50 protein-coding genes and 1 other RNA gene (1 of these 51 running past the window's edge) are annotated in these 57,671 nt (G+C 45.0%); 22 read left to right on the top strand and 29 right to left on the bottom strand.

The window, feature by feature from the left end; all coding sequences use genetic code 11:
* Window positions 1-577 precede the first annotated feature (577 nt).
* The 4 genes from HGH91_RS24785 to trpS all read right to left on the bottom strand — a co-directional run bounded on the left by HGH91_RS24785 (window position 578) and on the right by trpS (window position 5,295).
* On the bottom strand, window positions 578-2,653 hold the full coding sequence (locus tag HGH91_RS24785; protein WP_168741589.1) for a ComEA family DNA-binding protein: 2,076 nt from the start codon (window positions 2,651-2,653) through the stop codon (window positions 578-580).
* The gene (locus HGH91_RS24780; RefSeq protein ID WP_168741588.1) at window positions 2,632-3,414 is read right to left on the bottom strand and encodes a hypothetical protein; all 783 of its coding nucleotides are present in this window, start codon (window positions 3,412-3,414) and stop codon (window positions 2,632-2,634) included. Before HGH91_RS24780 ends, HGH91_RS24785 begins: the two co-directional genes overlap by 22 nt.
* A 189-nt stretch (window positions 3,415-3,603) precedes the next feature.
* Window positions 3,604-4,239: a deoxynucleoside kinase gene (locus HGH91_RS24775; RefSeq protein WP_145672445.1), complete on the bottom strand. Its 636-nt coding sequence runs from the start codon at window positions 4,237-4,239 to the stop codon at window positions 3,604-3,606.
* 48 nt (window positions 4,240-4,287) lie between these two features.
* Window positions 4,288-5,295, bottom strand: coding sequence for a tryptophan--tRNA ligase (trpS, locus tag HGH91_RS24770; protein WP_168741587.1), 1,008 nt, complete (start codon window positions 5,293-5,295; stop codon window positions 4,288-4,290).
* A 197-nt stretch (window positions 5,296-5,492) separates the two neighbouring features.
* On the opposite strand from trpS, the gene gatC reads away from it, so the two are divergent.
* The 5 genes from gatC (at window position 5,493) to HGH91_RS24745 (ending at window position 8,485) form a co-directional block, all read left to right on the top strand.
* Window positions 5,493-5,783 (top strand): Asp-tRNA(Asn)/Glu-tRNA(Gln) amidotransferase subunit GatC, encoded by a 291-nt coding sequence (gene gatC, locus HGH91_RS24765; RefSeq protein ID WP_168741586.1) that lies wholly within the window; start codon window positions 5,493-5,495, stop codon window positions 5,781-5,783.
* A 5-nt stretch (window positions 5,784-5,788) separates the two neighbouring features.
* On the top strand, window positions 5,789-6,493 hold the full coding sequence (locus HGH91_RS24760; protein ID WP_168741585.1) for an ABC transporter ATP-binding protein: 705 nt from the start codon (window positions 5,789-5,791) through the stop codon (window positions 6,491-6,493).
* Window positions 6,494-6,559: 66 nt separating this feature from the next.
* Window positions 6,560-7,120: a cob(I)yrinic acid a,c-diamide adenosyltransferase gene (locus HGH91_RS24755; protein ID WP_168741584.1), complete on the top strand. Its 561-nt coding sequence runs from the start codon at window positions 6,560-6,562 to the stop codon at window positions 7,118-7,120.
* 21 nt (window positions 7,121-7,141) lie between these two features.
* Entirely contained in the window at window positions 7,142-7,732 is a 591-nt protein-coding gene (locus tag HGH91_RS24750; RefSeq protein WP_168741583.1) for a riboflavin synthase, read from the top strand.
* A gap of 57 nt (window positions 7,733-7,789) precedes the next feature.
* On the top strand, window positions 7,790-8,485 hold the full coding sequence (locus tag HGH91_RS24745) for a hypothetical protein (RefSeq protein ID WP_168741582.1): 696 nt from the start codon (window positions 7,790-7,792) through the stop codon (window positions 8,483-8,485).
* Here the strand turns inward: HGH91_RS24745 and HGH91_RS24740 are convergent, their stop codons facing one another.
* From HGH91_RS24740 to HGH91_RS24720, 5 genes are read right to left on the bottom strand one after another with little or no spacing between them, the layout of a single operon-like run.
* On the bottom strand, window positions 8,486-9,838 hold the full coding sequence (locus HGH91_RS24740) for a DUF58 domain-containing protein (RefSeq protein ID WP_168741581.1): 1,353 nt from the start codon (window positions 9,836-9,838) through the stop codon (window positions 8,486-8,488).
* Window positions 9,839-9,858: 20 nt separating this feature from the next.
* Complete coding sequence (locus tag HGH91_RS24735; protein ID WP_168741580.1) at window positions 9,859-10,839, bottom strand: AAA family ATPase; 981 nt, start codon at window positions 10,837-10,839, stop codon at window positions 9,859-9,861.
* Entirely contained in the window at window positions 10,839-12,068 is a 1,230-nt protein-coding gene (locus HGH91_RS24730) for a DUF4350 domain-containing protein (protein ID WP_168741579.1), read from the bottom strand. Before HGH91_RS24730 ends, HGH91_RS24735 begins: the two co-directional genes overlap by 1 nt.
* Window positions 12,065-12,841: a DUF4129 domain-containing protein gene (locus HGH91_RS24725; RefSeq protein WP_168741578.1), complete on the bottom strand. Its 777-nt coding sequence runs from the start codon at window positions 12,839-12,841 to the stop codon at window positions 12,065-12,067. Before HGH91_RS24725 ends, HGH91_RS24730 begins: the two co-directional genes overlap by 4 nt.
* Entirely contained in the window at window positions 12,838-13,791 is a 954-nt protein-coding gene (locus tag HGH91_RS24720; RefSeq protein ID WP_247651839.1) for a stage II sporulation protein M, read from the bottom strand. The genes HGH91_RS24725 and HGH91_RS24720 overlap by 4 nt, the downstream gene beginning before the upstream one ends.
* A 211-nt stretch (window positions 13,792-14,002) precedes the next feature.
* Between HGH91_RS24720 and HGH91_RS24715 the strand changes: the two genes are divergently transcribed.
* Entirely contained in the window at window positions 14,003-14,680 is a 678-nt protein-coding gene (locus HGH91_RS24715) for an RDD family protein (RefSeq protein WP_168741576.1), read from the top strand.
* Window positions 14,681-14,729: 49 nt separating this feature from the next.
* Here HGH91_RS24715 and HGH91_RS24710 read toward each other — a convergent pair whose 3' ends face one another.
* Window positions 14,730-15,167 (bottom strand): DUF5684 domain-containing protein, encoded by a 438-nt coding sequence (locus HGH91_RS24710; protein WP_247651838.1) that lies wholly within the window; start codon window positions 15,165-15,167, stop codon window positions 14,730-14,732.
* A 195-nt stretch (window positions 15,168-15,362) separates the two neighbouring features.
* Between HGH91_RS24710 and ffs the strand changes: the two genes are divergently transcribed.
* From ffs to HGH91_RS24685, 5 genes are all read left to right on the top strand, one after another.
* Window positions 15,363-15,462, top strand: an RNA gene (gene ffs, locus HGH91_RS24705) — signal recognition particle sRNA small type.
* Between the two features lie 124 nt (window positions 15,463-15,586).
* Window positions 15,587-16,237 (top strand): fructose-6-phosphate aldolase, encoded by a 651-nt coding sequence (gene fsa, locus HGH91_RS24700; RefSeq protein WP_168741575.1) that lies wholly within the window; start codon window positions 15,587-15,589, stop codon window positions 16,235-16,237.
* 139 nt (window positions 16,238-16,376) lie between these two features.
* Window positions 16,377-17,870: a glycerol kinase GlpK gene (gene glpK, locus HGH91_RS24695; protein ID WP_168741574.1), complete on the top strand. Its 1,494-nt coding sequence runs from the start codon at window positions 16,377-16,379 to the stop codon at window positions 17,868-17,870.
* Between the two features lie 35 nt (window positions 17,871-17,905).
* Window positions 17,906-18,616: an MIP/aquaporin family protein gene (locus HGH91_RS24690; protein ID WP_168741573.1), complete on the top strand. Its 711-nt coding sequence runs from the start codon at window positions 17,906-17,908 to the stop codon at window positions 18,614-18,616.
* A gap of 266 nt (window positions 18,617-18,882) precedes the next feature.
* Complete coding sequence (locus tag HGH91_RS24685) at window positions 18,883-20,196, top strand: NAD(P)/FAD-dependent oxidoreductase (RefSeq protein WP_168741572.1); 1,314 nt, start codon at window positions 18,883-18,885, stop codon at window positions 20,194-20,196.
* 56 nt (window positions 20,197-20,252) lie between these two features.
* Here the strand turns inward: HGH91_RS24685 and HGH91_RS24680 are convergent, their stop codons facing one another.
* On the bottom strand, window positions 20,253-21,542 hold the full coding sequence (locus HGH91_RS24680; RefSeq protein ID WP_168741571.1) for a DUF5103 domain-containing protein: 1,290 nt from the start codon (window positions 21,540-21,542) through the stop codon (window positions 20,253-20,255).
* A gap of 78 nt (window positions 21,543-21,620) precedes the next feature.
* Between HGH91_RS24680 and HGH91_RS24675 the strand changes: the two genes are divergently transcribed.
* Window positions 21,621-22,856: an ABC transporter permease gene (locus tag HGH91_RS24675; RefSeq protein ID WP_168741570.1), complete on the top strand. Its 1,236-nt coding sequence runs from the start codon at window positions 21,621-21,623 to the stop codon at window positions 22,854-22,856.
* On the opposite strand, the gene HGH91_RS24670 is transcribed toward HGH91_RS24675, so the two are convergent.
* Genes HGH91_RS24670 through HGH91_RS31310 form a run of 3 tightly spaced genes read right to left on the bottom strand, consistent with a single transcriptional unit; the run spans window position 22,857 to window position 26,925 of the window.
* Window positions 22,857-25,181 (bottom strand): hypothetical protein, encoded by a 2,325-nt coding sequence (locus HGH91_RS24670; protein ID WP_168741569.1) that lies wholly within the window; start codon window positions 25,179-25,181, stop codon window positions 22,857-22,859. It lies immediately after the preceding gene.
* Entirely contained in the window at window positions 25,147-26,178 is a 1,032-nt protein-coding gene (locus HGH91_RS24665) for a hypothetical protein (RefSeq protein ID WP_168741568.1), read from the bottom strand. The genes HGH91_RS24670 and HGH91_RS24665 overlap by 35 nt, the downstream gene beginning before the upstream one ends.
* Before the next feature lie 6 nt (window positions 26,179-26,184).
* Entirely contained in the window at window positions 26,185-26,925 is a 741-nt protein-coding gene (locus tag HGH91_RS31310) for a TrmH family RNA methyltransferase (protein ID WP_410493816.1), read from the bottom strand.
* A gap of 153 nt (window positions 26,926-27,078) precedes the next feature.
* Between HGH91_RS31310 and HGH91_RS24655 the strand changes: the two genes are divergently transcribed.
* Complete coding sequence (locus HGH91_RS24655; RefSeq protein ID WP_168741566.1) at window positions 27,079-29,457, top strand: BamA/TamA family outer membrane protein; 2,379 nt, start codon at window positions 27,079-27,081, stop codon at window positions 29,455-29,457.
* Here HGH91_RS24655 and truB read toward each other — a convergent pair.
* Window positions 29,438-30,133, bottom strand: coding sequence for a tRNA pseudouridine(55) synthase TruB (truB, locus tag HGH91_RS24650; RefSeq protein WP_168741565.1), 696 nt, complete (start codon window positions 30,131-30,133; stop codon window positions 29,438-29,440). The two genes, HGH91_RS24655 and truB, sit on opposite strands and share 20 nt — an antisense overlap.
* 157 nt (window positions 30,134-30,290) lie before the next feature.
* Between truB and HGH91_RS24645 the strand changes: the two genes are divergently transcribed.
* On the top strand, window positions 30,291-31,088 hold the full coding sequence (locus HGH91_RS24645) for a class I SAM-dependent methyltransferase (RefSeq protein ID WP_168741564.1): 798 nt from the start codon (window positions 30,291-30,293) through the stop codon (window positions 31,086-31,088).
* Between the two features lie 99 nt (window positions 31,089-31,187).
* Here HGH91_RS24645 and HGH91_RS24640 read toward each other — a convergent pair whose 3' ends face one another.
* The 3 genes from HGH91_RS24640 to HGH91_RS24630 form a co-directional block, all read right to left on the bottom strand.
* Window positions 31,188-31,922 carry a shikimate dehydrogenase family protein gene (locus HGH91_RS24640; protein ID WP_168741563.1) on the bottom strand — a complete coding sequence of 245 codons (735 nt, stop codon included), beginning with the start codon at window positions 31,920-31,922 and terminating at the stop codon, window positions 31,188-31,190.
* Between the two features lie 126 nt (window positions 31,923-32,048).
* Entirely contained in the window at window positions 32,049-32,813 is a 765-nt protein-coding gene (locus HGH91_RS24635; protein WP_168741562.1) for a phosphosulfolactate synthase, read from the bottom strand.
* A 180-nt stretch (window positions 32,814-32,993) separates the two neighbouring features.
* Window positions 32,994-34,415 carry a tetratricopeptide repeat protein gene (locus tag HGH91_RS24630; protein ID WP_168741561.1) on the bottom strand — a complete coding sequence of 474 codons (1,422 nt, stop codon included), beginning with the start codon at window positions 34,413-34,415 and terminating at the stop codon, window positions 32,994-32,996.
* A 150-nt stretch (window positions 34,416-34,565) separates the two neighbouring features.
* Between HGH91_RS24630 and HGH91_RS24625 the strand changes: the two genes are divergently transcribed.
* Window positions 34,566-34,985 (top strand): hypothetical protein, encoded by a 420-nt coding sequence (locus HGH91_RS24625; protein ID WP_168741560.1) that lies wholly within the window; start codon window positions 34,566-34,568, stop codon window positions 34,983-34,985.
* Window positions 34,986-35,058: 73 nt separating this feature from the next.
* Here the strand turns inward: HGH91_RS24625 and HGH91_RS24620 are convergent, their stop codons facing one another.
* The 3 genes from HGH91_RS24620 to pafA are packed head-to-tail and all read right to left on the bottom strand — an operon-like array spanning window position 35,059 to window position 38,254.
* A complete protein-coding gene (locus tag HGH91_RS24620) occupies window positions 35,059-35,706 on the bottom strand; it encodes a hypothetical protein (protein WP_145672542.1) in 648 nt (215 codons plus the stop codon).
* A 49-nt stretch (window positions 35,707-35,755) separates the two neighbouring features.
* On the bottom strand, window positions 35,756-36,535 hold the full coding sequence (locus HGH91_RS24615) for an enoyl-CoA hydratase/isomerase family protein (RefSeq protein WP_168741559.1): 780 nt from the start codon (window positions 36,533-36,535) through the stop codon (window positions 35,756-35,758).
* 51 nt (window positions 36,536-36,586) lie between these two features.
* Window positions 36,587-38,254 (bottom strand): alkaline phosphatase PafA, encoded by a 1,668-nt coding sequence (gene pafA / locus HGH91_RS24610; RefSeq protein WP_168741558.1) that lies wholly within the window; start codon window positions 38,252-38,254, stop codon window positions 36,587-36,589.
* A 162-nt stretch (window positions 38,255-38,416) separates the two neighbouring features.
* Between pafA and HGH91_RS24605 the strand changes: the two genes are divergently transcribed.
* Window positions 38,417-39,658: an aminotransferase class I/II-fold pyridoxal phosphate-dependent enzyme gene (locus HGH91_RS24605; protein WP_145672547.1), complete on the top strand. Its 1,242-nt coding sequence runs from the start codon at window positions 38,417-38,419 to the stop codon at window positions 39,656-39,658.
* 881 nt (window positions 39,659-40,539) lie between these two features.
* Here HGH91_RS24605 and HGH91_RS24600 read toward each other — a convergent pair.
* Both HGH91_RS24600 and purL read right to left on the bottom strand, forming a co-directional pair.
* Window positions 40,540-42,036, bottom strand: a complete 1,497-nt coding sequence (locus tag HGH91_RS24600; RefSeq protein ID WP_168741557.1) for a Fic family protein — start codon at window positions 42,034-42,036, stop codon at window positions 40,540-40,542.
* Window positions 42,037-42,311: 275 nt separating this feature from the next.
* Window positions 42,312-44,540, bottom strand: coding sequence for a phosphoribosylformylglycinamidine synthase subunit PurL (gene purL / locus HGH91_RS24595; protein WP_168741556.1), 2,229 nt, complete (start codon window positions 44,538-44,540; stop codon window positions 42,312-42,314).
* Between the two features lie 289 nt (window positions 44,541-44,829).
* On the opposite strand from purL, the gene HGH91_RS24590 reads away from it, so the two are divergent.
* Window positions 44,830-47,019, top strand: a complete 2,190-nt coding sequence (locus HGH91_RS24590) for a glutamine synthetase III (protein WP_168741555.1) — start codon at window positions 44,830-44,832, stop codon at window positions 47,017-47,019.
* Between the two features lie 136 nt (window positions 47,020-47,155).
* Here the strand turns inward: HGH91_RS24590 and accC are convergent, their stop codons facing one another.
* From accC to efp, 3 genes are all read right to left on the bottom strand, one after another.
* Window positions 47,156-48,493, bottom strand: coding sequence for an acetyl-CoA carboxylase biotin carboxylase subunit (accC, locus tag HGH91_RS24585; protein ID WP_168741554.1), 1,338 nt, complete (start codon window positions 48,491-48,493; stop codon window positions 47,156-47,158).
* A 109-nt stretch (window positions 48,494-48,602) separates the two neighbouring features.
* Window positions 48,603-49,091 (bottom strand): acetyl-CoA carboxylase biotin carboxyl carrier protein, encoded by a 489-nt coding sequence (gene accB / locus HGH91_RS24580; RefSeq protein ID WP_168741553.1) that lies wholly within the window; start codon window positions 49,089-49,091, stop codon window positions 48,603-48,605.
* 128 nt (window positions 49,092-49,219) lie between these two features.
* The gene (gene efp, locus HGH91_RS24575; RefSeq protein WP_145672563.1) at window positions 49,220-49,786 is read right to left on the bottom strand and encodes an elongation factor P; all 567 of its coding nucleotides are present in this window, start codon (window positions 49,784-49,786) and stop codon (window positions 49,220-49,222) included.
* 236 nt (window positions 49,787-50,022) lie between these two features.
* Between efp and HGH91_RS24570 the strand changes: the two genes are divergently transcribed.
* The 3 genes from HGH91_RS24570 (at window position 50,023) to HGH91_RS24560 (ending at window position 52,212) form a co-directional block, all read left to right on the top strand.
* Entirely contained in the window at window positions 50,023-50,478 is a 456-nt protein-coding gene (locus HGH91_RS24570) for a peroxiredoxin family protein (RefSeq protein WP_168741552.1), read from the top strand.
* Between the two features lie 98 nt (window positions 50,479-50,576).
* Window positions 50,577-51,518, top strand: a complete 942-nt coding sequence (gene mdh / locus HGH91_RS24565; protein ID WP_168741551.1) for a malate dehydrogenase — start codon at window positions 50,577-50,579, stop codon at window positions 51,516-51,518.
* 232 nt (window positions 51,519-51,750) lie between these two features.
* A complete protein-coding gene (locus HGH91_RS24560; RefSeq protein WP_145672572.1) occupies window positions 51,751-52,212 on the top strand; it encodes a MarR family winged helix-turn-helix transcriptional regulator in 462 nt (153 codons plus the stop codon).
* On the opposite strand, the gene HGH91_RS24555 is transcribed toward HGH91_RS24560, so the two are convergent.
* The 3 genes from HGH91_RS24555 to HGH91_RS24545 form a co-directional block, all read right to left on the bottom strand.
* On the bottom strand, window positions 52,209-53,444 hold the full coding sequence (locus HGH91_RS24555) for an MFS transporter (protein ID WP_168741550.1): 1,236 nt from the start codon (window positions 53,442-53,444) through the stop codon (window positions 52,209-52,211). The genes HGH91_RS24560 and HGH91_RS24555 overlap by 4 nt on opposite strands.
* 81 nt (window positions 53,445-53,525) lie before the next feature.
* Window positions 53,526-54,212 carry a DedA family protein gene (locus HGH91_RS24550; protein WP_168741549.1) on the bottom strand — a complete coding sequence of 229 codons (687 nt, stop codon included), beginning with the start codon at window positions 54,210-54,212 and terminating at the stop codon, window positions 53,526-53,528.
* Window positions 54,213-54,278: 66 nt separating this feature from the next.
* Window positions 54,279-55,553, bottom strand: coding sequence for a dicarboxylate/amino acid:cation symporter (locus tag HGH91_RS24545; RefSeq protein ID WP_168741548.1), 1,275 nt, complete (start codon window positions 55,551-55,553; stop codon window positions 54,279-54,281).
* A gap of 200 nt (window positions 55,554-55,753) precedes the next feature.
* Here HGH91_RS24545 and HGH91_RS24540 point away from each other — a divergent pair, with 200 nt between their 5' ends.
* Both HGH91_RS24540 and HGH91_RS24535 read left to right on the top strand, forming a co-directional pair.
* On the top strand, window positions 55,754-57,256 hold the full coding sequence (locus HGH91_RS24540) for an amino acid permease (RefSeq protein ID WP_168741547.1): 1,503 nt from the start codon (window positions 55,754-55,756) through the stop codon (window positions 57,254-57,256).
* 164 nt (window positions 57,257-57,420) lie between these two features.
* Window positions 57,421-57,671, top strand: partial view of a YebC/PmpR family DNA-binding transcriptional regulator gene (locus tag HGH91_RS24535; protein WP_168741546.1) — the beginning only. It continues 460 nt past the right edge of the window; the window shows 251 of its 711 coding nt (coding positions 1-251); the start codon lies at window positions 57,421-57,423; its stop codon lies beyond the right edge, outside the window.

The following is a 57,671-nucleotide window of genomic DNA, read 5'->3' as shown; positions in this document are numbered from 1 at the left end:
CTATACCGTATATACTATCTACACGATTAAAACAATGATAAAAACGTACTGATCTCCGATCTTTAGGAAGCAGTATGATCGTTCTTAAGCTTCATAGCGTAATGCTATGTAACAATGGAAACGCTGTTTTTCATTGATATCAGATTTTGGTTGTATTATTAACACTTATTCCGCAATTACTTCCTATTGTATATATATCATAGCAAAACAGACTCGTCTGAGTTGGCAATGCTTCAGTTAGATTGTTGTTTCGCCTTGTGCAAATGATATCGGGTCAAGTCCAGCCGCTTGGTTTAGTATTATGTTAGTTTTAGTTCTCAATTTTTGGTAGAAGTCAATTGCAACAGTATTTTCAGTGTAACCTTTCCTGTCACAACCACAAGCAAATTAACTCGTAGATACAAACTCTCTCATAAAGCAAATTAGAATTTAGATTTTGGTTGACGTCCACAATTTAGAAAAAAAAAGAATTCAGTACTACATCCAGTTAACATTATTTTAACAGCAGATAAAAATATCTACACAACAACATGAAAATCAATTTATTGCAATAAAAAATATTTTAAAAACTTTTTTATCACTTGCCGTTTATCAAATATTGCAGCTGGAACTGAAGCATCGTTTTTTTGTTGCCGGCTATCATATCATTGCCGCTACCCACCTGCTGTGCGCCCTGGTAAATGGTTTGATGGAAACGCCCCCAGCAGGAACAGCGTGCATTTACCTTCCATTTCACATTCAGATAATACTGCCAGCCCAGGCCGTAGAGCTGAGATACCGCATTTTCATACAGCACGCTGTTTTCCGTTGCATAAATGCGGGTATCATAACTACTGGTTTTAAAACGGGCCAGGCGCCCGCTCACGGTAACAGGCATGCGCAGTAACCGGTAACTGCAATCCTGGTATATCATCCATCCCTGCTGTATTCCGGCAACTGCTGTGGCCTGATAACTGCTATATTCTATCCTGGTGCGGATGCTCAATCGCCGACCCTGTTGTATGGCTGACTGGAAACGTATATGCCTCGACGTTATATCCATTAACACCGGGATGGGATTAGCTGATTCAGGTATATTCTCTTCTGCCTGCCGGTAGTTGTATCGCAGCAGCATCGTTATTTGCCTGCCCGGTGTATAGGTTCCCTGCAGAAAAAATTCCTTCCCTCCTGAAGGTCCGCTGGACCGGTATTTCAGCCAGGGGAAACGGAAGATATCTGCATAAGCATCCAGCTTAAACCGGGAACCCACTTTTACTGTGGTGGCTGTATACAAGCCCTGCTCATTTACCGTGCGATAGCCATCTCCAAAACCATTGGCAAATAACGATTGGTATGCCTTATCATAGTACCGGTAAACAAGGGCCATATCCACGGAAGGCGCCACAGTCGTGAGTAATCCCTGCATAAAAGCTGGCTGCCCATTGTCAGCAGTTGCCAACTCTCCAAACACATGCACATTTTTCCAGCTGCCGGCATAATCGATACTGGCGGCAGCTAGCTGTTTCCCACTAAAATCAAATTGATTGTAAGGTTTACGCTCTTTTTGCCAGGCGGGTGTAAAACGATGCAACAGGAGGTTGCCACCAACTTTCCACCGGGAGCTGTTATACCGGATATTACCTCCAGCGCTTATTAGCCGCACCTGACCCCGTTTCTCTATTTCTGTGGTACTGCGATGATAACCACTACTTACCAGGCTGGAAACGGTCATTTCTTCCTGGCTGGAATCAGCACTGGGACTGGCATCGAGCTTTCGGTGCGAAGCAAAAGCAGTTACTTCCCATCGATGCCGCTGCAGGGTGATAGCCGCTCCCCTGAAGAAATAAAACTCTCCGGGCGAAGCATAAGGCCTGATCACTTCTCCTTCTCTTTTTATCTGCATCACAGCCGCTCCTTTACCAAAGGCCTGCGATTGCCAGTTGAGTAACCCCTGCCCGAGATTCACCGTATAATCGCCCAACGCCAGCGCTTTTATCCTGCGGTAATTGCGGAGAAAGAAATGGACGCTATAAAAATCAAAACCTTGCTGCTGCGCACCTTTAAAAAATGCCTCGCCTGCATCTTTCTCCATCACCATTCCCCAGCTGAGATACCGGGGGAAATTATACCGATAGCGTAACAGCAGTTTGCCCGGGCTCCCCTTGTATGCTGCGGCAGTACTATCAGTATGCAGGTATCCCCTGGCTTTTTCTAACGTACGTCCGTAGCGCATCAGCAAAGCATGATCGCCCTTCCGCAAATAATCTTTCAGTTTATAATGCGGCGACAAGTCGTTACCTACCTCCACATAAGGCAGGATACGCCGGATGATTTCCGGCTCAAATCCTGGTATCGCCTGTAGTTCATAAATGCTTAGCAGATCGCCCAGGAGCGAACGATATTGCAGGAAATTACTGATTTGCAAAGGCGTTAAGAGTCCCAGTGCCTGGAGACTGGCCTCATCAGCCGTATTCAGTTGCAGTTGGTGCCGGCGCCATGCACTCAACTGCTGCCATTGTTCATCATCTTCCGACACTGTTTCCGTACCTGCAGCCTGGTGCTCCAGGTTATTTTCCACTGCAGCAGGCATTATGTCCTCCTGTTGCTGCCCATAGGCAACAACGTGAATCCCCGCCAGCACCAGGGTTCCTATTATTCTGCGGATAGCTGCCATATCAATGCAGTTGAAGGAGTGATTCCCAGCCTGGGATGAAAGCCCGCGCCAATATCGATTCGCAGGGAACGCAGGTAAAGAATGCAGGCCGCAGTATGATAAGCCGGCCGGGACGCAAAGCCTATTTCCAGTGCCAACGCCGGGGCAATACGGTAATAGGCGGCCACCTTCATACCAGTGTCCTTACCTGCGTGCAACACCTCAGTCGACAGCAGAAAATCGCCCGATGCTTCAAATCCTGCACCTCCGATATATAGCCAGTCTCCATTCATTAATTGTTGCACCTGTAGCCCCACATGCCATTGTTCACTGATATGCCACAATATGCCACCCGCTACCGTCAGTTGGCTGGCAGTCCCCACCCCCTGCACAGTAGTGGTTTCATAGTTAAACTGTAGCCCCAGTCCTACCCTGCGCCCGAGACGACGGCCATATCCTCCGCTCAGTTGCTGCTGATGATAAGCAGTACTACCCAAACGGGTAATACTGCCTCCGAAAGCACCTGCATATACAGGAATAGCTATCATCGCCGCATACAGTGATGCCTCCTTTACCAGGAAACGATTTTCTGAGTAAATGCCGGCCGTAAGGCGCTGTATACACGACAATGCCGCGGGATCGGACCAGGCAGTAATGATCTGCTGAAAATGGCGGCTGTAAGCGCCAATACGCGTATTCTTACCTATGGGCATGAGAGCAGGTTGCCCAGATAGCCATCCTATCCACCCCATGAGTAAAAGGGTCAACATCAGTTGTTTCATATGGAAACGGGGTTTAACAAACAGTTCGTCAACAGCGGTATTATCGGGTTAACCAATGCTGTCGCGTATCATAAAGGTAGATCCTACATAGGGCAAAAGTGTTAATGAAATCTGAACAGCGTAAAATAAAATGGGAGATAAAAGCCACGCTTTTATCTCCCATCTCTTTATAACCATACCCTGCGCCGGTTAAAACAAACCGTACAGCTGTGAATCGATCTTGGAAATAATTTCTCCCAGGTCTTCATCACTCTCAGGGAATTTATTCTTATCGATATCTATAATCAACAAAGGGCCTTCTTTATATTTTTCGATCCAGTTGTTATAGTATTCGTTCAGGCGTTTCAGGTAGTCGAGGCGTATATTTTCCTCGTACTCTCTTCCTCTTTTCTGTATCTGGGCCACCAGTGTAGGCACCGACGCCTGCAGGTATATCAGCAGATCCGGCGGTTTCACCATGCTTTTCAGCGTTTCAAAGAAGTTGAAATAGTTATCAAAATCGCGCTTGGTCATCAGTCCCATTTCATAAAGATTAGGCGCAAAAATGTGCGCATCTTCATAGATGGTTCTGTCCTGTATCACCGTTTCCTTACCATTCTGTATTTCCAGCAATTGCTTTAATCTGCCGTTCAGGAAATATACCTGCAGGTTGAAAGACCAGCGGGGCATATCTTCATAAAAATCGTTCAGGTATGGGTTGTGCTCTACGTCTTCATACTGTGGATGCCACTTGTAGTGCCTGCAAAGCATTTCCGTGAGTGTAGTCTTACCAGCGCCGATATTACCGGCTATGGCGATATGTTTAATCCTGTTTTGTTTTGCCATGCGATGATAGGTGGTTAATATTGAAAATAGCTACAGTTGGCGACTTTTTCAATAATAATTTAAACCAATTAGTTTTCTCGCCTGTTGCAAAGTTTGTGCCGCATTCGCTCTGGCCTTTTCTGCACCGGCTTTCATAATTTTTCTTAAATAGTCGGTGTCCTGTTGCAAATCTTTTGCCTTTTCGCGGATAGGGGCAATAAAGTTCACCATATCTTCACCCAGCTGTTTTTTCATATCGCCAAAACGGATGGTTTGATTATCCCAGGCCGCCTCATAGAACTGTACTACATCCGGGGCTGACACTAATTTCATGAGGTCTACCAGGTTTTGTACAGATTCGGGCATCGGCGTACCCGGTGTCACCGCTGCACTATCCGTTTTTGCTTTCTTTATCTTGTTGCGGATTTTATCATCGTCATCTGCCAGGTACAGGGTGGCCATTTCATTTTCACTCTTGCTCATTTTACCGGAACCGTCCAGGCTGGGGATCCGCACCAGGCTATCGCCGTAGTTGAAGGCTTCCGGCTCAGGAAACAAGTCTGTATCATAACGGCGATTGAAACGCTGCGCAAAATTACGGGCCATTTCCAGGTGTTGTCCCTGGTCCTTACCCACCGGTACTTTTACCGCACGCTGAATTAAAATATCTACACTCATCAACACCGGATAAGTAAGCAGCCCGGCGTTTACATTCTGTGGCTGTAAACGAACCTTGTCTTTGAAAGTGGGCACTTTTTCCAGTTCCCCTACATAGGCCAGCATATTCATGAGCAGGTACAGCTCAGGAATTTCAGCGATATCGCTCTGTGCATATAACGTTACCTTTTCCGGATCAAGGCCGGAGGCAATATTTTCTGCCAGCACCCGCATTACATTGCCCTGTAAATCTTTAGGGTTGGGATGGGTAGTCAGCGAATGCCAGTCTGCTACAAAGAAGTAACAGTTAAAATCTTCCTGCATCCGGATATAATTACGGATCGCACCAAAATAGTTGCCTAAATGCAAATAACCGGTAGGGCGTATGCCGCTTACCACAATTTCTTTTTCTGTAGCCATAACAGGGCGCAATTTAAGGAAAAAGCCGAAAGCTTAAAGCAGAATCGTAGCGGATAATTTGGCAATAAAGCCCTGCTTTACACCCCCTTTTTGCTTTCTGCTTTAAGCTTTCCGCTTTTTCTGGCCGTTTATCATTAATTTTGAAACGCTATCCTTTTTGGGCGCAATAATTTATTATCTTTTGATTTAATTTGATTATGGAAGTGAACGAAGCGCTGGTGCAACAACTGGCTGATTTGGCAAGACTGGAATTTAACGACCAGGAAAAAGTGGAAATCCGTGGAGAACTGCAGCGGATGATCACTTTCGTGGAAAAGCTGAACGAACTGGATACCACTCATGTGAAGCCCCTGCTTCATCTGACAGATGATTATAATGTTTTCCGGGAAGACAGGGTTATTCCGTCTACTACCCGTGAAGAAGCCCTGCAGAACGCGCCTGCAGCTACTGAAGCATACTTCAAAGTACCGAAAATCATAAAGAAATAACCCACATGCAAAAGTCCGTCATCCATTTGGAAGGAATCAGGAAAAGTTATTTTCTCGGGAAAAATGAACTCCCAGTACTCAAAGGAGTGTCATTAGACATTTACAAGAATGAATATGTAGCACTGATGGGGCCTTCGGGCTCCGGGAAGTCGACCCTGATGAATATACTCGGCTGCCTCGATACGCCTACCGATGGAAAGTACGTACTCAGCGGACATGATGTGAGTAAAATGGAAGACAACGACCTGGCCACCGTACGCGGCAAGGAAATAGGCTTTGTGTTTCAACAGTTTAACCTCATGCCCAGGCTCACCGCCCTCGAAAATGTAGCCATTCCACTGGTATATGCTGGCGTGAGCAAAAAAGAAAGGGAAGAACGGGCCATTACTATGTTGAAAAAAGTAGGATTGGGAGAACGTTATAAACACAAGCCCAATGAGCTTTCCGGCGGACAATGCCAGCGTGTGGCCATCGCCCGGGCACTGGTCAATAATCCCTCGCTCATCCTCGCTGATGAACCTACCGGTAACCTCGACTCAAAAACTTCCGTGGAAATCATGGAAATCTTCGGCCACATCCACGCCTCCGGTAATACTGTGGTGCTGGTTACCCACGAAGAAGATATTGCAGAACACGCACGCCGCGTAATCCGCCTCCGCGATGGCGTGATAGAATCCGATCGCATCAACGAAAAAGTAGCCGTACTCTAATCTTTCCGTTACCACCCCCGGTAACGCTGTAATTCGTAATTTGCAGGACAACAATACCCATCAGACATGTCCTTCAAAATATATACAAAAACAGGCGACAAGGGGAAAACATCGCTCATAGGCGGTACCAAAGTACCCAAAAGTGATGTACGCATCGATGCCTATGGCACTGTGGACGAACTCAACTCCTACATCGGGCTGGTGAATGACTATATCGCAGATCGGGATACCAAAAACCTGCTCCGCGAAATACAGGACCGCCTCTTCACTATTGGTTCCGCCCTGGCCTGTGACCCCGACAAAGAAACCAAACTGAAAATACCAGACCTGCACGAGGCCGATATTACCCTGCTGGAAAAAAGTATCGACCAGATGAACGACGAACTGCCCGTCATGAAATCATTCATCCTGCCCGGAGGCCACGTGGCCGTATCTACCTGCCATATTGCCCGCTGCGTTTGCCGCCGCACCGAACGACTCTGTGTAGGCATGCAGGAACACGATATGTTCATAGAACCCCTGGTACTGAAATATATCAACCGCCTCAGCGACTACCTTTTCGTACTCGCTAGATGGGTAGGATTCAGACTTGGCGTAGATGAAATTCCCTGGAAACCCCGGGTATAGAAAAATCCTTAAATTCGCTTCATGTTTACAGGAATTATAGAAACACTAGCAGAAGTGGTATCCACTAAAAAAGAAGGTGGAAATCTCTTAATCACCATACAAACACCGCTGGCAGGGGAATTGAAAATAGATCAGAGCGTAGCTCACAACGGTGTTTGCCTTACAGTTACCGGCATACAGGGCAATACCTACGAAACAGTGGCCGTAGCTGAAACCCTGCAAAAAACCAATCTCGGGCAACTCGCACCTACCCAGTTCGTTAACCTGGAAAGAGCCATGGTATTTAACGGCCGCATCGACGGACACCTAGTACAAGGCCATGTGGACAGTGTAGGCGAATGCATATCGGTAAAAGAACAGGATGGCAGTTGGCTCTATCGCTTTCGTTATCCGAAGGAATTTGCCGCCCTCATCGTAGACAAAGGGAGTATCTGCATGAATGGCATCAGTCTCACTGTTTTTGATGTATCCAACGATGAGTTTTCTGTGGCCATTATTCCATACACCTACGAACATACCAACGTATCTAAAATAAAAACCGGACACCTGGTAAACCTGGAATTTGATATTCTCGGGAAATATGTTGCCAGGCAATTAGCCGTAAGAAACTAATGCCCGGCCTTTTACAGGATCCGTTATACTGATTCAAACACAAAAGCCCACAGCAGAATGCTAAAATCTTTCCTGCTCTGCTTTGTATGCATCCTATCCCTGCTGGCAAACGCCCAACAGGCCCAGGTAGTGCGAATTACAGGCAGCTACGATCCTAATGCAGTAACAGAACTCTATAACGTTACGCCCATTGGTATTCAATTTTTTATGAGCGATAGCAGTAGCCGGCAAACCGCCGGCTACCTGCAGGGCAACTACCGCTGGAATAAGCTGAATATCAGCAGCAGCAACGGCAGCATCCGCAATGGCGTACTATATTTTAACAGGCCTCAGCTGATAAAGGATAATTATCGTATTACCCTCACCGTTAGTACCGACGATCATTCACCCCTCCAAACCACTCTTACTTTACCGCATATCGTCGGGATACGCTTTAACCATTATGCCGACAGTGTTAAACGCGATATCCGTTTCTATCTCAATGTGGAAGGAAAGTTCAGCAGTGGCAAAGTGCTGCCCCTGGACACCTCCGCCCTCAGGTTTGCCGCCTCTACAGGCACTATCATCGGGCAAGATCTGCTACTCGAAAAAAATGATTCTGCTAAAACAGTTACAGTAGAAGCCTGGTATAAACACAACAATCAAATGTACCTGCGGTCCGTTATTCCCGTTAAACAGGCGCCAGACAATGATGCCGGCATCATAAAAAGCCTGCCGGAATTAAATAATAACCGAAAGAGGAAAAGACAATAATCAAATCAACATACGGGATTTCAGTTCCAGGTATTTATTGACTACGTTCAGGGTTAAATGTTCCGGTGTACTTAACAATGACATAATACCATACTTCGCCAGCTCTTTTACGATGAGCTTCTTATCATAGGCAAATTTCTGGGCAATGGTCTGCTTATAAATATCTTCCATATCGTGGGCCTGCATCTCTGTCACCTTCTTTATCTCCGTATTCTCAAAAAACACCACCAGTAAAAGATGATAACGGGCCAGCCGGCGAAGGTACGGTAACTGCCGTTGCAGGCTCGACATAGATTCAAAGTTGGTATATAACATTAATAGAGAACGGGTAGATAAATTACTACGTAGCTGTACACTTAATGCCTCGTAATCACTCTCCTGCCAATGCGTTTCCTGGGAATAGAGCGTTTCGAGTATCTTATTTACCTGTACCCTTTTATTACTGGCAGCCAATGTTTCTACCTTATTTTCTGTAAAGGTGATTACGCCGGCCCTATCTCCTTTATTAATCGCCACATTGCTGAATACCAGGGAAGCGTTAATAGCGTAATCCAGCAGGGATAAGCCATTAAAAGGCATCTTCATGGCACGTCCTTTATCAATAACGGAATACACTTGTTGGGACCTCTCTTCTACATAATTATTCACCATCAGGTTACCGCTGCGGGCAGATGCTTTCCAGTTAAGCATCCGCACATCGTCGCCCTTAGTATAAGGCTTAATATGGTCAAACTCCATACTATGCCCTATCACCCGCCGTTTATGGACGCCCAGTTCATTCAACCGGTTCATATAACCGTACAATTCAAAATGCCGCAACTGGTGGAAACTGGGATACACACGGACTACTTGCTCATTATTAAAAACAAAACGCCTGTTTACCATTCCCAATGCACTCCTGATAAATACATTGGTGTACCCGAAATTATACACGCCTCTTTCCACCGGCCTTAGTACATACCGGAAAGTATAGTGTTCGCCCGCACTTACCTTCGCTTTCTGCAAGAAGTTACGGTCCTGGAACTGGAAAGGCAACTCTTCAATCACCGATACAAATACCGGGTAGGGATACCGGTTATGGAATTTCAATAACACTTCATTGTCGTCGCCATTGCTGAAACGCGCGCTGGCAATACGTTCCAGCGAAACGATATCGACAGGCCGAAACACCAGTAAGATCATGTCCAGCAAAAGCAATCCCGCCAGTACAATAACTGCTTCAATAGCAATATTGTACAACTGCGGAATAAAAAACGCAATGATAAATAACAGGATATTTCCGCCTAACAACAAGTATAACCGGTTAGTAAAAAAGAGTACCTGGTATAAATTATTTTTTACGGTTGCTGACATATTTCTTTTTAACGTTTGGCTTATCTCGGTATTTCTATCATCTTCAGTATCTGCGCAATGACATCATCTGTTTTAATGCCTTCCATTTCCTTTTCCGGCGTTAATATAATACGGTGACGCAATACGTGCGGTACCATTTCCACCACATCATCAGGAATGACAAAATCCCTGTTTTTCATTGCTGCTGACGCTTTGGCACAGTTCATAACAGCAATGGACGCACGTGGAGAAGCTCCCAGGTACAGGGAAGAATTCATGCGTGTTTCATTGATAATAGCAGCGATATAATGAAACAGCTTATCATCTACCATCACCTGTCTCACCATATTCTGGTATTCGATGACCTGGGTGGTAGTCACCACCTTACTGATAATTTTAGTAAGATCTGTTTCGCCATTGAACTGATGCATACTACGCAACACCGCTACTTCTTCGTCCAGGTTGGGATACTTTACTTCTATTTTGAAAAGAAAACGATCCAGCTGGGCTTCTGGCAGGCGGTAAGTTCCCTCCTGCTCAATGGGGTTTTGGGTAGCTATTACCATAAATGGCCGGTCCAATGCCCAGGTAGCCCCATCGTTGGTAATTTGTCTTTCTTCCATCACTTCAAACAGGGCCGACTGCGTCTTGGCAGGAGCCCGGTTGATCTCATCGATCAATATGAGGTTACCGAATATCGGACCTTTCTTATATTCAAACTCCCGGGTTTGCGGGTTAAACACGGATGTACCCAACACATCTGCCGGCATCAGATCCGGTGTAAACTGAATACGGCTGAAATCAGCATCCACGCATTGCGCCAGTAGCTTGGCCGTCATGGTTTTAGCTACGCCCGGAACACCTTCTATCAACACATGCCCCTGCGTAAGCAATCCTGCAATCAGCAGATCTACCATTTGATGCTGTCCTACTATTACTTTTCCTATTTGCTCCCGGATAGCCTCCACACCTTCATGTAAGGCTGAAAAATCAGTCCTGGGTTGGAATGTATTGATGTCCATTATTTTGTATTTAAATAAAACAGTTGAATGCGTTTATAAAATTCCTGCAGGTATTCATCGCTCACGTGCTGTTCCAGTTGTATGTGACTAATCATCTGCAACAACAGCCGGATATCCGATTCAGCAATAGCCGACTTTTTCGACAAGGTGGTTACAAACTCCTCGTTCAGCACGTTGGTATCCATGTAGTAACGGGAACGTATATACTCTAACAGGTGAACAATCATCTTATGCGCCAGGTTATGGTTGTCGTGCCGTTGATAATACAGCTGACCGATGGCATCTACAAACTCCAGCGAAGTATTGTTCAGCGCCGGTTTATCAGGAATAATCCTTTGCCGCCGTTTACTCTCAAATACTACATAGAGTAACAGCAGCAAAATGCTGAGCCATAATGCCCAACGCATAGCCGGGTAACGCATCAGTACCTGCCATTCGCTGAAATCGCCCGACTGTGCGCTATGCTGATGGCTATAAAAATCGTCCCAGTAAACATTGTCGGCGTAGTCCTTCAGGTAGGATAGCTGCGTTTCCAATGCGTTTACATTCTGCTGGTGCAGTAAAAAATAATTGGTAAAAGTATACGGGTTTAACAACAGGTAAATATAACCACGACTGTAGGCAACACGTATAAAGTTCGGCTTGTTTTTATAGTTGGTGCCCAGCACTGTCGTAATACTACTGTCGATGGACGAAAAATAATTACCGGCCACCATCCCTTTATAGGTAAAGCTGGTATCCAGAGGAACAGACGCGTCTGTATAACGCTGTACCCATCCTACCTGCTGTTGCTGGAAACTACTACTTTCCGTCACTGCAAATTTCAATTGCTGGGCCAGGACCGGATCCGGATTGTTGACTGCAATAAATAACTCATTACCAGGAGCTACATATTGCAACATAGCATCGATGTCTTTTTCTGTGGTAAACATATTATCTGACACCAGGATATACACATTGCCATTATGTGCCAACTCCTTTTCTTTACTATAAGTACGGGCAAAAGACTTCGTAACTACCTGTACAGCATGATAGGCAAACAACTGAGGTAATAGCTTAAATGCAGCATAAGCACCTCCGGCTTTTTTATCCTTACTGGAAAAAGTAGACCAGCTCATATCGGTCGATTGCTCCACCGACTGCTTTTTGCGGCTTCCGCCCACAAACAGCAGTACTGCTGCCAGCAGCACCACTATGCCAACGATAATATAAATAGGTTTATTCTTCACCAGCTTTTTCCAATTGCGTTATTAAAATCCCTGAACTCCTGGTTCATACTCCTGAAATTTGCTTCACTTACATTAAAGCCGCCATACCAGATATATTCATAGTCGAGTGTGAGCGCCGCAAACTTTTTGTAATGCGTAGAGTTCCTCATCTCACGCAGGTAGTCGTTGTTTGTTTTATCGCGTAGCAGCACCAGTAATTGTTTTTCCGACAGTTGAAATAAAGTATAGAGATACCACCAGCGTATAGCCTGCCTGGTATCACCGGCGGCAATGGCAGCCTTTATTTTCCCTTCATATTCAGCGGCATCCTGCAGCGACTCATCGGCAGCATCCGGTAAGCCGCCTTTAGGCGCAGGCTTCCTGAATATACTCAGGCCGTTGCTTTGCATAAAGCGGAAAATAAGATAGGCCAGCCCCAATAGCAATAAACCCATAATAATATATCGGCCTGCAGATATAACGCGAAACAGCGTTTCCAGTATCTGTATAAACCAGGGAGCGGCTCTGGGAGGTGCTGCTTTGGGGTCGTGGTACTGGAGCCATTTATCCGCCTTTAATTCGTTGACAGAAGATGCCGCTACTTGTCTCCGCTGATAAACAACCGGTTCATCTACATATTGCCCCGCGGCTGTATCACTCATTATAGAAGGATCAACGGTATCCGGCACCTCTGCGCGCGCCGCGTTAACAGTACTATCGTATTGTGCCTTGCCCTGCAATGGTAAACAAAGCAGGAACAGCAAACAGCTTTTAATCAGGAAATGCTTACTCATAATACCGGCGGGATTACTTTTCCTTCTGTACTTAAGCGATACCCTTGCTTATGCAGATATATAGGGTAAAAAATAAAATAGCCCAATATAAAAGCCAGTGAGCCGATGAGGATAGAAAGGCTTAACGTCAAAGGCATTGAAGTATGGCGGGTTACAAAGCTTTCCAGGAATGCAGCCACAATAAATACAGGAACTAATGTTACCATGGTTTTTATACCATCTTTTGCTCCCTTTCGTAAGGAATCCAATCTTTTCCTGGTACCGGGGAATAATATACTTTTTGCGAGGATCAACCCGGCGCAACCGGCAATTACGATACTCGATATTTCCAGCGTGCCGTGAATCCATATCACCAGCACTGACTTCCAGCCAAGGCCATGTGCAAAAAACAGGTATTGGAAAACGCCCAGCATCACCCCATTTGTCAGCAGCAGGTATAAAGTATATACGCCTAAAAAAATGCCTCCAACAAAACAGGAAAAGGCCACGTAAATATTATTAAAGGCAATACTGAGAAACATTACTACCGGGTTGTTGTCTTTATATACGCCAAACGGGTCGTTGTTCGCAATATTCCGCTCCGTCATATTTACATACTCATCTCCCAGTACGCCACGGACAAAAGTTTCATCGTGCGCCGATGAAAAAGCACCGATGGCGGCAAAAAGCACAAAGAAGCATAAGGTGAATAATAATAAGCGATGATACCGGCGAAATAACAGCGGCAGCTCATATTTAAAGAATAGCTGGAACCGGCCTACATCTTCGCGGCGATGGCGGTAAATACCCTGGTAAATAGCCGCTGCGAGCCCATTGATATAACGGGTTACTTTACTGAAGCTATAAAAAGTCTTGGCGTAAGACAGGTCATCCAATACAGACACAAATCTTTCCGCCATTTCATCAGGGTCATCTGTGGGTTCCTCCTGGTACTGTTTCCATCGGGACAAATTTTTTTTGATAAACAGCGATTCTCTCATAATGAGTTTTCTTCACTTTAAATACAGATATTACCTACAGTAATAGGCTACTAATGGGGAATACCAGCAAACATACTAAATCGTTCAACAAAATATAAACAAATATGTAAATTTGAATATGGCCGATATAAAAATACCAACTTCCTTTAATATAGACCTTGAATTTGAGTCGGCGGACATCATGAAAAGGTTTTTAGCCTGGCTGATCGATTTTGCCATACGCGCCGGTTATATACTGGTAGTATATATGGCGTTGTTGTCTTTCCGTCCAAATTGGTCGGGCTTTGACGTACTGTTTTTTCTCCTGGTGCTATTCCCGGTAGTACTCTATTTTCCTATTATGGAAATCAGTATGCATGGGAAAACACCCGGAAAAAAGATCACCCAGTTACAGGTAGTCAGTATGATGGGTAATCCACCCAGCATAAGCCAGCACCTGATCAGGTGGATATTCCGGTTGGTGGAATCGCCCCTGGGCGCTTTTGCGTTGGTGCCGGTGATTGTGCCTACGGTAGCCATTGTGCGTACCCCTTACAATCAACGGCTGGGAGATATTGTAGCAGGTACCATTGTGATTAGTACCAAGAGAAAAGGCAGCATTGAAGACACCATCTTCCGGGATATGTCAAATACAGACTATCAACCCCAGTTTCCGCAGATTATGAAACTGAGCGACCGGGATATGAACAAAGTGAAGGACCTGCTGGATCGTGCGTTGAAAGCGAATGATGACGTGCTGGCCTCCAGGGTGGCTCACCGGGTAAAGGAGGTATTACATATAGAAACAGCACTCTCCGATACACATTTCCTGGAAACGGTATTGAACGATTATAATTATTATACAACGAAGGAGCACTAATAAGAAAGCGAATGACTAACATCATTCGCTTTCTTATTAGAAGTATTATCTATTGCAGCTTTTGGCCAATGGAACTCAGGTCACCTGTTATACTACGGGTAGGATCGCCGGCAGGGCCTTTATACGTGATGGTGCGATCGAATGCCAGGATGGGGTAGAAAACAATGCCCAGGAAGATCAGGCCGATAGTAAACCCTTCCGATTTCCCAAAGCTCTTACTGAGCAGGTTGGTTAGCCAGATAGCAATCACGAAGTTTACACCAGGAATGAGGAAAAGGAGCAGCCACCACCCTGGTTTCCCAACAATCTGCGTCAATACGTACAGGTTGTAGATGGGGATAATTGCTTTCCATCCTTCCTGGCCGGCTTTGGTAAAAATTTTCCACATACAGACAATCATGAATACGCTGACTACCAGCCAGAACATGAGAAAAGCGCCGCCGAAAATGGCTCCGAATGCATTTTGACTTTCATACGTAGTTTCCATAAAATGTTTATTGTTTTTTTAGGATTAAGAAATAAAATCAGTGGTTCACTTGCTATTTATATGATATATAATATGAATTGATAAAAGGGTCGGATTTAACAAGAAAAGAAACAGCGAATACACCCTTTTAAAAAAAAATTAAACTTTCTACCGGCTAATATTTGGAGATTCAACACATTATATTACCTTTGCAACCGGCAAGTCTTATACGACCAGCTCCTACTGAACTCCCCCAGGACAGGAATGTAGCAAGGGTAGGTGGTTGTAGCGGTGCGATATAAGTAACTTGCCTTTTTTTTCTTTTTTTATTGTCATTAGTTGCTCGTCAATAGTATCTGGTTGCTATTTTCTCCACTTCCTCCACTAATGACAGCATACTCCGCAAAAGGTTCATTTCCTGACAACTAATTTATCATAGTATGAAATTCTTTATCGATACGGCTAACCTGGCGCAAATAAAGGAAGCCCACGATCTTGGCGTTCTGGATGGTGTAACCACCAACCCTTCTCTGATGGCTAAAGAAGGCATCAAAGGCGAAGCTGCTATTATCAAACATTACGAAGATATCTGCGAGATAGTAGATGGTGATGTAAGTGCAGAAGTATTCTCTACAGATTTTCAGTCAATTATTGAAGAAGGTAAAAAACTGGCAGCTATTCACCCCAATATCGTGGTGAAAGTGCCTATGATAAAAGATGGTGTAAAAGCTATCAAATGGTTTACCGACAACGGAATCAGAACTAACTGTACCCTCGTATTCTCTGCCGGTCAGGCTATCCTGGCGGCTAAAGCGGGTGCTGCTTATGTATCTCCTTTTATTGGTCGCATTGACGATACCAACTGGGATGGCGTGGAACTGATCGCTCAGATTGCTCAGATCTACAGCTTACAGGGTTATAAAACAGAAATCCTCGCCGCTTCTATCCGTAGCGCACTCCACATTGTGAAATGTGCAGAAGCAGGTGCAGACGTTTGTACCTGTCCGTTAGACTCTATCCTGGGCTTGCTGAAACACCCGTTAACCGATATCGGGCTGGCTAAGTTCCTGGAAGATGCCAAGAAAATGTAATCTTTACGATATTTTTTAGATGGTGTATCCCCGGTGCAGTAATTGCGCCGGGGATTTTTTTTACTTAAAATTTTTAAATATATTTTTTAAATTCAGCAAATAATATATCCACGTACAAGCATATACAACAGAAAGCCTTATGGGAAAATATATCCTTTCGCTCGACCAGGGAACCACCAGCTCCCGCGCCATTATTTTTGACCATGATGGCAGTATTAAAGCCGTTGCCCAGAAAGAGTTCAAACAAATATTTCCCCAGCCTGGCTGGGTAGAGCACGATGCGATGGAAATATGGACTACCCAGGCCAGCGTAGCTGCCGAAGTAATTCTGAAAGCACGGTTAACCGGCGAAAACATTGCGGCCATAGGCATCACCAACCAGCGGGAAACCACCATTATATGGGACCGCAAAACCGGCAAACCCATTCATAACGCCATCGTATGGCAGGATCGCCGTACCGCCGACTACTGCGACACGCTTATAAAAGAAGGCAAAGAACAGCTCGTAAAAGACAAAACAGGCCTTCGCCTCGATGCTTATTTTTCTGGCACCAAAATAAAATGGATACTCGACAATGTGCCCGATGCCCGCCAGAAAGCTGAAAACGGTGAACTGGCATTTGGTACAGTGGATAGCTGGCTGGTTTGGAATTTCTCTAACGGCAAATTGCACATCACCGATGTAAGCAACGCCTCCCGTACACTTTTGTTCAACATCCACGATATGAAGTGGGATGCAGAACTACTGGCGCTCTTTGATATTCCTGCCGCTATGCTCCCGGAAGTAAAACAATCCAGCGAGGTATATGGCTATTCTGAAGCTACGCTTACCCCCTACCGCATTCCTATCGCCGGCATTGCCGGCGATCAGCAAGCCGCCCTGTTCGGACAGCTCTGTACGCAACCCGGTATGATTAAAAACACTTATGGTACCGGTTGTTTTATGGTGTTAAACACCGGCGACCAACCTATTCCTTCTAAGAATAATCTCCTCACTACCGTTGCCTGGCAAATCAATGGTAAAACCAGTTACGCCCTGGAAGGAAGCATCTTCATCGGGGGCGCTGTAGTACAATGGCTCCGCGATGGATTGGGAATCATCCGGCACTCCGCCGATGTGGAAAACCTCGCTGCCACAGTGCCTCACAGCGATGGGGTTTACCTGGTGCCAGCCTTTGCCGGACTGGGGGCTCCTTATTGGAACCAATATGCAAGGGGGACTATGGTGGGGCTCACCCGTGGCTCTACAGCAGCACATATTGCCCGCGCCGCGCTCGACAGTATTGCTTTTCAAACCATGGATGTATTAAGGGCCATGGAAGCAGATGCCGGCATGCCTATCACAGAAATACGTGTGGATGGCGGCGCTACAAAGAATAACCTCCTCATGCAATTCCAGGCAGATATCGTGCATGTACGCGTAGTACGCCCTACCATCACTGAAACTACGGCGCTGGGCGCGGCTTACCTGGCAGGTTTGGCCGTTGGCTATTGGGACAGCATTGAAACCATTGCCAAACAATGGAAGATCGACGCCACCTTCGACGCCACTATGGAAGCGGCAGAAAGCAAGCGCCTGTGTGGAGAATGGAAACGGGCCATTCGCGCGGCCCAGGCATGGACAGAAGAATAATTATTTTCCACGTTTATAAACACCTTTTACAACATATGTCACCTTACTTAGCTGAAATTATAGGCACCGCATTTTTAATCGTTTTGGGAGATGGAGTGGTAGCGAGTGTCATACTCAACAAGTCAAAAGGCAACCAGGGCGGATGGATTGTGATCACCCTGGGATGGGGTATGGCCGTATTTGTAGGCGTATATGCCACTGCCAAATATAGCGGCGCTCACCTGAATCCGGCGGTTACTTTTTCGCAGGCGCTACAGGGAAAATTTCCCTGGGAGCAGGTACCAGGATATATAGCGGCACAGGTAGCCGGCGCCATGCTGGGTGCGCTGCTGGTATGGTTTTGCTACAAACAGCATTTTGATGCCACCACCGATGCTGATACCAAACTGGGCGTATTTTGCACCATTCCTGCTATCCGCAACAGCAAGTACAATTTCCTTACAGAATTCCTGGCTACCCTGGTATTTATTCTCGCCCTCTGCTTTATTACCGGTCCTACGGTAGGCCTGGGCGCTCTGGATGCCTTACCGGCGGGATTGGTAGTACTAGCCATTGGCCTGTCGCTCGGCGGCCCCACCGGCTATGCCATCAACCCGGCAAGAGATTTCGGTCCGCGATTGATGCACTTTCTCCTCCCCATTCCGGGGAAACGCGACAGCGATTGGAGTTATGCCTGGATTCCCATCCTCGGACCGCTCACCGGCGCAGCTGCCGCTGCCCTTTTATACAAGTACTGCCTGCAATAAAGATTCATGCAAAGAATAAAAAATTTATGCAAAGGAATATAAGCAGCAAAGACGCAAGGAGTCTATATCCTTTGCGTCTTTGCTGCTTATATTCCTTTGCGTGAATCTTATTTTCAAACAAACTTTCATTTTTTTCTGAAAGTTTTGTAACTTTGAGAATATTTAGCACTGGTACAGCGTTTGTCGAACGCTGTACAATGGAATGTGTTAAAGGAAGCCCGGAGTAGAACATTATTGCATTGCTGCAAAATATAAAAAGACGAATTATGATTCAGCCCAACATCCCGGAAACAACTCAACCGCGAATCGTCATAGTAGGCGGCGGATTCGGTGGCGTAAACCTGGCCAAACAATTAAGAAATGCCCCCGTACAGGTAGTATTATTGGATAGGAATAATTATCACCTGTTTCAGCCACTGCTGTACCAGGTATCTACCGCGGGCCTGGAGCCTGATAGCATTGCCTTTCCCCTTCGCGGCATATTCAGAAAACAAAAGAACCTGGTATTTCGTATGGCAGAAGTTACCGGCGTAAGAGATACCGAAAATATACTGGAAACCGGCATTGGCGAAATACATTACGACTACCTGGTTTTCGCCACCGGTAGCAACACCAACTTCTTTGGAAATAAAAATATTGAAGATAATGCCATCGGCATGAAATCGCTGATTGAAGCGGTACAAATCAGGAACTACGTAGTAAAGCAATTTGAGGAAAGCCTCTTGCTGAAAGACACGGAGGAAATAAAATCTAAACTCAATTTCGTGATGGTGGGCGGCGGCCCTACCGGCGTGGAACTGGCCGGGGCCTTTGCTGAATTACGCAAATACATCATGCCGAAAGATTATCCATCTCTCCCCCAGGATCTGATGAATGTATACCTCATTGAAGCCGGCCCCAAACTACTGGCCTCCTTCAATGAAAAAACCTCCCAAAGAACCCTGGAAGCCCTGCAACATATTGGCGTACGCGTAATGACCAACACCGGCGTAAAGGAATATGACGGCAAAACAGTTACGCTCAGCACCGGCGAGCAAATCCATACCCAGTCGCTCCTCTGGTCTGCCGGCGTGAAAGGCATCCCGGTAAAAGGAATTCCGGCAGATATTGTACTTCCCAACGGGCGCATTCTTGTAAACGAACTGAATCAGATAAAAGGCTATACGAATATATATGCTATAGGCGATATCGCCCAGATGACCAACGATTCCCGCTTCCCTAAGGGTTATCCCATGGTAGCCCAGGTTGCGATACAACAGGGAAAAAATGTAGCCCATAACATCCGCCTCTCCCTGGAAAATAAACCGATGAGAGGCTTCAACTATAAAGATCTTGGCAGCATGGCCACCATCGGAAGAAACCGGGCTGTTGCCGAATTTGCCGGCATGCGCCTCAGTGGCTACTTCGCCTGGATTGTTTGGATGGTGGTACACCTCATGAGCTTACTCGGATTTAGAAACAAATTGGTGGTATTTATCAACTGGTTTTACCGCTACTTTACCTACGAGCGTGGTACCCGCATTATCATTAAACGGGGAGCAGCCAACATTGTGAAACTAAGGCAAAGTGTCAATGGCTAATAATAAAAAAGGGAGATGAAAAAAATTCATCTCCCTTTTTTATTTACAAATATCGATTACTTCCTGTTCAGGATAGAGTTTAAGGTAATAGAAGATACCAGTTCATCAGCCCTTCCCCCCAATGCCCGGTAATACAGGAGAATGGTGTAGTTATTCTCCGTTTCCCACCAATTGCCCTCTGTTAACTCGGTATCTAACCTTGGGTTAGCCTTTCTCTTATCCACCAAACCATAGATGTAGTTATAATATCCCTGCTTCAAAAATAGGGTTCCTTCGTAGGCACGGGTTTCTCCATTGTAAGTAAGTTTGTTCTTATCGTTGCATTCGTAATTGGTCAACTCTCCATACAGGTACATATCATATCCTGCATAGGGCTCCGGCGCAGCAAAGGAAAAGTGCACGGATGCATAATCCCCCTCGAAATTAGGGTCGTAATCATCCAGTGTGGCCAGGTAATACCTGCCGTTAATATCCTTGATAAACTGGTATATCATATCAGACCGTTCCTTATCCGTTACTGCATAAATATCGGTGCTGTTATTATGATATTCCGAATGCTTCACCCTTTCCGTTTGCAGGCGGAAGCTACGCAAGTCGATCCACCGGTATTCCTTTCCGCCTGGCATAATACAATCCTGCTCAGCATTGTATTTTAATACGTTCCCATTAATAAATTGAGGCTTAAGGCCGGTGAGCGCATTATCCCAACGGTAATTCTGCAGTACCACTATTTTTATCTGGTCAAATGGATTCTGGATATTCAGCGCGCCCGTATTTACCTCAAAATTGATCTTCTGAAACGTGCGGAATAATTTTGGCGCAATAGGCTGTTGTATAAAACCAGATATGCCTGCCTTATTTTCTATTACAAACATCCGGCGGGTAAATGCCAATTGAGAAGTATCACTATCCAGGTATACTTTTAGCAGGTAATTGCCCGATTTTACCGGGTAACTATTGGTCCCCGGCAGCTGCACACTATAATGCGTATACCTTGCCAGGGAAACACTGGATAATTTATAGTTAAGTATCCTCGTTTCTGAAAAGCCCCGCATATAGTCGAACGGATTTACAGGAGCCGGTGTCCAATCGGCATTACATAATACAAAGGAGTAATAATAATTCTTCACATCATTGTCCATGTCATCAAAAGACAGTTCCAGCTTATCCCCAGAGCCGATGGTATACATGGGCATACTGAGCGGATCGCCGGCCTGGCTGAACTTTACAGACTTAATATTATTGTAGAAGACATGGTCCGGAGTAATAGCATTCACCTGCGCTACTATACTGTTGCTGAACAGGCAGGAAGCAAGGGCTATTAAAAAAAAAGCTGCTGTACGCATACGAGGTAATTGATGGCTTAAGGTACGACTAAAAGCCGAAAGGATACATATGCTTTCCGCTTTTCCCTATATTTGCCCATGCGTTTATCATTTTTTATCGCCAGACGGATTGCCTTTAATAAAGGTTCCTCTTTTTCAAAATTTATCATCAATATCGCCGTAGCTGCTACTGCGGTGAGCGTGGCGGTAATGATACTGGCAACTGCATTGGTAAACGGCTTCCAGGAAGTTATCCAGGAAAAGATCTTCAGCTTTTGGGGACACCTGCACATTAATCAATACCAACCCAACGCTGGCCCACTCACAGAAGAAATTCCCTTTACCAGCAGAACCAGCCTGATAGACAGCATTAAACTGGCCACCGGTATAAAAACAATCAGCAACTACGCTACCAAATCAGCTATCATTAAATCTGATAAAGAGATAGACGGTATCATCTTCAAAGGCGTTGACAAAAGCTATAACTGGACACAGTTAAAACGCTTCCTCCAGGCAGGTAACCTCCTGAAATTCAACGACTCATCCTACGCACCGGAAATAATGATTTCGGAATATACCGCCAAAGAATTAAAACTGAAGGTCAACGACAAAGCGATTATCTATTTCATACAAGGCGGCGGATTACCTCCTCGCGCCCGCAAACTAACGGTAACGGGCATATATAAAACGGGCATAGAAGAATACGACAAAACCTATGTGATCGGCGATCTCAACCTGGTACGCAAACTCAACGACTGGGCCCCCAATGCAGTAGGTGGTTATGAAATAATGCTCAACAGCTACCATAACATGGACTCCACCGCCCGGTATATCGACAACAACCTGCTGCCCGACCAGCTGTTTACCCGTACCATCCGGGATATCTACCCCAATATTTTCGACTGGTTACAACTACAGAACCAGAATGAACTCATCATCATCATCATTATGACTATTGTAGCCGTCATTAACATGATAACGGCTATCCTGATACTCATATTGGAGCGCACCAATATGATAGGCATCGCCAAAGCCCTGGGGATGCGTAACTGGAGCATTCAGAAAATATTTGTATACCAGGCCGCATATATTATCCTGATGGGAATATTCATTGGCGACCTATTCGGACTGGGCATCGCCTTCCTGCAACAAAGCACCGGTATATTTAAATTGCCGGAGGAATCTTACTACATGTCGGTAGCAGCAGTAGATGTACGCTGGATAGATGTACTACTGATCAATGCCGGCACATTTTTTATCTGCACCATCATACTGCTGATACCTGCCAGGATTATCCGCTGGATAACCCCGGTAAAAGCTATTCAGTTTAAATAGCTATTTCTTCTTAGTCACTTTTACATAGTCACGCAGGTAACTGCATTGCCCATATACCTGCTGGTAGAATTTCGTATCTGCAAAATTGGTAGCTAACAAAGGGAAATAACGGTTACGTATCAACGCGGACAAATACTTATCGCTGTCATTATTTTCCGCAGTATGTTTCTGCGAACAACGCGCCGCCATAAAAGCACACCTGGCCCTGAACTCCCGGTCGGTACTGGCCTGGGCAGCTTTCAGGTAATAGCTTTCTGCTGCATAGCAGCCAAAATACTGTTTCGTGAACGGATCTTTATCATAGGCACTGGTATACCAATCAGTTGATGGCCGGTAGTCTTTCACAAAAAACCAGGTCTTTCCATAATAAGAAATGCTGAATAACGCCGACGCATAATCGTAGTATACCGAGGAAGACACCGGCGTAGTTTTCATTTTTCCCTCCAACTGCACCATGCGTTCACAAAACTGCAATTGGTTGATGGGTTTATTATAGGTGCGGATAGCGGTATCCTCTCCAAAGTCCTGCAACTGTTCGCGGAATGCCTGGTAAGAAGCTGCCATAGCAGATGCGGGCGTTTTCTTAAACCAGTCGCGCGCATGACTGAAATCATGTACCCGCATATAGCTGATGCCTATCCGTTCACTCATATTGATCTCTTTTGGGAAGAAACGTACCAGGTAGGTTTCATAAGGCGTTTTAACCGGTTGACGCAGAAAATCATTCAATCTAATCAGCGCCGCAGTATTCATATCATCGGTGATCTGGGCTACTGCTGTTTCCCCGGAAACGCCATAGCCATTATGAAGCGAATCGCAACGCCCCCGGATCAGCGCTTCCTTTACCAGGTCGCCCTGCTGATGGTAACGGGGTGCCAACACAGCAAACAACAGGTTGCGGTATGTTTTCCTGAAAAAGGCGGGCTTGCCGGTATTGCCCCACCAGCCATCGGTGGAGGCACTTTCCGGTGTTTTGGAATCCAGCCATTTGAAAGACGCCAGCAGTTTGGATTCAAAAGTGCTGTCGATGGTTTTCTGTTGATTAATATTCACCAACAGGTTAATGATCTCCCACTGATCCCTGGTATCTGCATCTTTTGCTTTCACCGCATCGAGCCGGGCTTTGGCACCAGCATAATCCTTACCCATGTAAGATAAATAGGCAGACGAAATCCGCCACAGGTCCATATCCCGAAGCTTACCCTTATCTATCAGGCTATCCACCACCTGCTGCAATGCTTTTAACTGTATGAGCATTTTCCCTCTTTCTTCTACGGCATAATCCCGCATACTCACCATGCCATTTGATGCTATTTGTTCGAGGTAAGGACTTAAATAGCCCTGCTCCAGTTTATTCAATTCTCTACCCAATAAAATGGTCATTGTCGGAGAAGCAGGATCAAAAGCGTATACTTCCCGTAAACCCGCCAGGCTGAAGTCCGCATTCGCCAACCCATAAACGGCAGCTACTGTGCCTTTTTCATGGTTGTCTTTACACAGGGGATATACATCCCTGGCGGTAGTATTTGCCCACATCAAACCTGTAAAGCTGGGAATACGCAGGGATGGCGCTTTTTCAAATACGCGGGAAAACAGGTAGGCGCCTTGTACCGAATCCTTCATGCGCAGGAGGGCGCCGGCTTTTAGCGACAAGGCTTTATAATACACCAACGAGGAAGCTTCTTTTCCACCAAACAGCTTGTCAAAAGATGTCGCTGCTGCCGCGTATTCTTTGCTGTAATGCTGTAGCCTGATCAACTGGAACGCATATCGGTCGCGGATATCTTTGTCCCTTGTTTTATTGTATAATTCTTCTCCCTCCTTGTACAAATTTCCCAGCAACACAGTATTCCGTTCGGGAACAGACCAGGGATCTGCATTGATCACAGCGGGTTCGCAGGTTTTAGCGAACAGCAGGTAACGGGCAGCTTCCCTGTTTTTCTCTTTCAGTAAAAACTGGGTAAAAGTGTTTTGCTTTACGCTATCTGGCAGCAGGTTACTGCCATTGGCAATGATGGATAACTGCTCCTGGCTATATGTGTAAATACATTCCCGTATGTCCTTTACCGTTACCTTACTACCGGTATATCCCTGCCAGTCGGCTACATTGGCGGTTTCTTCAGAGGGAGTCGGATCGCTATAAAAAGTGGTTAGCGAGGTATAGTAAAAAGGTTCATATCCTTCTCCCTTTATAGTGGGATTAAAAAAGGAAACGTAGTAATCATAGGGATCTTCTTCTCCGCCACAGGAAAGGGTATAAATGATATTCCCGAAAAAAGCAATGCAAAAGCTAGTTAAAAATACGAGTGATTTTTTGTAGTTCATCCAATGGATAATTTTTAAGTGTCACGGAATCTAAATGATAAAATATAACAGCAGGATCGCTGGTGGCCAGCTGTGCTGCCACCATCCTGGCAGCGCCTTCCAGGCTCGGCTTATCAACGCTTTCACGCCGGATAACATTTCCTTTCCGGAGTGGATAGCCATTTAGTAAGGTATCCTGCTGTACGGTATATAAATGTTTTTTTCCTGGGGCAAAAAGCCGGGTGTTTTGTAACTCTCTTTCTCCCACGTTTCGCAAAATGCCCACATAGCCGGTATCATTACGAAACAACACGCTCCAGGAAAAAAGGGGTAAAGCAATGTCCAAAGGTAAGGGATAGTTGGCTACCCGTTGTTCGCCGAGGTAAGACGCCATCGTCTCCAGATCAAGGATAGAATTATGAGGGCCAGGCTTACGCAGGTCTCCCATATTATAACACATCAGCAGCCCCCTGTCTACAGGCGGTATGCCAGTGCGTACTTTATACTTGACCTGGTACATCCGGATAGTGGCAGATACCCGGCGATGCTGGAAAAAAGGCGTTTGCCTGATTTGTTTAATAAAGGAGAAATAAGCCTCCCGGCTGGTTTGTGTCCAGTCGCAGTCGAGCTGCACTTCGGGAATCCGCCCCGCTGGCAGGCTATCACACAGTTGCGCCATGAGCTTACTCACCTTGCCGGCCAGCTGTGGGTCGGGATGGGCCCATACTTCATTCATCAGGAATACTACCGGTATAATATCGGTATTAGCCGGGAGTGGAGCCGCCTGTTTAAAGATGGCAACCGGTACCGGCGCTTTGGTCACTTCGTCAATATCAACATCAAACAGCTTAATGTAAAGTCGTTTTGCAGGTAGTTGCTCCGCATATTGCAGTTCCTGGCTATTGCCGGTCCAGGCTTGCTTCCAATAGTAAAATGCCGGCGTTACCTTTCGCGGCATCCGCTGGTGACAAGAAATACAACCAAGCAACAGGCAAATAAGTATGATTCGGGGTATCATGACAGGTTAAATAAGTAATCGGCCGCAAATAATACCTGCAGCGATGGCCGCATTCAGCGATTCGGCGCCACCGAGACGGGGAATGGTGATCTGATGGGTAGCCAGGGCGGTTACTTCTTCCGTTAATCCTCTTCCTTCATTGCCAATCAGGATAATTCCTTCCTTTATCGCCGGGAAATCAGCTATGTTCTTACCATGTAAAGTAGCGGCATAAGAAGGCAGGGAGGTATTCCGCAATAATTCCGGGATATCGTATTCGGCTATACGTACCCTTACCATGCTACCCATGGTGGCCTGTATTGTTTTAGGATTATATACATCTACACAATCGGGTGAACAAATAATCCTGGAAATACCAAACCAGTCGGCAATACGGATCAGGGTACCCATATTCCCCGGGTCTTGTATGGCTTCCAGCGCCAAAACAACACTCCCCGGCTCCGGCATCGGATCTACCGGCGCCGGCATATCCAGCAAGGCCATAGCCCTGTTAGGCGTAGTCAGGGAAGATAATTGTTTAAGTACGGCAGATTCAACAGCTACAACGGCGCCTGCAGGTAAATTGTTTAACAGCGCCTGGTGCTGCTCCAGCCATTCGGCAGTGGCAAACACTCCTTTTACGGGCATGCCCGCCTGTAGCAGCTCCTGCACGATCTTATCCCCTTCTGCCACATACTGGCTGGATTTTTGCCTGTTTTTTTTGTGCTGTAATGATTGAATATATTTAATTTGCGCCTTTGACAACATGGGGCCAAACCTACACGATTTCTTTTAATCAGCCAAGAAGAGGCGTGATAACGGCTTACTCCCTGTTGGCTTTTTAAATGATTAATAACGTTTTCACCCGTGATGCTGCTGCCTCCAAATTCCAGATTCTTACTGCTGAAACAATTGCTGCTATTGGCTGTAGTATTCACGTTGGCAGCGTGCTCCAATACCAGGTATCTTCAATCCAATCAATCGCTGTACACCAGCAGTAAAGTGGTGGTAAAAGGCGATATCCTTAATTCCGAAAAACAGGATATCCGCAGCTCCCTTTCCTCCAAATCGCTGATGACACAGCAGCCCAATAAGAAATTACTCAACTCCCGTATCAAGGTATGGCTCTATAACCAGAAGTATAATGAGAAAAAATCAAACTGGTTCTGGAACCTCGTCCTCTCTAAAAGAAACCTGGAAGAGCCGGTGGTATACGATTCTACGAAAGCCAAAGAATCGGTGGACCGTATGACCAGCTATCTCCATAACCAGGGATTCTTTTATGCCACCGTTCAATACAGCGAGAAAACCAAACGCAGGAAAACCAGTGTTACCTACGAGGTAAATACCGGGAGAAATTTTGTGATAGATAAAATTACCTACGCCATACCCGATTCCGCCATTCTCCGCCTCGTTAAAGCCAATGAGAAATTATCCCTTATCCAGAAAGGAATGGCTTTCAAATCGGCCACGCTGGGCAGCGAACGGGAAAGGCTAACCCGCCTGATCAAAGATGCAGGCTATTATAAATTTAACCGCGATGCCATTGAATACAGCGTAGATACCCTCAATAAAGCCCTCTTCCGGAATAGCCTCAACCCCTTTGAAGGGCTGGTAAATATTTTCAATGAAAATAAAGGGAGAGATAAATTAACCATGGATGTGGAAATACGCATCAAAAACCCGGAGGACAGCACTTCCAGCTGGCAGCCCCACCACATTGGTAAAATTTATGTGTATCCCGATTTTTCACTGAACGGCAACCCGGCCGATAGCTCACTGAAAAAGGATGACCGGAAATATATCAACATCCGCTACCACCAGGAGATTCTACGGCCCAAAATACTCTCCAGGTCTATTTTGCTCAGGCCGGGAGAAACCTATTCCCTCCAACAGTACAACAACACGGTTAATAAATTATATGATTTGGGTATCTGGCAATTTGTGACCCTCCAATACAAAGAGCCCAAAGACTCCGTAAATACACTGGATGCCTACCTCTTCCTGACACCCCGCCGCAAACAGGAGCTGGGCGTTAGTTTCGAGGTAAGTAACAGTTCCGACTATACGTTGGGTTCAGGTATTACCCTGAACTACCGTCATATCAATCTGAATAAGACTGCTACCCAGCTGGGTATGAGCATCAATACGGGTATCGAACTGGTGAAACAGGAAACAGGCTGGACATTGCAGTCCAAACAGTTTGGAGGAGAGGTAAGCCTTACCTGGCCCCGCTTTGCACTGCCTTTTCATATCAAACAATCCAACAGATCAAATGCTAAAACCAGGCTTACGCTGGGCGCCAATTACCTGTCGCGCATAGAAAAATTTGATGTCACCAGCTTCAATGCCTCCTATGGATACGACTGGAATGAAACGCTCTATAAACGCTGGATTGTACGGCCCATTACGATCAACTATGTAGGCGTATCCCTTAATCCAACATTCCGCGACTCCGTGGTGAATACCAACCCCTACCTGAAACGCAGCTTCGAACCGGCATTGATTGGCGGGGAAAGTGTTTCGTTTATTTATAGCAACCAGGACCTGCTGCATCCCCGCCACTATAGCTATTTCCGGGTAAATGTGGAAGAATCCGGCGGATGGTTGAGCGGTATCAACAGCCTGGTAAATGGCATCTCAGGAAAGAACACCAACCTGGAAACAGCAACAGGCGTTAACATTTCCAATTTTGTGAAGCTGGAAGCGGATTACCGTCATTACTGGAAGTTGGGCATTCACAGCGGATTAGCCACCAGGGCGTATGCGGGCGTAGGTATCCCCTATAGTTATTCACAGGTGTTACCTTATGTAAGACAGTTTACTTCCGGTGGCCCAAATAGCATCCGGGCCTGGCGCCTGCGTACATTAGGGCCGGGATCCTTCAAGGACTCTTCTGCTACCGCACAGGCCTTCCCTGATCAAACCGGCGATATGAAGCTGGAAGGGAATATAGAATACCGTTTCGACTTGTTGAGAATGTTTGGAGGCAGCATAAACCTGAAAGGCGCTACCTTCCTGGATATGGGTAATATCTGGATGATCCGGAAAGATCCGTCCAGACCCGGCTCCGAATTCCAGTTAAGTCAGTTGTACCATGATCTGGCCATGGGTACGGGAGCCGGTCTGCGTTTGGACTTTTCATATTTCCTGGTGCGCCTCGATTGGGGTATTCCCTTGAAGGTGCCTTACTTTACCGGTAACAAAAACGGCTGGTACCTGAGTGAATGGGATCTGAAGAGCAGCCGCTGGCGCCGGGAAAACATTATCTGGAATATCGCTATTGGTTATCCGTTTTAGGGACGGTATTAGCCACAATAAAATCTTCCATATCAGTAGCATCTGTAAGCTTAAAATCACCGATACGGGTTCTGCAAAGGCTGCTCAGGTAAGCGCCACAGCCGAGCGCGGCGCCATAATCATTAGCTAGTGAGCGTATATACGTACCCGTACTGCAAACCACTCTGAAGTGTACTTCCGGCAGCTCAATTTTAGTGATCTCAAACGCGGTAATCGTTAACTTACGGGGCTCCACCTTTACATCCACTCCCTTACGGGCCAACAGGTAAATAGGCTTACCATTTTGTTTAATAGCAGAATGAATAGGTGGTAATTGCATAATTTCACCGATAAATGGCCGGGTACCCGCTATGATGGCCGCTTCATCGAGGTGAGCAATATCTTTAAAATTCTCTGGTTCAGATTCTTTATCAAAGGTAGGCGTGGTAGCACCCAACGTAAACGTGCCGGTATATTCCTTTTCCTGCGCCTGGTATTCATTGATTTTTTTGGTCATTTTTCCAGTACAGCAAATCAGCAGGCCCGTAGCCAGGGGATCCAATGTTCCCGCATGTCCGATCTTAGCTTTGGTGAGGTTCCTGATCTTACGTACTACATCAAAGGATGTCCATGTCAAAGGCTTATTAATCAATATAACCGCTCCTTCCTGGTAATTAACTATTTCGTTTGTTTGCATGGCGCAAAGATAGCTAATCACCATTAGCTTTCAGCCACCTGTAATGCTGTTATAGCCATGTTTTACGACCTGACAGACACTTACAAATGATGAAAAGCTAATATCTAAAAGCAGAAAACTAGTCTCTTTTTACTAAATTCACGGAATTTTCAGATTCATGGCATTAGAACATCACAAAGACGCAACGCTACGGCATCAGCAACAGGTAGATAATTCGCGCGACTACGTGCTGCCATTCATACAACTGGAGTTTCCGCAACTGGAAGGCCTCCGGGTAATGGAGGTAGGATGTGGCGAGGGCGGAGTATTGACTCCTCTCCTGGAAAAAGGCTGCCACTGCGTAGGCGTAGACCTCGCACCCGACCGGATAGAACTGGCCAAAAGCTTCCTCCATAAATACCTGGAAGGTGGACAATTAAAACTAATTGCCAAAAACATCTATGACCTTGATTTCCTGGGAGAATTCCGCCACTCTTTTGATGTAATTATTCTGAAAGATGCCATTGAACATATTCCTGACCAGGAAAAAATCATTGGCCACCTGAAACAATTACTCACTCCCCGCGGACAAGTGTATTTTGGTTTTCCACCCTGGTATATGCCACACGGAGGACATCAGCAGATTTGCGCCAACAAATTCCTCAGCATGGTGCCTTATATCCACCTGTTGCCAAAACCCTTATATAAAGGTGTTTTGCGGTTATTCGGAGAAGGAGATGATGTGGTTGTAGACCTGATGGACGTAAAATCTACCGGCATTTCCATCGAACGGTTTGAACGTATCGTAAAACGTCAGCAATATAAAATTACACAACGCAGATTTTACCTGATTAATCCTATTTATAAATATAAATTCGGCGTCAGCGCAAGAGTACAGTGGAAGCCCATTGCGGCCATTCCTTTCTTCAGGAACTTTGTCACCACCTGCGTGTATTATATGATTAAGCCAATATAGGCACTAAGTAAAAAGCTGTTGAGGCGAATGATCTTTGCGAATATTTAAAAATCGCGGAGATTATTCGCCTCAATAACTTTATGCTTTAAGCTTTCGGCTTTATGCTTTATTCCATATTTCCCAGGATGCCTCTGCCTGTAGTATCAGCATTTCATGCCCATTTTTAATGGTAGCTCCCTGCGCTGCACCCTTTTGCAGGAAGGCCGTTTCTGCAGGGTTGTATACCAGGTCGTACAGCAGATGCCTGGAACTGAGGTATTGATAAGGTATTTCGGGGAAGGTATCTACTTTGGGATACATACCCAGCGGCGTAGTATTCACAATCACGGTGTGCGCCTCCATGGTAGCCTGATCCAGCGCCTCATAGGCAATGGCGCCATTTTCCGGCCGGCGGCTCACTATGGTATAGGTAATACCCAGTTGTTCCAATGCATACATAATAGCCTTGGCGGCGCCGCCGGTACCCAGTACCAAAGCCTGGGTATGATGTGGTTGCAGCAACGGTTGCAATGATTTCGTAAACCCGATCACGTCGGTATTATATCCTGTTTTCTTTCCACCGTTAAAGTGAATGCAGTTTACAGCGCCAATACGTGCGGCCGCATCGCTTAGCTCGTCCAGGAAAGGAATCACCACTTCTTTATAGGGAATGGTTACATTTAAACCCTGTAGCTGCGGATGTTCTTCCAGCAAAGTGGTAAACTCCGTAATACCGGGTATGGGATAATTTTCATACTGGCAACCAGTGATGTTTTCCTTTTCAAACTTCTCCTTAAAAAAACCCTTTGAAAAAGAATGGCTAAGCGGATAGCCAATAAGTCCATACATCTTCATGAAACTATAATTATAAATACTACGGACAATATCTTATTATAAGTAGGAAGATCCTGGAGAACCTGAAATTATTGCGGACAATAATCTTCGTTCCCCAGGATCTTGCTGAATGACTTGTTATGGCAGTTATTCTCTGTCGAGAAACAGGTTAAACGTATCTCCTCTCAGCCCTACACGCATGGCTTCCAGTGAAATCACCTCATTGGGAGCCAGGTTACCGAGGTTGGCATTGCAGCCTACCAGTTCCAGGAAATAGAGCTGTTGCGCTTTCTGAGGCGCCTCCCAGATAATTTTTTCGGCAGGTATCTTAGTCAGGATTTCCTGTACCAGTCCTTCACGCACTTCACCACTACCGCGATAAATACCAACGTTACCGCTCTCGCGGGCTTCTGCAATTACGTAGGTAGCACCGGCCGACAGTTCAGCACTCATCAGTTCAATCCATTTATAAGGGGGGATGATGTGTTCTGCGTCTTTTGATCCTACTTCGCTCAATACCAGTCCTACTTTCGACAGTTTTTCAATATACCCGCATTTTTCAGCATGGGGAATAATGATAGAACCGTCTGAAACTTCCATGTAGCTGATACCATAATCTTTTACCACGTTGATATATTCCTCAAACTGGTTGCGGATTACAAAGGCTTCAAACAGGGTTCCGCCAAAGTATACAGGAATGTTGGCCGATTGATACAATTCAATTTTTGCGCGCAGGTTGGGCGTAACGAAAGCAGTGCCAAAGCCAAGTTTAAGGATATCGATGTGAGGGCCTGCAGCAGATAAAAAATTTCGTGCTTCTTCCAAACTCAGCCCCTTGTCCATTACCATGGTTAATCCATGCGTACGGGGCTTCAGTGTCCTTTCCGGGATTTGTGTCAGATTAAAATTCATTTGAAATATTTTTATCTTCTTATTGGTCAGTAAAACACATGCTAATATTCGCCAGGCACTTCGGGATAGCGTAGATGCAATTTTAATAACCGGAAATACTGTTGACTTTTGTTCATGACAATTAAAAGCCGGCGCAAAAATAAGAAGTATACTTTATTTTATTAAAGTAAATAACATTGGTTAACGTTTACGGCGGTATTGTGCGATCAAATCCACCACACTAACATGTTGTAATACAGCAGGATCAAGTTCTACCAGCTTTTTCACAATTTTTGGGGCCTGTTGCAGCGCCGTTTCCAGGTGCAACAACCCTTCTTTGGTTTTCCCCATGGCTATCAGGATAGCAGCCCGGTAATACATGAATATGGGTTTACGTCCGGCCTTTTCCTCTGCGATAGAGAGTTGTACCAGGGCCTCCTCCATAAATCCGGATACATACAAGCCTTTCAGGAGTGTTTGCCAGGTAACAGCACTCTTGGGCCGGGTACGCACTGCGTTCATGAAATGAACCAGGGCATCTTTATTCTTTCCCAGCTCCAGGTAGCATTCACCCAGGCTCATATTGTATTCAGCGTTGGTTTTATTTATTTTCAATGCACTCAGTAACGATTTAACAGCATTGTCCCAATTAGACTCCATCATATAAGCCACCGCAATCTTATAGTACAACTTATCATCATTGGGGCTCAGATGCGATGCTTTCCGGTAATAGTAACGGGCCTGGGTAAATTTGCGTTGCCGCTCATAACAATGCCCGATGGCCTCATAGATCACATCCTCCGGCTTCGCTATTTCCAGGTGTTTCTGTAATACTTCGATGGCATCAGCATACTTACGCAAACGGATATAGGCATCACCCATATTGCGATAAGCATAATCAAATTTTTCATCGATGGCTACGGCATACTGGTAAGCGTCGATGGCTTTCTCATATAGCTTCAATCCCTGGAAAGCCGTACCCAGGTTGAACCAAGCCAGCTGATTAAAAGGATGTTCGTCTATAATAGCGGTATGTAAACGGATACTTTCCTCGTTTCGGCCCGTAAACTCTGTCCAGAAACAGATCTTGTGCAGGGCTTCCTCATTGTTGGGGTCATACTCCAGCGCCATCTTCAGGCAATCAAACACTTTCTCAAATTCCTCCCAGTCATCATATACATCTGCCAGCTCGAGCAACAACTCTGTTCTGTCGTCGCCGGAAAACTGCTCTATCTGTTCTTCCAGCACAGCAGCAGCCTTCTGGTGCTGATTTAGCGCCAGGTAAACATCTGTCTGTAAAATGTATAGATTAATATCAGTGCGGTCCAGTACTTCTGCTTTGTCCAATAAATCCAATGCTTCTTTGTACTTCTTGGTTTCTATCAGTAAGTTGGCCTTCTTTAGTAGTAGTGTGGAGGAATAAGGAAACTGTTCGATGGCTATTTCTGCGGCCTGTAATGCGATCGGCATTTCGTCATGCTCGTCATAATAGTCTATGATCTGCTCAAATGAATCTTCGTCCAAAAAAGAATGAGACTTACCTGCCCGGAGGTTTTCAAACTGCTGCAACAAGTCTCTCAGATCATCAAAATCCTCGTTTAAAAATGAAAAGTCTTTACTCATTACTGTAAATATAGTACTTTTATCTATGACAAAATATGGAGCGAAAACAAGCTTTTTAAATATTTTTTAACAATTCTTTGTGATTTCTTCGTATCTTGCGTTAAGAATATGTTATCGGATATATTCAGAAGTTTGTACATTTGTTATACAATGAAAACGAAAAAATACATATCACGGACTTTTTCGTTGTCTTGCTTGTTGGCAGGCGCGCTGGCGTTCTTCTCGCTCAGCGTGTTGGCAAACAGTAATTTTTTGCCTTCTGACAATAATAAGGACAAAACGAAAAAAGCAGCAGACAATCAGCACTTTGTGTTGAATACTGCTATGCCTAAAACCAACCTGGGCCTCGACGCAGCTTACCGGTATTCCGGTACCTTCAGCTCAGACTTTAAGTTTACTGCTCCCAGCAATAGCAACTATAATAGTTTGATCAACTTAAAAGCGGTAACCACCTATACAAGAGGAAATGTTACTTATGTAGTTCCTTCCAACGTACAGGTGCAGTCTCAACCGCCTGGAAATATGAATTTTCAGAAGTTGCAGATTATACTGCCACTTAAGAAAGGGTAATAAACTTTACGTTTCTTCAATTACAATATGGGCCGGTTAAAAAGTTTCACAACTTTTTAACCGGCCCTTTTCTTTACATCTTTTTCAGTTCTTCCTGGCTAACCTCTTTATACCCCGTTTTAGGCACATCAAAATAAGAAGCAGGAATGGGATATAGCTCTATTTTTGTAGCAATAACGCGGGTTTTAGCCCCCGTTTTGGTCACAATTTCAAACTCCAGCGGAATACCCTTCAGGTTTACAAAACGACGGTTATACTGCCTGTTTTCGGGTATCAGATCTACGGCATAGTATACCTCGAAAGTCTGCCCATCTGGCATAGTTCCTATGGCCCTTCTGCACGCATATCCCGCTATCTGCTTGGTTTCAGCCTGGTCTTTAAATTGTACGTTTTCATACTGTTTCAAATCCTTCTCATACTGATCTTTACTGGCGCGGATCAGGTATTTGTTACCATGCTGGTCTATCAGGGTGGTCATGGTTTCTGTTCGGCTGTTGATCAGGTAAGTATAATGAACAATGTTAAAGTTCATATCTATCCTGCTCATGGGCCCGCGCATGTATTGTGTAAAAGTGCTACCCTCCAGCATGGCATCCATTTGCAGCTGCTCGGGAGGCAGCTCCATTTTATAAACAATCTTAGCATCCGAAACAGTACGTTGCGCCATCAATGTACCTGAGAGGTACAGGAAAACAACAGTTAATAACAACCGGTATGACATAGTGTGGTGTGTTTATTCAGTGACAGCTGGCCATGGTCAATAAAACCAGCTACCAGATAAGCTTTTCCTTATTCAAAAAAGCGGCTATTCCGCGTTTGCAATCTTCATGTCCACGGGTGGCAGCGTTCAATTCTGCCGCATGCAACAGCCCGTCTTGTAATGGTAAGTCCAACACTGTGCCAATCAATTTTTTGGTTACTTTCAGGGAATTGGCAGATGCTTCTGTACATAGACTGGTAGCCACTTTGGCCACATGAGCAGCTATTTCACCGGCGGGTATCACCCCTGTAATTAGGCCATCGGTAGCCGCTTTTTCGGCCGTTACCAGCTTCCCGGTCAATAACAACTCCCTCGAGCGCCCCTCCCCTATTTTTCTTACCAGGAAAACCGCTACCAATGCTGGAATGAAGCCGATTTTCACTTCGGTATATCCCAGCAGGGCCGATGGTACGGCATAACTCAGATCGCACAGTGTTACAAGTCCGCAGCCACCGGCCACGGCATGCCCTTCTACCTGGGCTATTACTATCTTGTCAAGTTCGTAAATCTCCCGGAATAGCTGCATCAGCTCCCGGGAATCGGTGAGATTTTCATCATAGGTATTTTGCTGCAGTTGCTGCAAATATTCCAGGTCAGCCCCCGCACAAAATGCTTCCCCATTTCCCTTCAATACCACCACTTTAACGGCATCATCGGCGGCAGCAGCCCGGAATGACTCCCTAAGCTCCGCTACCAGTAAGCCATTCAGCGCATTACGCTTCTCCGGACGATTCAGGGCAATGGTGGCCACCCGGTCACTCACGGTATATTGTAAAAAAGAAAAAGCCATAAACAAAGAATTAAAAATAACCTTGTTTATGGCAATCTAAGCAAAAAAAATTTAATGGGTAATCTCTTGTATTACCTGCCCTACATTACCACTGGGCATCTGTATATGCAGCAACGCAGCCAATGTAGGCGTAATATCTGTCATACCCACCGTGCGGTTGGTTTTGCCGGGCTGTATCCCCCAACCCATCCATACCAACGGGATATGTGCGTCGTAAGGATACCATAAACCATGTGTGGTACCGGTGTTGCCGCCGTCTATATAACCGGGCGACAGCACCACTTGTATATCGCCACTGCGTTTGGTGTTAAAGCCATTGGATAACATAGTACGCATAGGCTCCGGCAAAGTGGTAGCCATCAGGTGATCAATCGCAAAAGCCTTTGCTATGGCCGGTGAACGCAATAGCTGTGCAATAATAAATTGTTTGATTTCTTCTTCATTTTTATTACCCCTGGCAATGGCATCATGATTTAACCAGAACTGGTAATTGTCGGTCGCCTTTACGGCACCTTCTACGCCAAACCTGCCAGCCACCTGTGTATTCAGGTCTTTCAAAGCTGCCTTATCATCCCAGGTGCCTCCGGGCAGTTTGTTTTCCGCCATAAAGCCCGGTACATGTGCTACACCATGATCGGCAGTAATGAAAAACAGGTACTGGCCTTTGCCCACTTTGGCATCCAGGTAGTTGAACAAAGTAGCCAGGTCCTGGTCCAGCCGCAGGTACGTATCTTCTATTTCTACGGAATTGGGACCAAACTGGTGACCTACATAATCGGTGGAAGAAAGACTTACCGCCAGGAAATCTGTTACATTACCTTTCCCCATGTCATATGCTTCGATGGCTTTCTTCGCAAATTCCAGCGTCATCGTATTGCCAAATGGAGAAGCAGCAATGGCGCTGTTGGCCATATCTCCCAAAGCATGCGGGAAAGAAGTGTTACTGGCATTTTTAAACTTGCCCTCATAGGATTTTTCATCTGCTGTACTGAGGGTATAGGTAGATACCGGGTACAAGGTAGTCCACGGCTTATTGAGATATTGCTGCGGGTAGTGCTGGTTATTAAATTCCTGCGCCCAGCCGGGTAATTCATTCATATAGTACGTGCTGCTTACCCAGTTGCCGGTGCTGGCGTCATACCAGAAAGCTGCATTGGCGCTATGTCCGGCAGGCAAAATCGCCCCCCGGTCTTTGATGGCAACGCCTACTACTTTGCTCTGGAAGTTGTTGGATACTTTCAGTTCATCACCGATCGTAGTCACGAGCATATTATGGGGACTCATTTTCCCTGCAGCAGAGCTGCTACCGATAGTGTTCACCGTGGTATCTTCTGCACAGTATACTGTACGACCCAGTTCGGGGCTGAACCAGGTGTTGCCGATAATACCGTGGATGGCCGGAATAGAGCCGGTGTACACACAGGTATGGCCACAGGCGGTAATGGTGGGGGTATAATTAATCAGGGTATTTTCACAGGAGAAACCTTCCCGCAACAACCTTTTAAATCCTCCTGCTGTGTACCGGTTACTATAGCGGTACAGGTAGTCCCAGCGCATTTGATCTACAACTACACCCACTACCAGTCTGGGTTTCTCCGCTTTTTTGTTACCGGTGGCGGTGGTCCGATGGTTAAATGGTTTGGGTGAGGTTGCTTTCTGCGCCTGTGTAGTCATGATAGGAAACAACAGGGCCGCAGCCAGGAAATGTGTAAATTTCATCTGATCTTGTGTATTTAAAAGTCACTGTAAAACAATTACATAAGACGGTATTTTTCCCATGGAGGGGTACCTCAAATGCGGATCAAGTTTACAAAAACTATTATTTTAATACCTTTGTGTCCATTTTAAATGGAATGAATTAACCATTACATAATATATCGTATGGATATTTTCGAGAAACTGCTGAAACATTTGGGCCCTATCGGGGAGCATTCAGACAGAGCCCATGGCTATTTCGCATTTCCTAAACTGGAAGGAGAAATAGGCCCCCGCATGAAATTCCGTGGCAATGAAAAGATTGTCTGGAGCCTGAACAACTACCTGGGCCTGGCCAACCACCCGGAAGTACGTGCCACTGACGCCCAGGCTGCCGCCGACTTTGGGATGGCGTCTCCAATGGGAGCGCGCATGATGAGCGGTAACACCAACTACCACGAGCAGCTGGAAAATGAACTGTCCGATTACATGGGCAAAGAAGCCACTACTTTACTGAACTATGGCTACCAGGGTATCATGAGTGCCATTGACGCTATTGTAGGCCGTAGAGACGTAATCGTATATGACGCAGAGTGCCACGCGAGTATCCTGGATGGTTTGCGTCTGCATCCCGGAAAACGTTATGTGTTCAAGCATAACGATATGGAAGATTTCGACAAACAAATGAAGCGTGCAACTGAACTGGCTAAAAACCAGGGTGGTGGTATACTCGTGGTAACAGAAGGCGTATTTGGTATGGCCGGCGACCAGGGTAAACTGAAAGAAATTGCTGCTTTCAAAGATAAATATGAGTTCCGCCTGTTGGTAGATGATGCTCACGGATTCGGTACCATGGGTAAAACTGGTGCTGGTACTGGTGAAGAACAAGGTGTTCAGGACAAAATTGACCTGCTGTTTAATACTTTCGCAAAGTCCGGCGCTTCTATCGGCGCATTCATCAGCGGCGAAAAAGCCATCATCAACTACCTGCGCTACAATATGCGCTCCCAGATCTTTGCTAAATCAATTCCCTTACCCATCGTAATCGGACACCTGAAACGTGTACAACTGATGCGTGAGCACCCGGAAATGAAAGCTAAACTGTGGGATAATGTAAATAAACTACAGAATGGTCTGAAAGCACGTGGATTCAATATCGGCAGAACCAATTCACCGGTTACGCCTATCTACCTGCAGGGCGATATTCCTGAAGCAACCGCGATGTGTCTCGATCTGCGCGAAAACTATAACATTTTCTGCTCTATCGTAGTATACCCGGTAATTCCTAAAGGCCAGATTATTTATCGCCTGATCCCTACCGCTGCCCACAGCGATGAGGATATTGAACTGACCCTCAAAGCATTTAGCGAAACCAAAGCTAAACTGGATGAGAAAGTATACGAGGTAGCAGAAATTCCAATGGTATAATTGCTGTCACACATAAAATATAAAAAGCCTTCCTGCTTATTCGGGAAGGCTTTTCTATTAAAAAACGGGAAAAGGCCAGAGGGGTTATAGCAACAGGGAAGTCGGGCACAAATGCTAAATAAAATACAAAAGGGCTGATGTTACTCAGCCCTCACTTCAAATCGTTCTTTCACTAGGTGTAATTTTTCATTAGATTTCATCAGGACATGGTAGAGAACAAATGGTTTTCATAGAAATTGGAATAACCAAGTGATTCCAAATATTTTATAGGGATAAGTTATTTCTAATTCATTTCTGCATCATCATCGATGCTTACCAAAAGTAGGTCAGTTTTCAGCAAAAACTATCACACAAAGGTACCATTTTGTTAATAGCTTGTTAAAGGTTCAGACTGCAACAATAAATCACTAACCTCTGAAAACGCCTCCTTTTTTCCCAATCTGATCCATAATTTCCACTTTTGCGCCAATACTCCTGAACAAAGTGCGGCAATTTAGCAGCGAAAACAATACATAATCAGGCATTTAATCTGATTGACAGGCAAATCTCCGTTTGTACTACAGCTAATAGCACTTTCGTGGACACGTAATGACAAACCATCAAAGAAAGTATATAGGTCATCCTGGTATATAGGTCATCCTGGATCCTTATACTGGCAAAACGTTATAACAAAATGCTAAAATAAGCCGTTTTACAGGCTTCTACATTTATTTGAACATATTTCCCCGTCAAATGGTATAACAGCGCCTATAATCGTTTTAATCAGCGGAATAACGTTGTTTTTATCAGAACAATGATTCCCGTTTATACTACATCTGGTCGTACATCAATGGTTTAGGCACCAGGATGAATATTGGATTTAAATATGGTTCTAAAAGTAGCTATTCCAGGTCTATCTCAAATACCTTTCTAAAGACGCTCTGCATACCGGCAATCTCATCATCGGTGAGTTTTGGAAAGCGATCACGTCTCCTTTTAGGGAAAGTTCCTTTATTTTGATGCAAGTAGATTAGCATCCAATTGATGTCTTTATCAGGCATGTCGACAATCATTTGCAATGCTCTTTTGGCTTCATCGTAACGTTGCAGAAAGAGTAATTCTTCCGGCATATCGTGTTCCAACGTTGCATGGATCGTTTTTAGCAAATAGATAACCTGTTCCGTTAAATCAGGATACCGGTAATATCCTTCTACTTGTGCTGGGTTACTTACTGTTATGCTTTCATTTTCTTCCAGTTGATATTTTACACGTTGCATCAAAGGCCCTGAATAGCGCTCTAAAATGGCGTCATAGTCCTTCATATTATTGAGCATATGGGCAGAAACGGGTATGATCATATCGTCTGGTACTACCTTATCATGTACCAAAGTATCATGAATCAGAAAGCGATGTATTCTGCCATTTCCATCGTCAAATGGGTGAATAAAAACAAATCCAAAAGAGATAATTGCCGCTCGCACAACAGAGTTAACACCTTCCGTTCGAACAGCGCTTTGCTGAAGTCCAATCATAAGCGAATCAACAAAGGCTGGAGGAGGGCATATATAGTGAATTTGTTGTTGAAAATTTGGATGGGTTTGGCCGATATAATTTTGAAAATCACGAAAGCCGTTAACGGCAAAACGGGGATCGACAATTGCTTCCTGAAGGCTTACCAACCGATCTTCTCTCAATATTGTAAAAGTTGAATCGGTACCCGCTTTTCTCAATAGCGTTATAAACTTATCTATTCTATCTTCACTTGGAGCTTCGTGTTCAATTTCATAAGAGGATTTAGTTTCTTTCTTATAAAGAAATTGGATAACCCGTCTAAATATCTCCGAAGGATAACTCTTCTTTAAAACATGAATTTTCTGACTAATATCTATATAGATAAGTTCTTTAAGTTCTTTTTTTTGCCTTATGATCGGACAAAACTCCCAATCTCCAAGTAAATTGTTATTAATTTTCCATCGGGAATCTTTAACGCTTATACTGGTTATGTACTTCTCCGGATCCAATAAATCAGCATAGTTTCCGGAAATACTTTTCATCAACTTGAGCCTATGGCGAGTAAGCAATTCATATAAAAAACCTATTCGACGAGCGTATTTCCCCGAAGGCGACTTTTCTATGAATTCTTCGACATGTTTAGCAGGAATATTCTTAAAAACGGCTTGCAGAAAATCAAGATTCAAATCATCGTATTTCAATGCAAACTCAATATGATGTAAAGGTGCGTCTTCAGCTGGAGCATACTTAGAACCAAATACTTCCTCAACATTTCCCTTTGAGGTTAATTCCACATGAGGATTACTACCAATAAAAGAACTGTGAGTCAGAATGTACGCTGACAGTTTAAAATGATCTTTTAACCATTGACACCCTGCAGATTTCATAATGTGATGGTTCTACTGTAAAATGATTATTCCCTACTGTAAAATAGATAATTTTACTATTTTATACGGTAAAACGATTACAATGATAAAATAGCAATTTTTATGCAATATATTAACTGAAGCATTTCATTAAGTTAATGAAATGTAAAGATTACCAGGAGGACGCCAGGATGAATATTGGGTTTAAATACAACTTCTAAACAAATACCGGCATAAAAAGAAAGCGGCGATTGATATAATCAATCGCCGCTTTCTTTTTATGCTTCAGCTAATGCTTATGCTTTTTTCAAATGTTCTTCAATCGCAGTATCATAGGTTTGTTTCCAGGTACTTACAGTATCCCAGTCTTCCCCGTTTACTTTGATACTTTCGCCGGTCACCACACCCAGCTTCTCATGACGCACAGATACATCAGAAGCATCTACCAGGCTGTGCATGAGCGCTTCAAACTTCTCTTTATTTTCCGGTTTAACAGAGATGACTACACGGCTCTGGCTTTCGCCGAAGAGGTAAGCATCTTTACGGAATTTATTGTTGAGCGTCAGTTCAAAGCCCAGTCCACGTGGCATGGCACTTTCCAGTAAAGTAATAAATAAACCGCCATCGCTTACATCGTGCGCAGATTCGATCAGGCCGGCTTTATTCAATTTAGTGATAGCCTGTTGCAGGTGCAGTTCCTCTTCAAGGTTGAAATGCGGTGCAGGGCTGTATTCGATACCGATAATTTTGTGCAGGTATTCAGAGCTGCTGATATCATTGCGGCTACGGCCTACCAGGTATAACAGGTTACCTTCTTCTTTAAAGTCCAGTGTGATACGTTGGTCTATGCTATCCAGCACCCCCACCATACCAATGGTTGGAGTAGGGTATACAGGACCATCGGGCGACTGGTTGTAGAAGCTAACGTTACCACCGGTAACAGGCGTATTAAATTTACGGCAGGCTTCACCCATACCTTGTACAGCGTGTACAAACTGGTAGTATACTTCCGGATCGTAAGGGTTACCGAAGTTTAAGCAGTTGGTAATCGCTACAGGTTCGCCACCAGAGCACACGATATTACGTGCTGCCTCTGCTACAGCAATTTGTCCGCCTTTATGAGGATCGGCAAATACATAGCGACCATTACAGTCGGTAGTTACTGCCAGGGCTTTCTTAGTTGGTTTTACCAATACAATCGCAGCGTCGCTTGGTGCGTTGGTGCTGGCGTTGGCGGTACCTACCATGCTGTCGTACTGATTGTAGATCCAGCGTTTGGAGGCGATGTTCGGTAATGCCACCATTCTTTCCGCTACAAAACGGGGGTGTTCTGTATCGGGGATATTCTGAATATCGAATGCTTTTACTTTGGCGAAGTAAGCTGGTTCGGTATAAGCGCGGTGGTATTGGGGAGCGCCGCCACCCAGTACCATACTTTCAGCAGGAACATCTGCTTCCAGTTCGCCGTTCATGTAGAACTTCAGATTTTTATCTTTGGTCACTTCACCGATTTGTACGCAGTGCAGGTCCCATTTTTCGAAGATGTCGAGGATTTCTTTGTCCTGTCCTTTCTTTACTACGATGAGCATGCGTTCCTGGCTTTCGCTCAGCAGCATTTCCCATGCTTTCATATCTTTCTGGCGGGTAGGTACTTTATCTAACCAGATGTTCATACCATGTTCGCCTTTGGCACTCATTTCAGCAGTAGAGCAGGTGATACCGGCAGCGCCCATATCCTGCATACCTATGATAGCATTGGTTTTGATGATTTCCAGGCAAGCTTCCAGCAATTTCTTTTCCTGGAATGGGTCACCTACCTGTACGGCTGGTAAATCTTCCACGCTATCTTCCGTGATGTTGGCAGATGCGAAAGAAGCGCCGCCGATGCCATCTTTACCGGTAGCAGATCCTACGATGAAAACGGGATTGCCCTCACCATAGGAAGTAGCGGAAACTGTTTGTCCAACTTTTACAATACCCACGCTCATAGCGTTTACCAGCGGGTTGGTACCATAGCAGTCTTCAAAGTATGCTTCACCACCAACAGTTGGTACACCAAAGCAGTTACCATAATGTCCTATACCATGTACAATACCTTTTACCAGGTGTTGTGTTTTCTTGTCATTGATATTGCCGAAGCGGAGGGAATTAAGTGCGGCAATGGGGCGTGCGCCCATCGTAAAGATATCGCGGTGAATACCTCCTACGCCGGTAGCAGCACCCTGGAAGGGTTCGATAGCGGAGGGGTGGTTATGCGACTCTATTTTAAATACCACCGCGTAGCCATCACCGATATCTACCAGACCGGCATTTTCCTCTCCTGCTTTTACCAGCAGTCTGTCACCTTCGCGGGGCAGGGATTTCAGCCAAACGATTGAATTTTTGTAAGAGCAGTGTTCACTCCACATTACAGAATACATACTGAGTTCTGTAAAATTGGGGACACGGCCTAAAATGGATTTAATTCGTTCAAACTCGTCAGCGGTAAGTCCTAGCTGTTCAGCAATTTCTACGGTGGTTTGCATGTATTTAAGTATAAAAAACGAGTAATTTAAAAGAAGTCGCAAAAGTACATGATTTTCCTGCAAATGACAATAGGTGAACCCGGGAGCGAAAACTGCTTTTTTAGCAAAGCTTTATCATATTAGTAAATTTTAAATTTATCAGTTTCAAAGTACCCAGCATCCAAATATTTGATCAAATAGCAAAAAAAGTGTCTTTTAAAGACTCGAAACGTAAATTTTAAATTAAAATGAACAATTTATTTGTATTTCAGGCTAGGTATGCGTTCTTTTGTGTAAAATATTTTACAGCATGCAATCGTTACGTTTCAAAGCGCTGGAAGGATTAGCTGGCGTAGACTCCACTCTCACCGAACATAACGGTAAAATTACCGAAGTATTTGGCAGCAATGTATTTACTGGTAAAGTTGTTCGGGAATACCTGAGCGATGAGGCTTATAAAAGCCTGATGAACTCTGTTAAAAATGGCACCAAGCTGGAACGTAAGATGTCCGAGCAAATTGCTTCCGGCATGAAGGCGTGGGCCATGAAGAAAGGTGTAACCCACTACACACACTGGTTCCAACCATTAACAGGTACCACTGCTGAAAAGCATGATTCCTTCTTCACCCTGAAAGGTGATGGTACTGCGCTGGAAACTTTTGATGGCGATGCACTGGTACAACAGGAACCAGATGCTTCCAGCTTCCCTAACGGCGGCTTGAGAGCTACTTTCGAAGCACGTGGTTATACTGCATGGGATCCTTCTTCTCCTGCATTTATCCTGGAACAGGCTTATGGTAAAACACTCTGCATTCCTACTATCTTTGTTTCCTACACCGGCGAATCGCTGGATTACAAAGCGCCACTGCTGAAAGCCCTGGCTGCTATGGACAAAGCTGCAGTAGACGTATGTAACTATTTCGATAAAAACGTTACCAAAGTAACCGGTACCCTTGGTTGGGAACAGGAATACTTCCTGGTAGACGAAGGAATGGCAAATGCCCGTCCTGACCTGATCATGACCGGCCGTACTGTGGTAGGTCACGCACCTTCCAAAGGTCAACAGCTGGAAGACCACTACTTCGGTGCTATCCCTGAGCGTGCATACGCTTACATGCGCGATTTCGAAGTAGAAGCCTACAAACTGGGTATTCCTTTAAGAACCCGTCACAACGAGGTGGCTCCTTCTCAGTTCGAATGTGCTCCTATATTTGAAGAAATCAACATCGCAGTAGACCACAACTCCCTGCTGATGGATGTAATGAATAAAGTGGCCAAACGTCACAAACTGAAAGTGTTACTGCACGAGAAACCTTTTGCAGGCATCAACGGTTCTGGTAAACACAACAACTGGAGCATGTCTACCGACACCGGCGTTAACCTGCTGGCTCCCGGTAAAACTCCGAAAACCAACCTGATGTTCCTCACTTTCTTTGTGAACACCATCAAAGCGGTACATGACTATGCCGACCTGATGAGAGCTGCTATCGCTTCTCCTAGCAACGACTTCCGTCTGGGTGCTAACGAAGCTCCTCCTGCTATCATCTCTGTATTTACCGGTAAATACCTGTTCGATGTACTGCAGGAAGTTAAAAACCGTGTAAACAACAAGTTCGACGAACAAGACGAAGCGATCCTGAAAATGGACCTGCACCGTCATATTCCAGAACTGATGCTGGATAACACCGACCGTAACCGTACCTCTCCTTTTGCTTTCACCGGTAATAAGTTTGAGTTCCGCGCGGTAGGTTCTTCTGCCAACTGTGCTTCTGCTATGACTGTACTGAATACTATCATGGCTAAAACCCTGGTTGACTTTAAAGCAGAAGTAGATGGCCTGATCGAGAAAGGCGAGAAAAAAGAGATTGCCATTATGCAAACTCTTCGGAAATATATTGTAGATTCGGAAAAAATACTGTTCGAAGGCGACGGCTACAGTGAAGAATGGGAAAAAGAAGCGGAAAAAAGAGGTTTGGCTAACGTAAAAACCACTCCTAAAGCGCTGGATGCAATGGTAACACCAAAAGCAACCCAACTTTACACAGAAACCGGCGTTTACAACGAAAAAGAACTGCACGCACGCCACGAAATACTGCTGGAAGATTATGTGAAGAAAGTGCAGATCGAAGCCCGCGTTATCGGCGACCTCGCAACCAACACTATCCTGCCATCTGCTATTAGCTACTTAAATGAACTGGTAGCCAACATCAATGGCCTGAAAGCAATCGGGTTAGGCGACGACAGCGTGAAAGCACAGAAACAAATTGCCGCTAAAATAGCTGAACATATTAATGTAATTAGTGAAAATGTACAGGCTATGATTGAGGCGCGTAAGGTAGCTAACAAGCTCACCGACAGCCGCCAAAAAGCGATAGACTATTGTGAAAAGATTAAGCCGTACTTTGATGTTATCCGCTACCACTCCGATAAACTGGAGTTCCTGGTGGACGACAAAAAATGGGCACTGCCTAAATACAGAGAGCTGCTTTTCTTGCGATAAAACCGTAAGATTGTTTTGGTGTATGATTAGCCCCGGATTTTCATCCGGGGCTTTTTTATGAATCATTTTATCAGCACTAAAAAGCCCCCCACGCTTTGCAGCATGGGGGGCTTTCATTATAATATAACCGTTACCGTTATACCAGCTTAAACGTTTCTGTAAACTTAGTGGTAAAGTTACCCTTACGGAAGTTTTCATCACGCATCAGCTGCTGATGGAATGGAATTGTTGTTTTTACACCTTCGATCACAAATTCGCTCAGTGCACGCTCCATAGTATTGATCGCCTCTTCGCGGGTTTGCGCCATGGTGATGATTTTTGCCACCATAGAATCATAATACGGAGGAATAACATAACCAGCATAGATATGTGAATCCACGCGCACACCGTGACCACCCGGAATATGCAGGGTAGTAATTTTTCCAGGAGAAGGACGGAAATCATTGTAAGGATCTTCCGCATTGATACGGCACTCAATGGCATGCATCTGTGGCGTATAATTTTTTCCGGAGATAGGAATACCTGCCGCAATCTTGATCTGTTCTTTTACCAGGTCAAAATTGATCACTTCTTCCGTTACACCATGCTCTACCTGGATACGTGTATTCATTTCCATGAAGTAGAAATTACGGTGCTTGTCTACCAGGAACTCAATAGTACCAACACTTTCGTAGTTGATAGCACTGGCCGCCTTGATAGCTGCTTCTCCCATTTTTTCACGCAGCTCAGGTGTCATAAACGGAGAAGGAGATTCTTCTACCAGCTTCTGGTGACGACGCTGGATAGAGCAATCCCTTTCGCTCAGGTGACATACCTTACCGTATTGATCACCCGCTACCTGGATTTCAATGTGACGGGGTTCCTCCACGAATTTCTCCATGTAGATGCCATCATTACTGAAAGCCGCGCGCGCCTCATTCTTAGCCATGTTGTAGGCGTTTTCCACCTCGCTATCTTCCCATACCACACGCATACCTTTACCACCACCACCGGCAGTAGCTTTCAGGATAACGGGCAGTCCCATGCTTTTTGCCAGGGCCTTTGCTTCATCCACGCTCTGCAACAAACCGTCAGAACCCGGAATAACAGGTACGCCCGCAGCAATCATGGTTTCTTTCGCCGTCATCTTATCCCCCATTTTACGGATCATCTCCGGTGTAGGGCCGATGAATTTGATACCATGCTCGCCGCAGATTTCAGCAAAACGGGCATTTTCGGCCAGGAAGCCATATCCTGGGTGAATAGCATCTGCATTGGTAATTTCAGCTGCTGCCATCAGGTGAGGAATATTCAGATAAGATTCCGCGCTCTGTGGTTTACCTATGCATACCGCTTCATCGGCAAATTTCACATGCAAGCTGTCTTTATCTGCAGTAGAATAAACTGCCACCGTTTTGATACCCATTTCCTTACAGGTACGGATAATCCGAAGGGCAATTTCACCACGATTGGCAATCAATATTTTTTTGAACATTGTTTTCCTTATAAGTTAATAATAGCAGTTAGCTTTTAGCGATTAGCCTTCAGCTGTCAGTATTGTATATATAATACTGAATGCCAAAGGCTAACGGTAAAGGCTATTATTATGGTTCAACTAAAAATAAAGGTTGGTCGTATTCTACCGGAGATGCGTCATCTACCAGTACTTTCACGATTTTTCCACTCACTTCACTCTCTATCTCGTTGAATAACTTCATTGCTTCGATGATGCACACCACTTTACCGGAAGATACCTCATCACCCACATTTACGAATGGAGCTTTGTCTGGTCCGGCACTGCGGTAAAAGGTTCCGATCATAGGAGATTTGATCGTTACCAGGTTGTCGGCCTTTGCAGGTGCTGCAGGAGCAGCAGCGGGAGCTGCAGGGGCGATAGGAGCTGCTGCAGGAGCAACAGGGGCTACAGGCTGTACGGCGGCAGTTGCCACGGTGGCAGGAACAGTGATTACCTGTTGTACTTCGTTATCCTTTTGTTTTATTGTAATCTTAAACTTGTCCTGTTCAATGCTCAGTTCACTGATATTTGATTTATTGATCATTTTTACCAGTTCCTGAATCTGTTTAAAGTCCATGTAGACAGTTTTTGGTTTAGAAATATAGAATATGAAAATTCGATTCACACGTTCAGGAACCCTGTTCCACAGGAACTCCTCCTGGAAACAACATTCCTGTCAGTCAATCAAAAATTAAAAAAATGCTATTACCCTTTTACTCTTTCAATATATTCACCATTCTTGGTGTTCACACGGATCATTTCCCCTTCTTCCACAAACAGTGGCACCATTACAGTCGCACCTGTTTCAACTGTAGCCGGTTTCAGGGTACGTGTAGCCGTATCGCCCTTTACACCTGGCTCAGAGTAAGTTACCAGTACTACAATCTTATCCGGTAATTCTACCGCCATGTATTGTTCTGTTTCGGTATTGATTTGAACACTCACTTCCTGGCCTTCTTTCAGGAACTGAGGCGCATCGATCGCATTCTCCGGCATAGCAATCTGCTCGAACGTTTCATTATCCATGAAATTGTAGCCGGTATCGTCTTTATATAAAAACTGGAAAGCTTTCTTTTCAATACGGATGGGGAAAATAGTATCTCCGGAGTTCCATGTATGCTCTATAGAACGGCTATTGTCAACGCCTTTCAATTTAGCCCAAACCTTTGCGGCTGCACGGGCGGTTTTATTCTGACCAAACTCTACAACAGAATACAAACTGTTATCCAGTTTGATGATTAATCCTGTTCTGATATCTGCGGTGGTAGCCATAAATTTAGGTTACTGATTTTAAGTTAAAAATTTATACGGATTGCAAAAGTAAAAATTTTCGCATATGAACAAGCATCTAATTCCCAAAATTAGATAGATTCGTTCCTTTTCGGCCCAATTTTCGTGTTTTTTATGCAATAAATGACATTTATCCGGTAAATTTAAACTCAAATCAAGAAACTTTTATTTATATGCGCTACGTGTTTTTCGCAATTTTAAGCTGTTTACCCGTGTTTTTGAAGGCTCAAACTGCTACTCCCCCTACCAAACCAGCTTATTTACAATATCCGATCATCCCGGCTTTTCCCCTCACCCTGGTAGATGGCCACACCATCACCAAAAATGACCTGCGTAAAGGAGAAAAAACCATGTTATTCATATTCAGCGTTGATTGCGACCACTGTAAACACCTGACAGAGGATCTCCTGAAGAATATCGAGAAATTTCAAAAAACACAGATCCTGATGGTCACTCCCTTTAAAGTGGAACAAATGAAGGAATATTACGACCAATACAAGATCAAAAATTATCCAACAATCACCATGGCCAGCGAACCTACCCGGCAGATCATGTACTTCTATGATCTCCATTATTTCCCTGGTTTATACATATATAATAAGAAACAACAGTTTGTAAAAGGTTTTGAAGGAACAGCTAAGATAGATTCCCTGCTATATTACCTGCACAAATAAACCTTGTTAAAATGTGCATGCCCGGCCGGTTATTGTAATGCCGAATCATTACATTTGTTTAATCACATTCATTCTTCACTTTTAAAGCTATAGACAAGATGAAAGTTACAGTAGTAGGAGCCGGAAATGTAGGTGCCACATGCGCTAACGTACTGGCCCACAGAGATTTTCTACAGGAGGTGGTTTTATTGGATATCAAAGAAGGAACGGCTGAAGGTAAGGCGCTGGATACATGGCAACAGGCTCCCATTGACTATTACAGCACCAAAATTACCGGGGTGACCAACGACTACACCAAAACTGCCAACAGCGAGGTGGTGGTAATTACGTCAGGGCTACCCCGTAAACCAGGTATGAGCAGAGATGATCTGATTTCTACCAATGCCAACATTGTGAAATCGGTGACTGAAAATATTACCAAATATTCTCCGGACGCGATCATTATCATTGTGAGCAACCCACTGGATGTAATGACCTATTGCAGCTATCTCACGGCTAAAAAAGACAGCAGCAAAGTATTCGGTATGGCCGGTATCCTGGATACTGCCCGCTACCGCGCTTTCCTGGCCGATGAAATAGGCTGCTCTCCCAAAGATATACAGGCTATCCTCATGGGTGGACATGGCGATACCATGGTACCCCTTCCCCGCTATACCACTGTAAGTGGTATTCCCGTAACAGAACTGGTAGCCGCCGACAAACTGGAAGCTATTATCCAGCGTACGAAAGTAGGGGGTGGTGAGATTGTAAACCTCCTGGGTACTTCCGCCTGGTACGCTCCCGGCGCCGCAGCAGCCCAAATGGTAGAGGCCATCGTGAAAAACGAAAAACGTATTTTCCCGGTGTGCGCCTGGCTTACCGGCCAATATGGCCTGAAAGATATCTACCTGGGCGTTCCCGTAGTATTAGGCAAAAACGGTATCGAAAAAATCATAGAGCTTCAACTCAATGAGGCTGAAAAAGAATCACTCAATACCTCTGCCCAACATGTAAAAGAAGTAATGGACGTATTGGATAAAATGCAGTCTGCTACTGCATAATAGCCTACCAACGCATACAGCGGAGATAGATGTGGAAAACATCCCCTCTATCTCCGCTAATCATTCCCCGCTGCCACGATAAAATCAGGATCTTCTGCCTTATCAACCACAAGACAAAACCTGCAATTCTTTTTTTATTCGTAATTTTACCCCATCCTGAAAAGATGACTAAAGCAGTATAAATGAAACACTTCTAAATCCGTTTCACCAAATTTGGTTTAACTCTCAACGTATGTCTAACCTGGAAAAACTGATAACACAAAAATCTTTTGAAAGTGAAAATCAGCGTGGCCTCGTCAGCCTGATTTTTATAGGCAACTGGGTTACCGCCCGGCACCAGCAATTCTTTAAACAATACGGCATCACCATGCAGCAGTTTAATATACTGCGCATCCTTCGCGGACAACATCCCAAAGCAGCCAGCATCAACGTGCTGAAAGACAGAATGCTCGACAAAATGAGTGATGTATCCCGGCTGGTGGAACGCCTCCGCAAAGCCGATCTGATAGAACGCAAAAACAGCGAAATGGACAGGCGCGCCGTCGATGTTCGCATCAACGACAAAGGCCTGCAACTGCTAAAACAAATAGATACTGAAATCGGGCAACTGGATAATACACTCCAGTCACTCAATGAAAAAGAAATAATACAACTGAACAAGTTACTGGATAAGATGCTGGAAAGCTACCATTAAATTTCTTCCAGGTAATTCAGGTCCTTACCAAATGTTTCCTCCACGTTCCAGGCAGTAATTAAAGCAATCCCTATACATACCACCGCTACGATAGCGCCGCTTTGCAGGAAAGTAAAGTGTTTTTGCACGTTTATAAATAATAGTGATATCAACGGCAGCATACCCCGCGCAAAATTAGGCACCGTAGTAGCCACGGTAGCGCGTAAATTAGTACCAAAGCTCTCTGCCGCGATGGTTACGAAAATAGCCCAGAACCCAACGCTGAAGCCCAGTATAAAGCAAACGGTATAAAATACCCAGGTAGCAACCCCATGTAAATTCAGGTAAACGGCTACCATCACACCAGTCAGCAACAGAAACAGCAGCATCACCTTTCTCCGGCTTTGCCACACCTGGCTCAGTAACCCGGTTGTGAAATCACCCAACACCAGGCCCGCATAACAAAAAGCCACTGCATCACCGGGATTAATGGCCCCCTGCACGTTCATGATAGTGGCAAACTTATTCGAAAACGCAATGAGGATACCTACCACAAACCAGGTAGGAGTGCCCAGCAACATACATTTCAGGTACTTCATAAACCGTTCCCGGTTGTTAAACAAGGCCACCAAACTTCCCCTCGCCGCCGTAGATGCCTTCACCGCATTAAATAAATGCGACTCCATTACACTAACCCGCAACACCAGCAACGCCAGCCCCAATCCTCCACCTATAAAATAACAAATACGCCAGTCGCCCACCAGCTTGGCTATCAGGTTGGCCGCTACAGCGCCTGATACCCCAACAGTAGCCACTATCATAGTGCCATATCCCCTCTTTTCCTTGGGCAATATTTCAGATACCAGCGTAATACCTGCGCCCAGCTCACCGGCCAGGCCAAAGCCCGCCACAAAACGCCATAATATATAGCCATTGATGCCATGCACAAAACCGTTGGCAATATTGGCAACAGAATAAATGAGAATAGAACCGAATAATACGCTCAACCGGCCTTTCTTATCTCCTATAATACCCCAGAAAATTCCACCAATCAACAGCCCCACCATTTGAATATTGATTAAAAGCAGGCCGGCACCCGCATCAATTTCACTTTGCGGAAGCCCCAGCGACTTTAAACTCGGTACCCTTACGATGGTAAACAGCAAAAGATCATAAATATCTACGAAATAGCCTAGTGAAGCAACTATAACGGCTATATTGAAAATAGAAACAGAACGATTATCGGTCTTCATTGTTAGTTTGGTTGACAATAATTATAACGGGAATTAATAAAAAAGGGCCTTTTAAAAAGGCCCTTTTAAAGATATAAAAAATTATAATGAAGAATCTGTTTTTTCTGCGGGTTCCTGGTGAGGGGCAGTGGGCGAGTGTTTTGTTTTGCCAAATATCACTTTGATCAGTACCGGCAAGGTGGTAATTAATATAATCACCAGGATAATCAGCTCCAGGTGCTCTTTCAAATTCGGGAAAGCCTTATCCAGGTAATGGCCGGCCAGCATCATAGAAAATACCCAGGCAAAAGAACCTACAATATTAAACAACATGAATTTTTTGGCATCCATTTCCGCAATACCCGCTACAATAGGCGCAAACGTACGGATAATAGGCAGGAAACGCGCGAAGAAAATAGCGCCGCCGCCATATTTGCCGAAAAATTCGTGGGCCTGGATCAGGTGCTTCTTTTTAAAGAAAAAAGTATCCTTTTTCTTAAATAACACAGGACCGGATTTTCTACCAAACCAGAAGCCCACCATGTTTCCCAACACACCGGCAATGGCAATCAACAACATGATCACCACAAAAGGCAGATCAAAGAAGCTGTGGCAAAGATCTTTACTGTAGATACCCGCCACGAAAAGCAGGGAATCGCCCGGCAGGAAGAAACCAATAAACAGACCTGTTTCTGCAAAAATAATTGCCAGCAACAGGTAAAGGCCACCATGTTCAATAATCCACGAAGGATTAATGAGGTGTTTAAAAAACTCAAGAATCTGGTCCATGCTAAATACGCTATTTCTATTTCTGAATCGGTAAAATAAGCATTAATGTGTTACGCATTTGTTAAGTTAGGCCGTAGGTGCATCTTCGGTGCTGAGTTTGTTTTCCCACTTGGAAACTACAGCGGTAGCCATGGCATTGCCAATAACATTGGTAGCAGAACGGCCCATATCCAACAGGTGATCTACTCCCAGCAATAAAAGCAGCCCAGCCTCCGGGATGTGAAACATTGATAAAGTACCCGCAATTACCACCAGGGAAGCACGGGGCACGCCGGCAATCCCTTTACTGGTAATCATTAATACCAGCAACATCGTAATCTGTTGATCTATAGAAAGGTGCATATTATATGCCTGCGCAATGAACAGGCTGGCAAAGGTCATATACATCATAGAACCGTCCAGGTTAAAGGAATAGCCCAACGGTAACACAAAACTCACAATCCGGCTATCACAACCAAATTTCTCCAGCTCCTCCATAGTACGGGGATATGCAGCCTCACTACTCGCAGTACCAAATGCCAGCAACAAGGGGTCTTTAATCATACCCAGCAACCTGAATACCGGCTTGCCTAAAATCAACCATCCCACAAAGGCAATAACTGCCCACAAACTCAGCAGCCCCATATAAAACTGGATAATAAACTTGCCATACGTAACCAGCACGATAGGCCCTTTCACCGCAATAATACCCGCCATAGCCCCAAATACAGCAAAAGGAGCAAAATTCATCACAAACCCTGTCACCTTCAGCATAATATGAGCAACACTATCCAGCAACTTTACTACCGGCATCGCTTTTTCACCAATAGCAGCTGCTGCCACCCCGAAGAAAATGGCAAATACTACAATCTGCAATATTTCGTTCCTGCCCATCGCATCTATCACACTATCTGGCACTACGTGATGAAAAAATCCCCGCAGGGTCATATCTGCCTTGGCAATACCAGATGAGGCATGTTCATCCGGCAGCGGTAATTGCAGCGATATCCCCGGTTTCATAATATTCACGAGCACCAAACCCAGAAACAATGATACAAAGGTTGCACTGATAAACCACAGCATTGTCTTTCCACCAATACGTCCAACCGCTTTTATATCTCCCAGCTTGGCTACTCCTACCACCAGGGTAGAAAATACCAGCGGGGCAATGATCATCTTTACCAGGCGCAGGAAGATGTCTGTCAGTATAGAAATGTTATCAGCGAAGATCTGCGGTGTGTCTTTGGTACCTGCCGGTGCAGCAGCATTGCCATAAGCCAGGAATACCGAATAACCGGTACCTATCCCGATGATCATGGCAATGAAAATGTATAGGGTAAGCAGATTCGACGATTTCTTCATGCGGAGCAAGAATTTTTACTTGAAATAATTAAAAGTTGTAACCGGAAAATTTCCCAAAAATAAGGTTTGGCGGCTAAAGATGCGCGTTAGTGGCTAAAATAAAAGTATCTCTTTTTGATTTTAGATATTATATTTGGCGACCAACAACAAAACAACAAGAACTAAACTACCTTAAAACATCAACCACAATAAGATTGCGTATGAGCAAACTATTCGTAAAAAAGCAGCTCTCTGTTTTAACGGCCGAAGCTGGAGAATCCGACAAGGGACTGAAAAGGACGCTTGGCGCGGGTTCATTGATAGCCCTTGGAATAGGCGCTATCATCGGGGCAGGTCTGTTTGTTAGGACAGCTGCTGCCGCCGGACAACATGCCGGGCCCGCTGTTACTATCTCCTTTATTATTGCTGCTATTGGCTGCGCCCTTGCCGGCCTCTGTTACGCCGAATTTGCTTCCATGATACCTATTGCTGGAAGCGCCTACACTTATTCTTATGCTACTTTAGGAGAATTTATTGCCTGGATCATAGGCTGGGACCTTGTGCTGGAATATGCGCTGGCAGGGGCCACTGTAGCCATTGGCTGGTCACAATACCTGAATAAACTACTCACCAACGTTTTCCATGTCACCATTCCCTATGAATGGAGCCATAGCCCTTTCGAAGTATCCGACGCAGGTGTACACGGTATCATGAACGTCCCTTCCCTCTTTATTTTGCTGGCGCTCACGCTCCTGCTGATCAGAGGTACCCAGGGATCTGCTATCGTTAATAACATCATCGTTATTACAAAAGTATCCATCGTACTGATGTTCATCATACTTGGATGGCATTTTATCAACCCTGCCAACCATGCTGAATTTACCATTCCAGCTACTGCCGGAACTGTTAAAATGCACAATGGCCAGATCGTTGATTACTCCAACTTCTGGAACCATGGCTGGGGAGGGGTACTAAGAGGCGCCGGGGTAGTATTCTTTGCTTTCATTGGTTTCGACGCTGTATCTACTGCTGCACAGGAAACCAAAAACCCTAAGAAAAACATGCCTATCGGTATCCTGGTGTCTTTGGCTATCTGTACGGTATTATATATCCTGTTTTCGTTTGTCCTTACAGGTATCGCACCATTCCAGGACTTCCTGAAAGCGGGGGGTGAGGCTTCTGTTGCTTACGTGATCGACACCTATATGACTGGTTACGGCTGGTTGTCTACCTTTATTACGGTAGCAATCCTGGCAGGTTTCTCCTCTGTAATCCTGGTAATGTTGCTGGGTCAGACAAGGGTATTCTACTCTATGAGTAACGATGGACTGGTACCACCCATTTTTGCCCGCCTGCATCCTAAATACCATACACCTCACCGCTCACAATGGATGTTCTTCATCTTTGTAAGCTTATTCGCCGCCTTTGTACCGGATAACGTAGTAGGTGATATGACCAGCATTGGTACCCTCTTCGCTTTTGTACTGGTATGTATTGGGGTTATTGTAATGCGTAAAAATAATCCGGAAGCACCGCGTGCTTTCAAAACACCGTTGGTACCACTTATCCCCGCATTGGGAGCGGCTTTCTGCCTCACTATGATTATCAGCCTTGGAGTGGAAAACTGGGCCCGTCTCTTCGTATGGCTGGGTATTGGCTTCCTGATCTACTTTGGCTACAGCGTAAAACACAGTAAGGCCCGTAAAATGATGGATCAAAAATAGCCCCCGGGGTGACAAAAAATAGCTGAAAGCGGCGAATAAAACGAATCATTATGGTCGTTTTGTTCGCCGCTTTTAAGTTAAATCCCCAAATCAGCCTACTCCTGAATTTGAAAATCCTTATTTTTGCGTTCTGTTTTTACAAGTACTAATTATATACCACTCCAATGGGAAGAATATTTGAAGTAAGAAAATCGACCATGTTTGCCCGCTGGGACAAGATGGCGAAAGCATTTTCAAGAATCGGAAAAGAAATAGCCATAGCTGTAAAAGCTTCCGGCCCTGATCCGGATAATAACCCTGCACTCCGCCGCTGCATTCTCAATGCCAAGAGTGTTAACATGCCTAAAGACCGTGTAGACGCTGCTATCAAGCGTGCCATGGGTAAAGACAAAACTGATTACGAAGAGGTGGTATA

The sequence above is a fragment of the Chitinophaga eiseniae genome (assembly GCF_012641265.1).
Taxonomy (GTDB): domain Bacteria; phylum Bacteroidota; class Bacteroidia; order Chitinophagales; family Chitinophagaceae; genus Chitinophaga; species Chitinophaga eiseniae_A.
Note: the sequence above shows the minus strand (reverse complement) of the source record. Positions and strands in the feature narration are given on the sequence as shown.

Excerpts from the sequence above, each read along its gene's own strand:
- trpS (WP_168741587.1), bottom strand. The coding sequence starts at position 5,295 with ATGGCTACAGAAAAAGAAATTGTGGTAAGCGGCATACGCCCTACCGGT.
- accB (WP_168741553.1), bottom strand. The coding sequence starts at position 49,091 with ATGGACTTTAAACAGATTCAGGAACTGGTAAAAATGATCAATAAATCA.
- HGH91_RS24635 (WP_168741562.1), bottom strand. The coding sequence starts at position 32,813 with ATGAATTTTAATCTGACACAAATCCCGGAAAGGACACTGAAGCCCCGT.
- efp (WP_145672563.1), bottom strand. The coding sequence starts at position 49,786 with ATGGCTACCACCGCAGATATCAGAACAGGATTAATCATCAAACTGGAT.
- HGH91_RS24550 (WP_168741549.1), bottom strand. The coding sequence starts at position 54,212 with ATGGACCAGATTCTTGAGTTTTTTAAACACCTCATTAATCCTTCGTGG.
- fsa (WP_168741575.1), top strand. The coding sequence starts at position 15,587 with ATGAAATTCTTTATCGATACGGCTAACCTGGCGCAAATAAAGGAAGCC.
- HGH91_RS24740 (WP_168741581.1), bottom strand. The coding sequence starts at position 9,838 with ATGTCAGCAACCGTAAAAAATAATTTATACCAGGTACTCTTTTTTACT.
- HGH91_RS24630 (WP_168741561.1), bottom strand. The coding sequence starts at position 34,415 with ATGAGTAAAGACTTTTCATTTTTAAACGAGGATTTTGATGATCTGAGA.
- HGH91_RS24640 (WP_168741563.1), bottom strand. The coding sequence starts at position 31,922 with ATGAAGATGTATGGACTTATTGGCTATCCGCTTAGCCATTCTTTTTCA.
- HGH91_RS24750 (WP_168741583.1), top strand. The coding sequence starts at position 7,142 with ATGTTTACAGGAATTATAGAAACACTAGCAGAAGTGGTATCCACTAAA.
- accC (WP_168741554.1), bottom strand. The coding sequence starts at position 48,493 with ATGTTCAAAAAAATATTGATTGCCAATCGTGGTGAAATTGCCCTTCGG.
- glpK (WP_168741574.1), top strand. The coding sequence starts at position 16,377 with ATGGGAAAATATATCCTTTCGCTCGACCAGGGAACCACCAGCTCCCGC.
- HGH91_RS24665 (WP_168741568.1), bottom strand. The coding sequence starts at position 26,178 with ATGATACCCCGAATCATACTTATTTGCCTGTTGCTTGGTTGTATTTCT.
- HGH91_RS24685 (WP_168741572.1), top strand. The coding sequence starts at position 18,883 with ATGATTCAGCCCAACATCCCGGAAACAACTCAACCGCGAATCGTCATA.
- HGH91_RS24760 (WP_168741585.1), top strand. The coding sequence starts at position 5,789 with ATGCAAAAGTCCGTCATCCATTTGGAAGGAATCAGGAAAAGTTATTTT.
- HGH91_RS24675 (WP_168741570.1), top strand. The coding sequence starts at position 21,621 with ATGCGTTTATCATTTTTTATCGCCAGACGGATTGCCTTTAATAAAGGT.
- HGH91_RS24540 (WP_168741547.1), top strand. The coding sequence starts at position 55,754 with ATGAGCAAACTATTCGTAAAAAAGCAGCTCTCTGTTTTAACGGCCGAA.
- HGH91_RS24605 (WP_145672547.1), top strand. The coding sequence starts at position 38,417 with ATGGATATTTTCGAGAAACTGCTGAAACATTTGGGCCCTATCGGGGAG.
- HGH91_RS24735 (WP_168741580.1), bottom strand. The coding sequence starts at position 10,839 with ATGGACATCAATACATTCCAACCCAGGACTGATTTTTCAGCCTTACAT.
- truB (WP_168741565.1), bottom strand. The coding sequence starts at position 30,133 with ATGCAAACAAACGAAATAGTTAATTACCAGGAAGGAGCGGTTATATTG.
- purL (WP_168741556.1), bottom strand. The coding sequence starts at position 44,540 with ATGCAAACCACCGTAGAAATTGCTGAACAGCTAGGACTTACCGCTGAC.
- HGH91_RS24625 (WP_168741560.1), top strand. The coding sequence starts at position 34,566 with ATGAAAACGAAAAAATACATATCACGGACTTTTTCGTTGTCTTGCTTG.
- mdh (WP_168741551.1), top strand. The coding sequence starts at position 50,577 with ATGAAAGTTACAGTAGTAGGAGCCGGAAATGTAGGTGCCACATGCGCT.
- HGH91_RS31310 (WP_410493816.1), bottom strand. The coding sequence starts at position 26,925 with ATGTTGTCAAAGGCGCAAATTAAATATATTCAATCATTACAGCACAAA.
- HGH91_RS24780 (WP_168741588.1), bottom strand. The coding sequence starts at position 3,414 with ATGAAACAACTGATGTTGACCCTTTTACTCATGGGGTGGATAGGATGG.
- HGH91_RS24710 (WP_247651838.1), bottom strand. The coding sequence starts at position 15,167 with ATGGAAACTACGTATGAAAGTCAAAATGCATTCGGAGCCATTTTCGGC.
- HGH91_RS24560 (WP_145672572.1), top strand. The coding sequence starts at position 51,751 with ATGTCTAACCTGGAAAAACTGATAACACAAAAATCTTTTGAAAGTGAA.
- HGH91_RS24785 (WP_168741589.1), bottom strand. The coding sequence starts at position 2,653 with ATGGCAGCTATCCGCAGAATAATAGGAACCCTGGTGCTGGCGGGGATT.
- HGH91_RS24775 (WP_145672445.1), bottom strand. The coding sequence starts at position 4,239 with ATGGCAAAACAAAACAGGATTAAACATATCGCCATAGCCGGTAATATC.
- HGH91_RS24745 (WP_168741582.1), top strand. The coding sequence starts at position 7,790 with ATGCTAAAATCTTTCCTGCTCTGCTTTGTATGCATCCTATCCCTGCTG.
- HGH91_RS24600 (WP_168741557.1), bottom strand. The coding sequence starts at position 42,036 with ATGAAATCTGCAGGGTGTCAATGGTTAAAAGATCATTTTAAACTGTCA.
- HGH91_RS24680 (WP_168741571.1), bottom strand. The coding sequence starts at position 21,542 with ATGCGTACAGCAGCTTTTTTTTTAATAGCCCTTGCTTCCTGCCTGTTC.
- HGH91_RS24620 (WP_145672542.1), bottom strand. The coding sequence starts at position 35,706 with ATGTCATACCGGTTGTTATTAACTGTTGTTTTCCTGTACCTCTCAGGT.
- HGH91_RS24690 (WP_168741573.1), top strand. The coding sequence starts at position 17,906 with ATGTCACCTTACTTAGCTGAAATTATAGGCACCGCATTTTTAATCGTT.
- HGH91_RS24545 (WP_168741548.1), bottom strand. The coding sequence starts at position 55,553 with ATGAAGAAATCGTCGAATCTGCTTACCCTATACATTTTCATTGCCATG.
- HGH91_RS24725 (WP_168741578.1), bottom strand. The coding sequence starts at position 12,841 with ATGAGTAAGCATTTCCTGATTAAAAGCTGTTTGCTGTTCCTGCTTTGT.
- HGH91_RS24755 (WP_168741584.1), top strand. The coding sequence starts at position 6,560 with ATGTCCTTCAAAATATATACAAAAACAGGCGACAAGGGGAAAACATCG.
- HGH91_RS24645 (WP_168741564.1), top strand. The coding sequence starts at position 30,291 with ATGGCATTAGAACATCACAAAGACGCAACGCTACGGCATCAGCAACAG.
- pafA (WP_168741558.1), bottom strand. The coding sequence starts at position 38,254 with ATGAAATTTACACATTTCCTGGCTGCGGCCCTGTTGTTTCCTATCATG.
- HGH91_RS24715 (WP_168741576.1), top strand. The coding sequence starts at position 14,003 with ATGAAAAGGTTTTTAGCCTGGCTGATCGATTTTGCCATACGCGCCGGT.
- HGH91_RS24555 (WP_168741550.1), bottom strand. The coding sequence starts at position 53,444 with ATGAAGACCGATAATCGTTCTGTTTCTATTTTCAATATAGCCGTTATA.
- HGH91_RS24590 (WP_168741555.1), top strand. The coding sequence starts at position 44,830 with ATGCAATCGTTACGTTTCAAAGCGCTGGAAGGATTAGCTGGCGTAGAC.
- HGH91_RS24615 (WP_168741559.1), bottom strand. The coding sequence starts at position 36,535 with ATGGCTTTTTCTTTTTTACAATATACCGTGAGTGACCGGGTGGCCACC.
- gatC (WP_168741586.1), top strand. The coding sequence starts at position 5,493 with ATGGAAGTGAACGAAGCGCTGGTGCAACAACTGGCTGATTTGGCAAGA.
- HGH91_RS24670 (WP_168741569.1), bottom strand. The coding sequence starts at position 25,181 with ATGAACTACAAAAAATCACTCGTATTTTTAACTAGCTTTTGCATTGCT.